Annotated in this window: 56 protein-coding genes (2 of these 56 running past the window's edge); 19 read left to right on the top strand and 37 right to left on the bottom strand. The window is 41.6% G+C overall.

Going from position 1 to position 57671, the window contains the following annotated elements; genetic code table 11:
- Together fbaA and tamL are read right to left on the bottom strand one after the other, a co-directional pair.
- On the bottom strand, window positions 1–1001 hold the 5' portion of the coding sequence (fbaA, locus tag POV26_RS07120) for a class II fructose-bisphosphate aldolase (RefSeq protein ID WP_272855776.1). 73 nt of this gene lie to the left of the window's left edge; the window shows 1001 of its 1074 coding nt (coding positions 1–1001); the start codon lies at window positions 999–1001; its stop codon lies off the left edge, out of view.
- Between the two features lie 89 nt (window positions 1002–1090).
- Entirely contained in the window at window positions 1091–3673 is a 2583-nt protein-coding gene (gene tamL / locus POV26_RS07115; RefSeq protein WP_272855775.1) for a translocation and assembly module lipoprotein TamL, read from the bottom strand.
- A 12-nt stretch (window positions 3674–3685) separates the two neighbouring features.
- Between tamL and POV26_RS07110 the strand changes: the two genes are divergently transcribed.
- Complete coding sequence (locus POV26_RS07110; protein WP_272855774.1) at window positions 3686–4414, top strand: TrmH family RNA methyltransferase; 729 nt, start codon at window positions 3686–3688, stop codon at window positions 4412–4414.
- Here POV26_RS07110 and porT read toward each other — a convergent pair.
- Window positions 4401–5111, bottom strand: a complete 711-nt coding sequence (gene porT / locus POV26_RS07105) for a type IX secretion/gliding motility protein PorT/SprT (protein ID WP_272855773.1) — start codon at window positions 5109–5111, stop codon at window positions 4401–4403. The two genes, POV26_RS07110 and porT, sit on opposite strands and share 14 nt — an antisense overlap.
- 3 nt (window positions 5112–5114) lie before the next feature.
- A complete protein-coding gene (gene ubiE, locus POV26_RS07100; RefSeq protein ID WP_272855772.1) occupies window positions 5115–5846 on the bottom strand; it encodes a bifunctional demethylmenaquinone methyltransferase/2-methoxy-6-polyprenyl-1,4-benzoquinol methylase UbiE in 732 nt (243 codons plus the stop codon).
- Window positions 5847–6047: 201 nt separating this feature from the next.
- Between ubiE and trkA the strand changes: the two genes are divergently transcribed.
- Together trkA and POV26_RS07090 are read left to right on the top strand one after the other, a co-directional pair.
- A complete protein-coding gene (gene trkA, locus POV26_RS07095) occupies window positions 6048–7397 on the top strand; it encodes a Trk system potassium transporter TrkA (protein WP_272855771.1) in 1350 nt (449 codons plus the stop codon).
- A complete protein-coding gene (locus POV26_RS07090) occupies window positions 7397–8902 on the top strand; it encodes a TrkH family potassium uptake protein (RefSeq protein ID WP_272855770.1) in 1506 nt (501 codons plus the stop codon). The genes trkA and POV26_RS07090 overlap by 1 nt, the downstream gene beginning before the upstream one ends.
- 120 nt (window positions 8903–9022) lie before the next feature.
- On the opposite strand, the gene purT is transcribed toward POV26_RS07090, so the two are convergent.
- The 4 genes from purT to POV26_RS07070 all read right to left on the bottom strand — a co-directional run bounded on the left by purT (window position 9023) and on the right by POV26_RS07070 (window position 15476).
- A complete protein-coding gene (purT, locus tag POV26_RS07085) occupies window positions 9023–10189 on the bottom strand; it encodes a formate-dependent phosphoribosylglycinamide formyltransferase (RefSeq protein WP_272855769.1) in 1167 nt (388 codons plus the stop codon).
- Between the two features lie 96 nt (window positions 10190–10285).
- Window positions 10286–13201 (bottom strand): GEVED domain-containing protein, encoded by a 2916-nt coding sequence (locus POV26_RS07080; protein WP_272855768.1) that lies wholly within the window; start codon window positions 13199–13201, stop codon window positions 10286–10288.
- 122 nt (window positions 13202–13323) lie between these two features.
- Entirely contained in the window at window positions 13324–14511 is a 1188-nt protein-coding gene (locus POV26_RS07075) for a pyridoxal phosphate-dependent aminotransferase (protein ID WP_272855767.1), read from the bottom strand.
- Between the two features lie 5 nt (window positions 14512–14516).
- Complete coding sequence (locus POV26_RS07070; protein WP_272855766.1) at window positions 14517–15476, bottom strand: fatty acid desaturase family protein; 960 nt, start codon at window positions 15474–15476, stop codon at window positions 14517–14519.
- Between the two features lie 267 nt (window positions 15477–15743).
- Here POV26_RS07070 and rsmG point away from each other — a divergent pair, with 267 nt between their 5' ends.
- A complete protein-coding gene (rsmG, locus tag POV26_RS07065; RefSeq protein ID WP_272855765.1) occupies window positions 15744–16373 on the top strand; it encodes a 16S rRNA (guanine(527)-N(7))-methyltransferase RsmG in 630 nt (209 codons plus the stop codon).
- Between the two features lie 88 nt (window positions 16374–16461).
- Here the strand turns inward: rsmG and POV26_RS07060 are convergent, their stop codons facing one another.
- The 3 genes from POV26_RS07060 to POV26_RS07050 all read right to left on the bottom strand — a co-directional run bounded on the left by POV26_RS07060 (window position 16462) and on the right by POV26_RS07050 (window position 20876).
- Window positions 16462–17025, bottom strand: a complete 564-nt coding sequence (locus tag POV26_RS07060; RefSeq protein WP_272855764.1) for an NUDIX domain-containing protein — start codon at window positions 17023–17025, stop codon at window positions 16462–16464.
- Between the two features lie 112 nt (window positions 17026–17137).
- Entirely contained in the window at window positions 17138–18835 is a 1698-nt protein-coding gene (locus POV26_RS07055; RefSeq protein WP_272855763.1) for a T9SS type A sorting domain-containing protein, read from the bottom strand.
- A gap of 337 nt (window positions 18836–19172) precedes the next feature.
- Window positions 19173–20876 carry a T9SS type A sorting domain-containing protein gene (locus tag POV26_RS07050; RefSeq protein WP_272855762.1) on the bottom strand — a complete coding sequence of 568 codons (1704 nt, stop codon included), beginning with the start codon at window positions 20874–20876 and terminating at the stop codon, window positions 19173–19175.
- A gap of 299 nt (window positions 20877–21175) precedes the next feature.
- Here POV26_RS07050 and POV26_RS07045 point away from each other — a divergent pair, with 299 nt between their 5' ends.
- Entirely contained in the window at window positions 21176–21913 is a 738-nt protein-coding gene (locus POV26_RS07045) for a T9SS type A sorting domain-containing protein (RefSeq protein WP_272855761.1), read from the top strand.
- Between the two features lie 80 nt (window positions 21914–21993).
- Here the strand turns inward: POV26_RS07045 and POV26_RS07040 are convergent, their stop codons facing one another.
- On the bottom strand, window positions 21994–23658 hold the full coding sequence (locus POV26_RS07040; RefSeq protein ID WP_272855760.1) for a DUF6029 family protein: 1665 nt from the start codon (window positions 23656–23658) through the stop codon (window positions 21994–21996).
- Window positions 23659–23683: 25 nt separating this feature from the next.
- Window positions 23684–24172 (bottom strand): TlpA family protein disulfide reductase, encoded by a 489-nt coding sequence (locus tag POV26_RS07035; RefSeq protein ID WP_272855759.1) that lies wholly within the window; start codon window positions 24170–24172, stop codon window positions 23684–23686.
- Between the two features lie 160 nt (window positions 24173–24332).
- Here POV26_RS07035 and POV26_RS07030 point away from each other — a divergent pair, with 160 nt between their 5' ends.
- The 3 genes from POV26_RS07030 (at window position 24333) to POV26_RS07020 (ending at window position 27204) form a co-directional block, all read left to right on the top strand.
- Window positions 24333–25652 (top strand): Omp28-related outer membrane protein, encoded by a 1320-nt coding sequence (locus POV26_RS07030; RefSeq protein ID WP_272855758.1) that lies wholly within the window; start codon window positions 24333–24335, stop codon window positions 25650–25652.
- A 102-nt stretch (window positions 25653–25754) separates the two neighbouring features.
- The gene (locus tag POV26_RS07025; RefSeq protein ID WP_272855831.1) at window positions 25755–26117 is read left to right on the top strand and encodes a Na(+)-translocating NADH-quinone reductase subunit F; all 363 of its coding nucleotides are present in this window, start codon (window positions 25755–25757) and stop codon (window positions 26115–26117) included.
- Between the two features lie 79 nt (window positions 26118–26196).
- A complete protein-coding gene (locus POV26_RS07020) occupies window positions 26197–27204 on the top strand; it encodes an FAD:protein FMN transferase (RefSeq protein ID WP_272855757.1) in 1008 nt (335 codons plus the stop codon).
- Here the strand turns inward: POV26_RS07020 and POV26_RS07015 are convergent.
- The 8 genes from POV26_RS07015 to POV26_RS06980 form a co-directional block, all read right to left on the bottom strand.
- Window positions 27193–27957, bottom strand: coding sequence for a class I SAM-dependent methyltransferase (locus POV26_RS07015; protein WP_272855756.1), 765 nt, complete (start codon window positions 27955–27957; stop codon window positions 27193–27195). The genes POV26_RS07020 and POV26_RS07015 overlap by 12 nt on opposite strands.
- Window positions 27958–28003: 46 nt before the next feature.
- The gene (locus POV26_RS07010) at window positions 28004–28378 is read right to left on the bottom strand and encodes a GxxExxY protein (RefSeq protein ID WP_272855755.1); all 375 of its coding nucleotides are present in this window, start codon (window positions 28376–28378) and stop codon (window positions 28004–28006) included.
- A 50-nt stretch (window positions 28379–28428) separates the two neighbouring features.
- The gene (map, locus tag POV26_RS07005; protein WP_272855754.1) at window positions 28429–29235 is read right to left on the bottom strand and encodes a type I methionyl aminopeptidase; all 807 of its coding nucleotides are present in this window, start codon (window positions 29233–29235) and stop codon (window positions 28429–28431) included.
- A 4-nt stretch (window positions 29236–29239) separates the two neighbouring features.
- Window positions 29240–29647, bottom strand: a complete 408-nt coding sequence (locus tag POV26_RS07000) for a BT0820 family HAD-type phosphatase (RefSeq protein ID WP_272855830.1) — start codon at window positions 29645–29647, stop codon at window positions 29240–29242.
- A gap of 51 nt (window positions 29648–29698) precedes the next feature.
- Window positions 29699–30289, bottom strand: coding sequence for a thioredoxin family protein (locus POV26_RS06995; protein ID WP_272855753.1), 591 nt, complete (start codon window positions 30287–30289; stop codon window positions 29699–29701).
- A gap of 140 nt (window positions 30290–30429) precedes the next feature.
- Window positions 30430–30882, bottom strand: coding sequence for a transposase (locus tag POV26_RS06990; RefSeq protein ID WP_272855752.1), 453 nt, complete (start codon window positions 30880–30882; stop codon window positions 30430–30432).
- Window positions 30883–31060: 178 nt separating this feature from the next.
- Window positions 31061–32578: a 2,3-bisphosphoglycerate-independent phosphoglycerate mutase gene (gene gpmI / locus POV26_RS06985; protein WP_272855751.1), complete on the bottom strand. Its 1518-nt coding sequence runs from the start codon at window positions 32576–32578 to the stop codon at window positions 31061–31063.
- A gap of 118 nt (window positions 32579–32696) precedes the next feature.
- Window positions 32697–33443: a M15 family metallopeptidase gene (locus tag POV26_RS06980; protein ID WP_272855750.1), complete on the bottom strand. Its 747-nt coding sequence runs from the start codon at window positions 33441–33443 to the stop codon at window positions 32697–32699.
- 36 nt (window positions 33444–33479) lie between these two features.
- Here POV26_RS06980 and POV26_RS06975 point away from each other — a divergent pair, with 36 nt between their 5' ends.
- Window positions 33480–33923, top strand: coding sequence for a GNAT family N-acetyltransferase (locus tag POV26_RS06975; protein ID WP_336375899.1), 444 nt, complete (start codon window positions 33480–33482; stop codon window positions 33921–33923).
- 61 nt (window positions 33924–33984) lie between these two features.
- Here the strand turns inward: POV26_RS06975 and pepE are convergent, their stop codons facing one another.
- Entirely contained in the window at window positions 33985–34689 is a 705-nt protein-coding gene (pepE, locus tag POV26_RS06970) for a dipeptidase PepE (RefSeq protein WP_272855828.1), read from the bottom strand.
- Between the two features lie 190 nt (window positions 34690–34879).
- Here pepE and POV26_RS06965 point away from each other — a divergent pair, with 190 nt between their 5' ends.
- The 7 genes from POV26_RS06965 to POV26_RS06935 all read left to right on the top strand — a co-directional run bounded on the left by POV26_RS06965 (window position 34880) and on the right by POV26_RS06935 (window position 41247).
- Complete coding sequence (locus POV26_RS06965) at window positions 34880–35551, top strand: class I SAM-dependent methyltransferase (protein ID WP_272855749.1); 672 nt, start codon at window positions 34880–34882, stop codon at window positions 35549–35551.
- Between the two features lie 93 nt (window positions 35552–35644).
- The gene (locus tag POV26_RS06960; RefSeq protein WP_272855748.1) at window positions 35645–36463 is read left to right on the top strand and encodes a carboxypeptidase-like regulatory domain-containing protein; all 819 of its coding nucleotides are present in this window, start codon (window positions 35645–35647) and stop codon (window positions 36461–36463) included.
- Window positions 36464–36530: 67 nt separating this feature from the next.
- Window positions 36531–37229, top strand: a complete 699-nt coding sequence (locus POV26_RS06955) for a carboxypeptidase-like regulatory domain-containing protein (protein WP_272855747.1) — start codon at window positions 36531–36533, stop codon at window positions 37227–37229.
- Between the two features lie 60 nt (window positions 37230–37289).
- Complete coding sequence (locus tag POV26_RS06950) at window positions 37290–37790, top strand: DUF6702 family protein (protein WP_272855746.1); 501 nt, start codon at window positions 37290–37292, stop codon at window positions 37788–37790.
- Window positions 37791–37850: 60 nt separating this feature from the next.
- Window positions 37851–40157 carry a M1 family metallopeptidase gene (locus POV26_RS06945; protein ID WP_272855745.1) on the top strand — a complete coding sequence of 769 codons (2307 nt, stop codon included), beginning with the start codon at window positions 37851–37853 and terminating at the stop codon, window positions 40155–40157.
- A gap of 232 nt (window positions 40158–40389) precedes the next feature.
- Window positions 40390–40677 (top strand): twin-arginine translocase TatA/TatE family subunit, encoded by a 288-nt coding sequence (locus POV26_RS06940; protein WP_272855744.1) that lies wholly within the window; start codon window positions 40390–40392, stop codon window positions 40675–40677.
- Entirely contained in the window at window positions 40678–41247 is a 570-nt protein-coding gene (locus POV26_RS06935; protein ID WP_272855743.1) for a phosphatase PAP2 family protein, read from the top strand.
- A gap of 115 nt (window positions 41248–41362) precedes the next feature.
- Here the strand turns inward: POV26_RS06935 and POV26_RS06930 are convergent, their stop codons facing one another.
- The 10 genes from POV26_RS06930 to POV26_RS06885 form a co-directional block, all read right to left on the bottom strand.
- Window positions 41363–42004: an O-methyltransferase gene (locus POV26_RS06930; RefSeq protein ID WP_272855742.1), complete on the bottom strand. Its 642-nt coding sequence runs from the start codon at window positions 42002–42004 to the stop codon at window positions 41363–41365.
- Window positions 42005–42014: 10 nt separating this feature from the next.
- Window positions 42015–43571, bottom strand: coding sequence for a peptide MFS transporter (locus tag POV26_RS06925; protein ID WP_272855741.1), 1557 nt, complete (start codon window positions 43569–43571; stop codon window positions 42015–42017).
- Between the two features lie 117 nt (window positions 43572–43688).
- Window positions 43689–44825, bottom strand: coding sequence for a hypothetical protein (locus tag POV26_RS06920; RefSeq protein WP_272855740.1), 1137 nt, complete (start codon window positions 44823–44825; stop codon window positions 43689–43691).
- Window positions 44825–45910: an amidohydrolase family protein gene (locus POV26_RS06915; RefSeq protein WP_272855739.1), complete on the bottom strand. Its 1086-nt coding sequence runs from the start codon at window positions 45908–45910 to the stop codon at window positions 44825–44827. The genes POV26_RS06920 and POV26_RS06915 overlap by 1 nt, the downstream gene beginning before the upstream one ends.
- A gap of 24 nt (window positions 45911–45934) precedes the next feature.
- Window positions 45935–46720, bottom strand: a complete 786-nt coding sequence (locus POV26_RS06910; RefSeq protein ID WP_272855738.1) for an SDR family oxidoreductase — start codon at window positions 46718–46720, stop codon at window positions 45935–45937.
- 130 nt (window positions 46721–46850) lie between these two features.
- Window positions 46851–48302, bottom strand: coding sequence for an aldehyde dehydrogenase (locus POV26_RS06905; RefSeq protein ID WP_272855737.1), 1452 nt, complete (start codon window positions 48300–48302; stop codon window positions 46851–46853).
- 135 nt (window positions 48303–48437) lie between these two features.
- Entirely contained in the window at window positions 48438–48881 is a 444-nt protein-coding gene (locus tag POV26_RS06900) for a RidA family protein (protein WP_272855736.1), read from the bottom strand.
- A 121-nt stretch (window positions 48882–49002) separates the two neighbouring features.
- Window positions 49003–50400 carry an FAD-dependent oxidoreductase gene (locus POV26_RS06895; RefSeq protein ID WP_272855735.1) on the bottom strand — a complete coding sequence of 466 codons (1398 nt, stop codon included), beginning with the start codon at window positions 50398–50400 and terminating at the stop codon, window positions 49003–49005.
- A gap of 101 nt (window positions 50401–50501) precedes the next feature.
- On the bottom strand, window positions 50502–51767 hold the full coding sequence (kynU, locus tag POV26_RS06890) for a kynureninase (RefSeq protein ID WP_272855734.1): 1266 nt from the start codon (window positions 51765–51767) through the stop codon (window positions 50502–50504).
- A 64-nt stretch (window positions 51768–51831) separates the two neighbouring features.
- Entirely contained in the window at window positions 51832–52533 is a 702-nt protein-coding gene (locus tag POV26_RS06885) for a hypothetical protein (protein ID WP_272855733.1), read from the bottom strand.
- 93 nt (window positions 52534–52626) lie between these two features.
- Here POV26_RS06885 and POV26_RS06880 point away from each other — a divergent pair, with 93 nt between their 5' ends.
- Window positions 52627–52905: a GNAT family N-acetyltransferase gene (locus POV26_RS06880; RefSeq protein WP_272855732.1), complete on the top strand. Its 279-nt coding sequence runs from the start codon at window positions 52627–52629 to the stop codon at window positions 52903–52905.
- Window positions 52906–52966: 61 nt separating this feature from the next.
- Here the strand turns inward: POV26_RS06880 and POV26_RS06875 are convergent, their stop codons facing one another.
- A complete protein-coding gene (locus POV26_RS06875) occupies window positions 52967–53098 on the bottom strand; it encodes a hypothetical protein (RefSeq protein WP_272855731.1) in 132 nt (43 codons plus the stop codon).
- Window positions 53099–53144: 46 nt separating this feature from the next.
- A complete protein-coding gene (locus tag POV26_RS06870; RefSeq protein ID WP_272855730.1) occupies window positions 53145–53297 on the bottom strand; it encodes a lmo0937 family membrane protein in 153 nt (50 codons plus the stop codon).
- Window positions 53298–53454: 157 nt separating this feature from the next.
- Between POV26_RS06870 and POV26_RS06865 the strand changes: the two genes are divergently transcribed.
- Window positions 53455–54276 (top strand): class I SAM-dependent methyltransferase, encoded by an 822-nt coding sequence (locus POV26_RS06865; protein ID WP_272855729.1) that lies wholly within the window; start codon window positions 53455–53457, stop codon window positions 54274–54276.
- Window positions 54277–54295: 19 nt separating this feature from the next.
- On the opposite strand, the gene msrA is transcribed toward POV26_RS06865, so the two are convergent.
- The 3 genes from msrA to POV26_RS06850 all read right to left on the bottom strand — a co-directional run bounded on the left by msrA (window position 54296) and on the right by POV26_RS06850 (window position 56961).
- Window positions 54296–54967 (bottom strand): peptide-methionine (S)-S-oxide reductase MsrA, encoded by a 672-nt coding sequence (msrA, locus tag POV26_RS06860; RefSeq protein WP_272855728.1) that lies wholly within the window; start codon window positions 54965–54967, stop codon window positions 54296–54298.
- 113 nt (window positions 54968–55080) lie between these two features.
- Window positions 55081–55863 carry a zinc ribbon domain-containing protein gene (locus POV26_RS06855; RefSeq protein WP_272855727.1) on the bottom strand — a complete coding sequence of 261 codons (783 nt, stop codon included), beginning with the start codon at window positions 55861–55863 and terminating at the stop codon, window positions 55081–55083.
- A 3-nt stretch (window positions 55864–55866) separates the two neighbouring features.
- The gene (locus tag POV26_RS06850; RefSeq protein ID WP_272855726.1) at window positions 55867–56961 is read right to left on the bottom strand and encodes a Nif3-like dinuclear metal center hexameric protein; all 1095 of its coding nucleotides are present in this window, start codon (window positions 56959–56961) and stop codon (window positions 55867–55869) included.
- Between the two features lie 104 nt (window positions 56962–57065).
- On the opposite strand from POV26_RS06850, the gene lpxK reads away from it, so the two are divergent.
- On the top strand, window positions 57066–57671 hold the 5' portion of the coding sequence (gene lpxK, locus POV26_RS06845; protein ID WP_272855725.1) for a tetraacyldisaccharide 4'-kinase. 402 nt of this gene lie beyond the right edge of the window; 606 of the gene's 1008 nt are visible here — the first part of the coding sequence; the start codon lies at window positions 57066–57068; its stop codon lies off the right edge, out of view.

The following is a 57671-nucleotide window of genomic DNA, read 5'->3' as shown; positions in this document are numbered from 1 at the left end:
CCTTCGCGGAGCCATTTTCTTGGATCGTAATATTTTTTGTTTGGAAGATCGTCGCCTTCGGGGTTTCCTATCTGGGTTTTTAAATATGCCAGATTGTTTACCATATAATCGCGAACCCCTTCCGTAAAGGCAAACTGCATATCGGTGTCAATATTCATCTTTATTACGCCATAGCTTATTGCCTCGCGGATCTCTTCCAACGTGGAACCGCTTCCGCCGTGAAAAACAAAGTCGATTGGATTAGGCCCTGTATTGTATTTTTTCTGGACATATTCCTGCGAATTTTTCAGAATAATAGGCGTCAATTTTACGTTCCCCGGCTTGTACACCCCGTGAACGTTTCCAAAGGCAGCAGCAATGGTAAACTGGTCGCTTATTTTTGAAAGCTCTTCGAAAGCATAGGCAACTTCTTTGGGTTGGGTGTAAAGTTTTGAGGAATCAACCCCTGTGTTGTCCACACCGTCTTCTTCGCCTCCAGTAATGCCCAATTCAATTTCGAGGGTCATTCCCATTTTGCTCATGCGCTGCAGATAGCGTTTGCAGATTTCAATATTTTCTTCAATAGGCTCTTCGGAAAGATCTATCATATGTGAACTGTAAAGCGGTTTTCCGGTTTCTTTGTAGAATTTTTCACCTGCATCAAGCAAACCGTCAATCCACGGAAGTAATTTTTTGGCACAATGGTCTGTGTGAAGAATTACGGTAGCTCCATAAACTTCTGCGAGTTCATGAATGTGTTTTGCACCAGCTATCCCGCCAGCGATTGCGGCTTTTTCGTTTTCATTGGAAAGCCCTTTTCCAGCATTGAAATGTGCCCCGCCATTTGAAAATTGAATGATTACGGGCGCGTTTAGGGCGGCAGCGGTTTCCATAACGGCATTAACGCTATCAGAACCCACAACATTCACAGCGGGCATTGCAAAACCTTTTTCCTTGGCGTATTGATGTATTTTTTGAACTTCTTTTCCCGTGGCTACTCCGGGTTTGATTCCATGGCTCATAATATTGGGAGTAAAATGTTAATCGTTAATTGTTTCAATTGTCAACCGATAACCGAATTCAGCACACAAAAATAACAAATTTTAATGGTTTAGAAGGGATAGTTGATACCTATGTTGTAAACAGCATTTGAGAAATTATAGTCCTTAAACCACCGTTCGCCCACAGGTCTTCCGGGATCGTGGGTTTTAAAACCTATATCAAAACGAAATACGAAAAACCCAAAATCATATCGAAGCCCAAACCCCGATGCGACTGCAATTTCCTTTAGATCTTCAATCCCGTCAAATCTGAACGAAGGAAAATAAACATCGTCCAACACATTCCAAATGTTGCCGGCATCAACGAAAAAAGCTCCTTTTAAATCGCCCAGGATTGTATATCTGTACTCCGCGTTAAAGGCGAGCTTGAAGTTTGCATCATTAAAATCCAAAATGCTGCCGCTGCTCCCTGGGCCAAGATCGTAGGCTCTCCAGCCACGGTTGTCGTTTGTGCCTCCCCCAAAATAGCTTCGCGTAAAGGGAATGTTGCTGCTATTGCTATAGGGAATTGCAATACCGCCAAAAGCGCGAAAAGCAAAGATGTTTTTTCCGTCCAAGTCCCAGTGTTTAATATATTCGGCCTCTACTTTTGCGTATTGTGAATATGCAATGCCTAAGATTTCATAATTTCCTTGGGAGTTTTTTGTGAGCCCGGCAAGACTGGAAATGCCTGAAAGTAAATTTCCCGCAGATTCCAGTTTTATGCGTAAACGCGAAAAATTATTGTCGTTTAGGTTCTCGCGCGTATCCCTTGTCATTGTTATGTTCGAGGCAAAAATAAGGTTGTTCTCGCTAAGTCGCAATTGCCGTTCGTAAATGCTTAGGACTTCTTGAAAAGTCTCAGGATTGGCATAGATCTCCCTGGTTAGCACATCAGAAATAAACTTGTCTGTTTCAGCAGGAACCTCCAATGAGGGATCGGTGGAGGGATTGTTAAAGTCATAATTCAGGTCTTTCGCTATTTCGTTGAGCCTACTATAGGAACTTTTGTAAACATTGAAGTAATTTTCCGGATTCAGATTCCTCACAAATTGCAGGTTGAGCAAATCTACTTGATAGGTAAGTATTTTTGAAGGTTTCCACCTATAGTTGAAAATGCCATTGGAAGTCTGCCTATCTAGCCCGATATTATTTTGCACGCTATAGCCAAAACTGATACTGGTGGAAGGCGACATATACTTTGGGATAAGTTTCTCAGTGTTTAATGGGAAAAGGATCCTTGGAAATGTGAGCTTTACATCGCCTCCAAATTCTGATATATTGAAAAATTTGCTTTCACTATCGGCCGCATCTTTTGAAGAACCCAAACTTCCACGCCCTGAAATTTCGAGAATTTCCGCACCTCGAAAAATATTTCTAAAAGTCATACTTCCGCTAAAACCGATGCCAAATTGCTGAATGGTTGAGGTATAGGAATCAAAATCTACCCCCAAGGTGAAACGATCGCGGGGGCTCAACAAAATGGTTGAATTCAGCAGCCTTCCGGTGGTGTCTGAAGCTACTTCGGCATAACTGATGTTTGGATATTTAAAGATTCGCAGATCGCTTAACTGGCTGTAGGTTAAGGTTCGGTCAATATCCTTAAAAATTTTCCCGGGAGTGATGGAGACGGCAGAGGTAATGGCCTTGGGGCGAAAACGCATCTTGCCATAACTGAAAAGTTTGTAACCCATGTAGCTCAATGAATCCTGGAATTTTTTATTTCGATTTTCGTATGAATAATCCGTAACAATCCGAACCTCATTTATGGTATGGACCTTAAAAGGAACGGTATGCGTGCTATCTCCTTCGGTAATTTTTCGGTCGGGAATAATGTAGGTTATATTGGCCTTGTGGTCCGTATTCACGGTGTCTGCCTCAAAACCAACGTAATCCTGCTCAAAATGGTAAAGCCCGGAATTTCTGAATAAAATAGTAAGTCGGTCCCTTTCGTTCACGAAATCTGTGGCTGCATATTGCTTCCCTGGAACAAGGAACGAGTTGGCCTTTGTAATTTGAAACAGGGAATCAACCACCGGCGAGCTTATCTTTTCTGCAATGGAATCGCCCACAAAATAGGGTTTGTGCTTTTTAACCGTATAGGTAATTGCGGCTCTTTTTTTCCTCTTTTCGCTGGGCTCTATTTTATAATCCACTTCATCGTTAAAATAGCCGTAGCTTGCATACCAGCGCTTCAACCGCTCCAAGGATTTTTCAATCCGCTGCTCGCTTATGATTACGGGCGCATCTCCAGATTTTTGAAGCCATTTGTTAAAGCCCACGTAACTGCTGTCTATTTGGTCCACTTGTTTTTTTGAAAGAAAACGAATAAGCCGCTCCTCTCGTTTAGGGTTTTTATGAAGCCATTTGTAATAGGTAGAATCGGGCTGTGGGTCTGCAAGATTATAAATGTGCAGGCCGAAGGGAATACCAACGAGCGGGATGGTAGGGTTGGGTTTTTGTGCTAATTGGCTGTAAACGCCGGCGTCTTTCGTTTTTACGCTATCAACTAAAATGGTGTTTTCGGTAAGTAAATATTTTCCCTCTGGCACACGCTTTACAGCATCACAGGAAAAAAACAAACCGATTAATACTATAAATAGTGATATTTTTGTGAGGTCGCGCTTCAAGTGTACGTTTTTATTCAAATTCAAAAATACTATATTTTGGTCAGCAAAAGTCAAACAAAATTAATAACGAGCCTTCAACGGAAAAAGTACCGCGAACAAACCGGTTTTTTTGTGGCTGAAGGGCCAAAAGTTATTGCCGAACTGCTGGCCGAAGGTTTAACGCTCCACTCTCTTTTTTCAACCAATGCTTCTGAAATTACTGCTGAAAACCATTTTCAGGCAACTGAGGCCGAACTCAAAAAAATAAGCTTTTTAAAAACGGCAAATACTTCCGTGGCCGTTTTTGAAATGCCAAAACCGAAGCCTTTGCAAGATTCGGGCCTGATAGTTGCTTTGGATGCCGTCCGCGATCCAGGAAACTTGGGAACAATCGTTCGGCTTTGCGACTGGTTTGGGGTGCAGCAATTAATCTGTTCCGAAGATACCGCAGATTGTTTCAATCCAAAAGTGGTGCAGGCAACAATGGGCTCCTTGGCGCGGGTGCAGGTCCATTATTTGCCGCTATTGGATTATTTCGAAAAAACGGAACTGCCCATTTTTGGGGGATTTATGGATGACAAGAATGTCTATTCCGAAAAACTTCCCAAAGATGGAATTGTGGTAATGGGAAATGAAGCAAACGGTATTTCAGCGGCAATAACCCAAAAGATAACCCACAAAATAACCATTCCCCGTTTCGGAACGATCCAAAAAGCAGAAAGCCTCAATGTGGCCACGGCAACCGCTATTCTTTTAAGTGAATTCAGAAGGTCTATTGAAACGTAAAGTTCACAAAAATACCACGGGTAGCTAATTTCTCAATATTCCCCGTCCAAGGACTGTTCGGGTCGTCATCGGGGACCAATTCATCGCTCATCGCAAACACCCCGCGGATGGAGGGGGTAAATTTAAAATAATACAGATAGAAATCGATCCCGAAACCAAGTTCGTAATAATTGGTGCTTTTGGTCATCCGAAACCTTCCCTGCTCGTTGTCCTCAGGGTTTTTCTCGTTGCTGGAAAGATTAAGCGAAGTAGAAACGCCCCCAACAATAAAGGGTTTAATGTTGTTCAGTCTTTTTGTGGAAACCTTCAGCAATAGCGGAACGTGGATGTAGGTAGATTTTACCTCGCGCAAATAATCCTTTGGCTCTTCGAAACCGGGATAAGTAAGGTCGCGCTGCGTAAAATAGAGTCCGGGTTCCAATCGAAGATTTACATATTGATTGATGCGCATATCGCCAATCAGGCCAACGTTGAACCCAGTGGAACGTTCTACTTGAATGTCGGTATTCTTATCTTCATATTGTTCTTTATAATCAAATTTGAAATCATAACTGTTAAAGCCCAAGTAGTAGCCCCATGAAAAGCGCTTTTTGTCAAAATTTTCCAAATTGGCCAAACGTTCTTTGTTGAAAAACCATTGCGCGTTGGCGCTATTTGCAATACATAAAACGGCCAGTACAAAAAATAGCTTCTTCATAAATTATTTTGTAGCATTATAGATAGTTGCCACCCCGAAAGTTTGAGGTATATTTTTCACTTCATTAAACCCGATTTTGCGCAAAATATTGTTGAGCCTCTCGCCGTGGGGAAACACAGAAGCACTTTCACTTAAATATTTGTAGGCAACTTTATCTTTTGAAAACAGTTTGCCCACAAGGGGTAAGATGGTTTTTGAATAAAAGTGGTATCCTTGTTTAAAAGGAAATTTTGCAGGAACAGAAGTTTCCAATACCACGAAAATACCGCCTTTTTTCAGCACACGGAAAATCTCGGAAAGCCCTTTTTCAAGATTTTCAAAGTTTCTGATCCCGAAAGATACGGTAATGGCGTCAAAAGTGTTGTCCCCAAACGGTAAAGCTTCGGAGTCTGCCTGCACAAATTCAATTTTTTTTGAAATGGCCTTGCCCGAAACCTTTTTGCGGGCAACGGAAAGCATGCCTTCGGAAAGATCCAAGCCCACAATTTTTTCGGCGGAAGTTTTTTCGGCAAACTGGATGGCCAGATCGCCCGTGCCGGTGGCGATGTCGAGAATGGTTTTCGGATTTTTTTCAGCAACCATCTTAATGACTTTCTTTCGCCATTTAATATCGGAGCCCAAGGAAATAACGCGGTTTAGGCCGTCGTAATTTTCAGAAATAGTGTCGAACATCTGCTCCACCTGTTTCTTTTTTCCTTCCGAAGAATCTTTATAGGGTGTTATTTTCTTTTCCATAAAATTGCGGTTGCAAAACTACTGTTTTTAAATGAAATCTGAATCTGAATCGGAATCAAAATCGTAGGATGTGGTAATGGCATACGACAAATGGTGAGCCTGCCCGTTTTGTTTGCTTCGTGCTGAAAACCGAATGCTGAAAACTGCCTTTTATTTCTATATCTTTGCACTGTTTATTTTAAAGCCTAAAATAATAGCCCAATGAAGATTATCATTGCCGGAGCCGGCGAAGTGGGGTTCCACCTTGCGAAATTGCTGTCTTTTGAATCGCAAAACATTACGCTTATTGACACCAACCGCGAAGCGCTGGCCCATGCCGACACACATTTGGACATACGGGTAGTGCGCGGCGATTCTACCTCCATAGCCGTTTTGAAGGATTCAAGAGTAGATGAGACCGATCTTGTAATTGCGGTAACTTCCAGCGAAACCACCAATATTACGGTTTGCGTGCTCGCCAAACAATTGGGTGCCAAACGGACCATAGCCCGAATCTCCAATACCGAATTTATTGACAGAAAGGATGAGGTAGGTTTCGAAAAATTTGGAATCGACGAACTGATTTCCCCGGAATCTTTGGCTTCCAATGAAATAGAATTGCTGCTCAGCCAAAGTGCTTTCAATGAAAGTTACGAATTTGAGGACGGTGCCCTAACGATGATCGGGCTGAGCCTCTCGCGTACTTCTGCTTTTGTTGGCAAATCTGTGAAGGAAATGGCAAAAGTGTATCCCGAATTGCAGTTTGTTCCCATTGCCTTGCAGCGTTATGGCACCCAATACACCATCATCCCGCGTGGCGATACGCAATTTAAGGAAGGCGATCAGGTGTACTTTACGACCGTTCAAAAAGGGGATGACCAAATTTTTAAACTTTCCGGAAAAAGCAAACAGGAAATAAAAAATGTGATGATTCTCGGCGGAAGCAAAATTGGCTACAAAACCGCAAAGGACCTGTGCAAAAACCGTTTTAACGTTAAGCTCATTGAAAGCAGCAAGGACAAAGCTTTTGAAATTGCAGATGATATCCCCAATTGTCTTGTAATTAACGGCGACGGGAGGAATGTGGACCTGCTATCCGAAGAGTCCATTGAAGATATGGACGCCTTTATTGCCGTTACCGGAAACAGCGAGACCAACATTATGTCCTGTTTGGTGGCAAAGTCAAAAGGGGTTAAAAAAGCAATCGCTTTGGTGGAGAATATGGATTATTTTCAGCTTTCACAATCCATTGGAATCGATACGCTCATCAACAAAAAACTTTTGGCGGCCAACAATATTTTCCGTTACGTCCGCAGAGGCGAAGTTGTGGCAATGACGAAGCTCAACAATATGAATGCCGAGCTATTGGAATTTGTGGTTTCGGCCCATTCCAAAGTGTGCAACAAAAAAATAAAGGACCTTGATTTTCCTGTTTCGGCAATTATTGGAGGGGTGGTGCGTAACGGTAAAGGCATCATTGCCTTGGGCGATTTCGAAATAAAAAATGGAGATAGGGTAGTGGTGTGCTGTCTTCCACAATCTATCGGGAAAGTAGAAAAACTCTTTATATAATGAGTTCACTTACCAAACTTAACTATAAAATCATTTCACACTTAATGGGGCTTTTGCTCATGGTAAACGGCGCGTTTATGCTGCTGTCCTCCATTGTGAGCTGGTATTACAAAGACGGCGTCCTGAAAGAAATGCTTTTGGCGGGAACGGTGGCTTTGGGTGTTGGTGGAACCATAATGCTTCTGACAAAAAATCACCGAAAGGAAATCCAAAAGCGGGAAGGATACATAATAGTGGCATTTGGATGGATTTTTATGGCCCTCATCGGCACCTTGCCCTATATTTTCACGGGCGCCATTCCCAGTTTTACCAATGCTTTTTTTGAAACCATGAGTGGTTATACCACCACGGGCGCTTCTATTTTAACCGATATTGAAAGCATCCCTCGCGGTGTACTCTTTTGGCGTAGCATCACCCACTGGATCGGGGGGATGGGTATCATCGTTTTGGCAATCGCTATTTTACCATTACTGGGGATTGGCGGCATGCAACTTTTTGCGGCCGAAGCTCCCGGCCCTGGCGGAGACAAACTGCACCCAAGGATAACCGATACCGCAAAAAGATTGTGGCTTATCTATGTGGGTTACACTTTGGCGGAAACCATTTTGCTGAAAATTGCCGGAATGAGCTTTTTTGATGCCGTAAACCATTCGTTGGCAACCTTGAGTACAGGTGGGTTTTCAACCAAAAATGCAAGCGTGGCTTATTGGAACGATAATCCCATGGTTCAATATATTATCATTGTGTTTATGTTTTTGGCGGGAAGTAATTTTGTGTTGAGCTATTTTGCCTTCAAGCGGAAATTCCAAAAAATTATACATGACGAGGAATTCAAATTATATTCCATATTTGTAGTCGGATTGACCATCGTTGCGGCTTTGTTGATTTATTTTGAAGCCGACGTAGCAATTTCCAGCATTGCACACCCAATGGTTTGGGGGCCTTTTGAAAGTGCGGTTCGCCACGGGCTTTTCCAGGTGCTGACCATTATTACAACCACTGGTTTCGTAAGTGCGGATTACACACTTTGGACTCCGTTTTTAACCATTTTCTTTTTCGGAATGATGTTTTTGGGAGGCTGCGCTGGCTCCACAGCGGGGGGAATTAAGATAATGCGCCATCTCATTATGATAAAAAATGGGATGCTGGAGTTTAAAAGAACGCTCCACCCACACGCTATTTTACCCGTTCGCTATAATAGTAAAGCAGTGCCGCAGCCTATTGTTTTCAACATTCTTGGCTTTTTTATTCTTTACATGCTTTCTTTTATTGTGGGAACCTTGGTTTTTTCATGGCTTGGCTTGGATTTTAAAACAGCCCTCGGAGGTGCCGCCTCAACCTTAGGAAACGTGGGCCCCGCTTTGGGCGACCTTGGCCCTGTGGATAATTACGCCTACTTGCCGGATGCCGCAAAATGGTGGTCCAGCTTCTTGATGCTAATCGGTAGGTTGGAATTGTTTACCGTACTTATTTTGCTCACTCCATTTTTTTGGAGAAATAGGTAGTTTGGGTTGGTAGTTAAAAGTTAAGGGTTAAAAGTTAAGTGTTAAGCGTTAAGTGTTAAGCGTTAAGTGTTAAGCGTTAAGTGTTAAAAGTTAATTTTTAAGGGTTGGTTGGGATTTGGTTTATTTTGAAACCACCTTTATTTCACTCGCTAACTTTTTTGCCTTTTGGGTTACTTCTGAAATATTTCCATCAAGAGTATCATGGGTTAAAACTACTCCCATTCTTCGGAAGGGACGGGAGGTGGGTTTGCCAAAAATCCTAAAATCTGTCCTTGGGGAAGCGGCTACTATTTCAAGGCCTTCAAATGTAGGGTTTTCAGATTCTTCCGAAGCCAGAATAACTGCACTGGCGCCGATTCGTTCCTGTGTTATTTCGGAAATTGGCAGTCCAAGAATGGCGCGAAGGTGCAATTCAAATTCATTGAAATTTTGGGTTTTGGCTAGGGTAGCCATACCTGTGTCGTGCGGACGTGGGGAAAGTTCTGAAAAATACACACCCTCATCAGCCACAAAAAACTCAACGCCCCAAATACCAAAACCGGTAAGGGCCGTGGTTACTTTTTCGGCCATACGTTGCGCCTCTTCTAAAATATTGTTTTTCATGGGGGCGGGTTGCCAACTTTCCATATAATCGCCCCGTTCTTGGCGATGGCCAATAGGAGGGCAAAACAGCGTTTTTCCGTTGCGCTGGGTTACGGTAAGCAGTGTAATTTCATAGTTGAAATCTACAAAGGCTTCTACGATTACTTCAGCTACATCGCCGCGGGATCCTTCTTGTGAATATTTCCAGGCCTTTTCAATATCGGCTTCCGTTTTAATGGTGCTTTGTCCTTTTCCGCTGGAAGACATCAAGGGTTTCACCACGCAGGGCATTCCTATTTCGGCAACGGCTTTTTTCAAACTTTCGGCTGAGGTGGCGTAGCGATATTCGGCAGTTTTCAAACCCAATTCTTTGGAAGCAAGATCGCGAATGGCTTTTCGGTTCATGGTAAAATTGGCCGCTTTTGCGGAAGGGATTACCGCATAGCCCTGTTTTTCATATTCATAAAAACGTTCGGTGCGGATGGCTTCAATTTCGGGAACAATATAATCTGGGTTGTACTTTTCAACAAGGGCATCCAGGGCATTTCCATCGAGCATATTTATTACTTCGGCAAAGTCTGCAAGTTGCGCTGCGGGTGCGTTTGGATAGCTGTCCACGGCAATAACGGTTTGCCCGATTCTTTTTGCGGCAATGGTAAATTCCTTCCCCAATTCTCCGCTTCCCAATAGTAAAAATTTAGCCATTTTTTGTTTTTTGTAAAAATACTGCAATAGATTTCATGAAAAAACCCAAAGCACAAATTCTGCTTTGGGTTCTTCAAAATAGTAAGTATTTCGAAATTATTTAACGATGATTCGTTTTACTCTTCCGTCTTTTTTGTTTCCAACACGAATTAGGTAAACGCCCTTGGCCACATAGCTCATGTCCAATTTGTAATGATATCCGTTACCGTTGTTTTCAAGTTTTTTGAACAATAATCGTTGCCCAAGGGTATTGTGGACAGAAAGGTTCAATGCTTCCGAATAGTTAACTGTTTTCAAGCTTATATCGAAATTATTGTTGTCCAACGACAAAACGGTCAAACCATTTTCGTCGAAAATATTTTCACCTACTCCCACCATCGTTCCAATCTGTGCGGTATAATCTTCGGTTTCTCCATAAGTTGTTTCTTCACAGGCATCCTCTGGAACGGGATTGTTCCAATTGGATTTGGCGCGCATTAGGTGTTGCCCTTCTGCAACTCCATCAGGAATTACCAGGTCCATGGTTTCTGTATAGGTACCGCTACCTTGACCGGGAGCTATTACGTAATTGTCCACGACTTTTTCATTGGAAGTGAAAACGAAATCGTCGTTAAAGTCAACCCAAACCACAATATATTGGTTGCCATATCCAGTGGTAACGGTAAGATCGTTGGTAGAATCTACCTCCATTTCCGCAACAAGGTTTGTGAAATCGCCATAGCCTTCACAAGCTGAAGGATTGTTGACCGTTGTTACGCTGAACAATCGGAAACCATCCCCCAAGTTACAGTTGGCAGTTGGCTGACAGTTTTGTTTGATAATCACTACAGAGGTCTCATCGTTTGAAGTATCGCTATCGCCGGGTAAAGAGGTGTAAGCGCTCAGGTTATAAGTTCCCAGTGCAGAAAAATCACCAGTTTGGGCAAAAGTATATGAGGTTGATGAATTTCCAGCCAAAGGACCGGGAACTACTTCTGTAACTACTGTGCCGTCCAAATCGTAGGAAACATCAAAATTTGATTTTGGCTCGCCCCCAAAGTTGTTGATGGTAACCACAATGTTTTCTGCAGCTGTTAGGTCAGTTCCCGAAACAGGAGCTGTAATTGCGCTCACGCCAAGATCGTTTGGTTGTAAATAGGTTACTGTTTTTGTACGTGCGTCGTTTGTAGTGTCTTCATCGCCAGCCATATTGGTTGCAGAAGTAATGGAGTAGGTCTGCCCTACAGTGCCCATGTTTGCGGTAGCCGTAAAAGTATATTGAGCCGTTTCGGCAGAAGCGATGGTTCCCGTGAAAGTTTCTGAAACTACGGCCCCGCCATCCACTTGGAAGGTTACGGGAAAGTTTGACGCACTGTTTTGTCCATAGTTGAAGATGGTAACGGTTACTGTTTCGCTATTTGAAAGGGTTCCTGTTACGGGCGCATCAATGCTTACCACACCAACATCATTATTGAAATTTGGAGCAATTTGGAATACACCTACTACATTTTTACGTCCATTGTGCATGTATTCATTGTCGAACCAAAATTGTTTGTCGTTTGAAGGATCGATATCGATTTTACTGTAATCACCATAACGCAGTCCGGGAATATTGGCATCGCCGGCAGCAATCAATTCTTCTGCAATGGTCATAGTGTTCAACGGATCATTTGCGTAGCGACCTGTATAATAGGAGCTAACACGTTTTGTGGTTGGATCTGGAGTAGTGGGTCCAGCCATAGAAGTATAACCCATCCCAATATTTCCTTGTACATCCATCATCATACTTGCGTGCCAAGCGTGTTTTCCGTCAGGAGCCGTATAGGTTCCTTCCTGATAAATGGACCAAGGCTGTCCATCGGCAGATTGGCGAAGTTCAAACCAGCGTACTCCGGCAAGTTCACCACTTGTGGCATCTGTATCAACAACAAAGTTGAAAACGGCAGAATTGTGCCCTGCAAATTTTCTGAATTGCGCTTGATTCATAATGGTGGCCTGAAGGGCGTCAATATCCGCTCCACCTCCGGGCTGGGCCAAGTTTGAGAAACTTCCGCCGTCAAAAACGGAAATGAAAGGTGTGGTAATTAACTCAGTAGGCGCAGAAATTGTGGAGCTTGCGGGACTTGCCCAGTTAACATCCACAGTCCAAAGTTTTACGTGATCTTGCGACACGCCGGACCAAGCATCATCTTGCAAATAGATAATTGGTAACCCTCCGGCTGCTGGAAGGTTGCTATTGCTCACGTTAAGTGCTTGCGGGCTATAGAAACCGCTGGTTACAATTCCCGGAAGGGGAAAACCAATTATTTGCGCGGTTGGGTCGCCAGCGAGCATTTTGGTACGCTCCATTGCGTAAATTCTGTTGGAAGCAGAGGTATTGTCTGTCATATAATAACCATCGCTCCAAACGGAAAGTTTCTGATAATCGTTAATTTGCGGAATGGTGTAAACATACCAACCGTCATTTACAGGGTCTGGGCCGTCGGAAACGGCTATTTGTGCACCACTTCCCAAGAAAGTCATCACGAATCTATCCGCAGCGTTGTCATAGGATATGGTAAGATCGCAGCAACCGCCATTTGGAAAAATGGTTGGGTTTGGACTGATTTGACCGGTTAGGGGATTTCCGCTTTTGTCAAAAATTCGGAAGCCCGTATTGAATACTACTACTACGTGGTTTGGGCCAACGCCAATAGAAGGGTCTGTGGGCTGCGAGCTTGAAGCTGCCGCGTCAAAAACCAAGGTAGGGGCCCTTCCGCTAAGAACTTGCTCCATTTTATTTGGATTTCTAACGAAATAATCGTCTTCAATTTGTGGATCTTTTCCGGGGACAATCAAGTTTTTTGAAGCTCTTCCGTCTTGCATTACTTGCTCTTTCACTCTAGCAGGAGCCAAATTGGTCTGAGAGGCTATGGACGGCACGTGTACCATAGAGCCCACTGTGCCAACATACGTTGCTTTTGTTTTTTCTTGGGCTTGTCCGTGAAAGGCCAAAGCGAAGAAAAATAGAATTAATGTAATCTTAGTTTTCATTGTTAAAGGTATTGTTTTGAGTTAAAAAAATAGATAAGTGCCTAAAGTACAGATAAAATAGATAATGAAAATAAATTTTGCCGATTTTAACCAAACTTAAATTTCTGTCCTGAAAGTATTTGCTAACTTAAAGCTGCCTTAATTCGCTGCATGGCTTCTTTAATGTCAGTTTCGGAAGCGGCATAGGACAAGCGGATGCAGTTTGGGTCGCCAAAGGCTTCGCCCGTAACGGTTGCTACCTTGGCTTCTTCCAAGAGATACAGTGAAAAATCTGAGGCAGTATTGATGTTTTTTCCGCGCAGGGTTTTTCCGAAGAAATAGGAAATATCCGGGAAAACGTAAAAAGCCCCTTCAGGTTTGTTGGTTTTGAAACCTTCAATTTCAGAAAGCAAGCTCAAGATCAAACTTCTTCTTTCCTTAAAGGCATCGACCATGAATTTTATTTTGCTCGGCGGATTCTCCAAAGCAGTTATGGTTGCTCTTTGCGCAATACAGTTTGCGCCACTGGTTACCTGCCCTTGCATTTTGTCGCAGGCACGTGCGATCCATTCGGGGCCGCCAATATACCCTATGCGCCATCCCGTCATCGAGAAGGCTTTGGAAACACCGTTCACAACCACAGTCCGGTCATACATATCCTCAAATTCAGCCATGGAGGTATGGTTTCCCGTAAAGTTGATATGCTCGTAGATTTCGTCGCTAATAACTATGATTTCGGGATATTTGACCAAAACATCGGCCAATTTCCTCAGTTCCTTTCTGCTATAAACAGAACCGCTCGGGTTGCAGGGGGAGCTGTAAACGATCATTTTCGTTTTTGGCGTAATGGCGGCTTCCAATGCTTCAGGGGTAACCTTGAAATCGGTTTCAATTGAAGTTGGTATTTCTTTGGGAACGCCTCCCGCAACCTTACTTTGGTCTGCGTAGCTTACCCAGTAAGGGGCTGGCAATAAAACTTCATCCCCTTCATCCAGCAGTACCATCATCAAATTGGCCAAAGACTGCTTGGCACCTGTTGATACAACTATCTGGGAAGGTTTGTATTCAAGGTTATTGTCTCTTTTGAATTTGGTGATAATCGCTTTCTTCAAATCGCCATAACCGTCCACGGGGGTGTAGGAGTGATAATCGGCTTCTATTGCTTGAATGGCAGCTTGTTTCACAAATTCTGGAACTGGAAAATCGGGTTCTCCGAGGCTCAGGCCTATGATGTCTATTCCTTGTTCTTTTAATTCCCTTGTTTTGGCAGCCATTGCCAGTGTGGCCGAGGTGGCCATCTCGTTCACTCGTTTTGAAAGTCTGTTGTCCATAATGATTAAGCGGATACGGTAGGCTTTAGCCCCATTTCTTTTAAATGTCTGAAATGTGCAATAATCGCCTGGCGCGTAGTTTTATATTCTTTATACGGTAAGTTAAATTCTTTGGTCGTGCTCTTTAAAATTTTTGAAATATTCTTATAGTGAATGTGGCTGATGTTCGGAAAAATATGGTGCTCAACCTGATGGTTCAACCCGCCTGTGTACCAGTTCACAATTCGATTATTGGTTGAAAAATTCATCGTCGTAAACAATTGATGGATTGCCCAAGTGTTTTTCATAGTGCCGCTTTCATCCGGAAGCATGATCTCGGTATCTTCCACTACGTGTGCAAGTTGAAAAACAACACTCAAAATGAGTCCTGCAACATAGTGCATTATAAAGAAGCCAACTAAAATTTTCCACCAAACAATATTGAAAAATAGAATCGGGATCACGATCCACAGCGATATGTAAATCATTTTTGTGATTACCAAAATACTCCACTGGGTAACTGGTTTGGGCAGTTTTCCATAAGAAAGTTTACGCGCCAAATACCTTTTGGTCTGGGAAAAATCTGTGGTAAGCACCCAGTTAAAAGTCAATAGCCCATAAAAGAAAAGACTGTACCAATGTTGGAATTTATGGAACCTGTGCCATTTTGAATGTTTCGAAAAACGGAGGATTCTTCCTGCCTCCAGATCTTCGTCGTGGCCGTGGATGTTTGTATAGGTATGGTGCAAAACATTGTGTTGAACTTGCCAGTTATAGACATTTCCGGCAAGAATATACATGCTGCTTCCCATTATCTTATTTACCCATTTTTTGGACGAATAGGACCCGTGGTTTGCATCGTGCATCACGTTCATGCCCACGCCTGCCATTCCCACCCCCATAACGATAGTGAAAAGCAATTGTACCCAGCCGGGAAGATCGAGCGTTAATAATAAAAAATAGGGGGTAAGGTATATTGAAAACATTATGATTGTTTTCAGGTGTAGTTTCCAGTTGCCTGTTCTGGCAATGTTGTTGTCCTTAAAATAATCGTTAACGCGTTTGTTTAGGGTTCTAAAAAATTTAGCACTGTCAACTCGTGAGAAATTAAGATGTTTGTATGTCAAAATGAATTGTTTAACTGGGGGTTGTTATGGTGTGAGCCACAAAAATAATTATCTTTTATGGAAATGTGGGGTTTCAAAACCATAATTTTCGCAAAGATACCATACTTTTGCCTCCTAAATGAAATTATGGAACTGATATCTAAATATTTTCCGCAACTTACTGATACTCAAAAAAGTCAGTTTCAGATGTTGCAGGGGCTTTACGAAGACTGGAACCTGAAAATAAACGTGGTTTCCCGAAAGGATATTGACGAGCTTTATCTGCGCCATGTTCTGCATTCCCTCGGGATTTCAAAAGTGCAACCGTTCCTTCCGGGCGCAAAGATTTTGGATGTGGGTACCGGCGGTGGCTTTCCGGGCATTCCATTGGCAATTCTTTATCCAGAGGTACATTTCCACCTTGTAGATAGTATTGGCAAAAAAATTAAGGTTGTGGAAGAGGTAGTTGAAGGATTACAGCTTAAAAACGTAAAAGTGACAAATGCCCGGGTTGAAACTATTTCCGGTAAATATGATTTTATTGTAAGCCGCGCCGTGGCCCAAATGGAAACTTTTGTGCATTGGGTGAATGATAAAATTGCCAAAAAAAGCCTGCACGACCGAAAAAACGGAATTCTTTACCTAAAAGGAGGCGATCTTACCGAAGAATTAAAAGTTTATAAGAATGCCGTGGTTTTTCCGTTGGGTGATTATTTTAAGGAAGATTTTTTTGAAACCAAAAGCGTAGTCTATTTGCCTCTGAAATTTAAAGGGTGATTATAAGCTTCAAAGTTTTGAGGTTTTGGATTTGATTCCCCTTCTTCAAAAATGATATGGGCAGAATTTTTTTTTTGAATCTTCCCAACTACAAACTAGCATTCAAAAGAAACCATTGCAACGCAAGTATTGTCTTGGCATCTTTTAATTCTAAAATTTTAGAAGCTATTTCTGAAACAGGGATTTTCACCAATTGAATGTCTTCCTTTTCATTTTCGTTTCCGCCGCCTTTTCCGGTTTTGTCGTTTTGCATAACTTCAGCAAAGAAAAGGAAAATACGTTCGGTTGAGGCACCGGGTGAGGTGTAAAATGTACTTATGGATTTTGGGTTCTTTATTCGGTAGCCTAACTCTTCCATCACTTCGCGGGCTATACATTCTTCCGGGTCTTCGTTTTCTTCAATGGACCCTGCGGGTATTTCCAACAGCCATCCATTGTTGTTTTTACAGCTTGGATAACGGAACTGATTGGTCAACAACAAACTATCTGAATCCTTTTCAAGTATTAGGATGGCAACGGAGTCGCCTCTCTCAAAAGCAAGCCGTTTGGCAGTTATTTGTTTTCCGTTGAAAGTGTCATAGGTTACTTTGGCCTTTACTATTTTATAGTGGTCATTGAAAACTATGTTTTCTTCGCAAATGGAATATTTCATATCAGGGAAATTTTTATTGAATAAAGCCATTCCAGCGTTCCAATGGCTGGAAGGTTTAAGGTATAAAAAAACCCCGAAAAATCGGGGTTCTTTAAAAAATTGAAGCGTTTATTTATTTGGAAATCAAGAATCGCTTGGTGGTTACAAGGTTGTCCTTTGAAATTTTCATAAAATAAGTTCCTGCTTGAAGTTGCGAAACATTTATTTGCGCATCCATAGCAATATTATTTTGTGAAAGAATTAATTTTCCAAGAATGTCAAACACTTGAAGGTTTGCGTTTTCAGCATTTTTCACATTAATTGTTGAAGAAGCTGGGTTTGGATATAAACTAATGTTGTCCAGTTGATTTTGGTTTACGCCCAAAAGACCGTTACTGGAGAATGGAGATCTTTCTCCATTGCCATAATTGCCGTTTGTATGGTAAAGTACCGTTCCTTGATTATCGGTAAGCGTTATTTCGCCACCGCCGTTGCTGGAAGTATCTAAAACACGGAATTGATAGCAGTCTAGTGGCAAGTCGAACGTTTCAGTTATTATCTGTGGATTATTGTTCGGGTAGGGTCCGCCATTATAAATTGCGGTGCCGTTGGAATTATAAACATACCATCTGGTTTGGGCTCCGTAGTTGTCAACGTGCAATTCCATGGTAACTGCTCTCGTTCCGGCAGGTGCCTTATCAAAAGTTGTTGATGCGGTATTGTTGGAGTTGTTATCGTCATTTGGCAGGTTCACTACAAGCGTATTGGTTCCTTGAAGGTTATAGGGAACTTCTGGAAGCTCAATAGTCTCGCTGTGGAGGGACATAATGTTTCCGGTCCAGTTGTAGGTGTTTGAGTCGCCATTAATGATATATTCTATAGCCAAAGATGTTATTGGATCTTGACCCAAGTTTTGAACGTTTATCTCTGGTGCAAGAGTTGTGTCGCAAGTTGCAGGGATGTCGGTAATGGATCTTATGTTTGCGTCATTTGCATATGTAAGCCCTGTGTAAGTAGGATATGCTCTATTACCACTTGGAATTTCTTGGTGTGTATTGGAAATAAAAGCTACAACTTCCATATCCGCAAGTTCGGTAGGCACATTGTTATATGCCGCAGGAATTGTGTAAGTATAGGTGCGGTCCACAAAAGTTCCCGCAGTAGTGGTGTTGATAACCTCGCCCCATTGGCCGGTAATCAATTCAACCAAACGGTGCATGTGTACATAATTGTTTCCTTGTCCACCTCCTGTTTGTGGGCCTAAGGTATTGTTCTGTAACAAAGCCACATTTAGCAAGTTTGTTCCTTCTGGACTGTTGCTTGTATAATAGGCCTCCACATGAACGGTCAATACATTGGTATTTACATCAATCGAAGCTTCAACGCCAACGTTTACGGCAGAACCTATGGCCATGGTTTCGTTTGCCGAAATTGTCCAATAACTTCTTGACATAGCAGTTCCACCGCCAGTGGCCATAGAACGACCTGGAAATACGTGTCTGTTTACAGTGCCTGATGGGTAGCCGAAGCCTGTTCCAGAATATGATTGGGCAACAATAGCGTTGCCATAAGGAGTCCTGAAATCGGGTTCATTTCCACTTGGAACGGCATAGCCACCCTGGTGGATATTTATCAAAGAAACACGATCTGGGTTTGCGTCTTGAATTGCTTTTGCAATAGCATGGCCAGAGGGGCACCAAGTACAATGGATTCCTGTGAATTCTTCAAGGACTACATTTTGGTCTTGTGGGGAGGTTGACACTATTGTCTGCCCATACGTGGCAAATGCAAATAAGGCTACAACCAAGCTGAGAGGTAGTTTTTTAAACATGGTTTTTTAATTTTAGAATGTTGTGAATTAATAAGATTAGCTACAAATGTACTTTTTTATAATTTATTATAACAACTTAACTGTCAGTTTTTAAGATTTTGATTGTTAAAATTTTGAAGGGTTTTCAGCAATATAATCTACATTTTGGGCATGTTATATTTTTCAGAAAATACCCTTCAAATTGGGAGAAGCGAATAACTTGATATGGGAAAAAGGAAGTTTTGCTAAATTAGGGTTGCCAGTTTTTAGAACATTTCAAGTCTTTATGTGCTGAAATGTTGGCAATAAAAAACCCCGAACAAGCCGGGGTTTTAAAATATATATAGAAACTATAGTGTTACCTTGAAATCAAGAATCGCTTGGTGGTTACAAGATTATCTTTTGAGATCTTCATAAAATAGGTTCCAGCTTGAAGCTGTGACACATTTATTTGTGCATCCATAGGAATGTTTTCTTGTGAAAGGATCAATTTTCCAAGGATATCAAATACTTGAATGTTTGCATTTTCAGCATTGCTAAGGTTTATTGTTGTGCTTGCTGGATTTGGATAAAGAACCACATCTTCAAGTTGTGTTTGCGCCACGCCCAATACAAAGCCATCGGTTGAAAATTTAACAGAATCTCCACATCCAAAGACACCGTTGGTTTGGTAAAACACCGTATTGCTAGGGTCCGTGTCCGTTAAGGTTACTGGGCCACCGCCATCGCCATAAGTGTCTATGATATTAAAGGTATAACAATTGGAAGGCAGGGTAAAAGTTTCATTGATAGTTTGATTGGCCCCATAAGGACCGCCGCTATATATGATGTTTCCGTCATAATCAGTTACATTCCATCTGCATTCGCTTCCGTATTGGTCTGTATGCAATTCCATATTTACAGTTGTAGTTGCATCATAGGCTTTGTCAAAGGTAGCAGTAGCAGTATTGTTGGAGTTGTCATCATCATTGGCAACTGTAATGGTAAGGGTGTTGTTGGCTTGAATATCGAAACGGATACCGGGAAGATCTACTGTTTGGTAATGCATGGAAGTTAGATTCCCATTCCAGGTATAGGTTGCCGGTGCTCCGCCATTTATGGAATATTCTATGGCCAAAGATGTAATTGGGTTTTGACCTGTATTCTGGATATTTACTTGAGGAGCTAAATAGTTGGCACAAGGATCTTCAAAATCAGCTATGTATCTAACATTGGCATCATTGGCATTGGCAAAATTGGTAAAGGTTGGGTATGCGCGGTTTCCGGAAGCTATTTCCTGATGCGTTTCAGCCATGAAGGCAACAATTTCCAGATCGGCAAGTTCAACGGGCACGCCGTTGTAATCTGCAGGAATAGGGTAGGTATAGGTTTTGTCAACAAAAGTTCCTGCGGTGGTTGTAGTAATTTCTTCGCCCCACTGTCCGGTAATCATTTCTACCAAACGGTGCATATGTACATATTGGTCGCAAGAATTTCCACCAATTTGGGGTCCTTTAGTGTTATTTTGTAGCAACGCAACGTTTAACATATTGGTGGCTTCCGGGCTGTTGCTTGTGTAATATGCTTCCACGTGAACAGTTAAAACATTTGTAACTACATCTATTTCTGCTTCAACGGCAACGTTTACCGGAGATGGCTTGGCGAGTGTTTCGTTTGCCGAAATGGTCCAAAAGTTTCGTCCCATGGCAGTTCCGCCGCCACTAGCCATAGAACGGCCCGGAAACACATGCCTGTTCACGGTCCCAGATGGATAGCCAAACCCTGATCCCGAGTATGATTGGGCAACAATAGCATTTCCATAGGGGGTTCTGAAATCTGGCTCGCCGGGGCCTGGATTAGAGAAGCTTCCCTGGTGAATGTTAATTAAGGAAACTCGATCTGGATTGGCGTCTTGTATGGCTTTGGCAATAGCGTGACCTTGTGGGCAAAATACGCAATGGATTCCCGTAAATTCTTCTAGAACTACGTTTTGGTCTTGTGGGGATGTTGATACTATTGTTTGCGCGTATGATACACTTGCAAACAACACAACAATTAAAGTAAAGAGTAATTTTTTAAACATGATTTTTAGGTTTTAATAATTGGGAAATTTAAGTTTATTGCAAATTTACTTGTTTAAAATATATTATATGCGTTTGTAATGTGAATATTTGTGATATAAATGTTAAAATATTGATGAAATTGTAAAATTCACAATCCATGTTTTCTTAAAATCATCGTTTTTTAAAAAACCACGGTCATAAATGTTAAATAACTGACATAGAAAGCATAAAGAAGAGAAGATTTTTAATTTTTATGTTTACTTTTGTGGCATTCAGTAAACTTCAAAACAATTTTATTTAATTTAAAAAACGAAAGAAAATGAAACTTAAATTACTTTTTTTAACAATTATAGGTTCGGTGGCCATTGCAAATGCGCAATATACCGTAACGGATATAAATGGAAATGAGCTTAACAATGGCGATGTTATAGAATTTTCGGAATACGGATATGGTACTTCAGCTAATTATGATTTTTTCGTAACCAATGATAATCCTTCGGAAACAATTTACACAAGAATTGAATTTGTTGATGCCGTAAATGCTACCGGAGAATTTTTTGAATTATGTTATGCGCAACAGTGCTATACCAATCTTGCAGTAGGGTTCACAATTCCTGCTGCACCAGAAGTCTTCCCAATTGGCGTTGGCGAAACTACAGGTGAAGGAAACCACTTTTTAAACGCCGATCCTGGAAATGGAACTGATATTCTTGACTATATCTTTGCTTTCCATCAATATGAAGCTGATGGTGTTACCGAAATAGGAACGCCTTTAACCTTTACCTATCGTTACAATCCGACTTTAGTTGGTGTTAACGAAAACAGTAAAGTTAATTTAACCATTCAATCTACCCTTGTTTCCAATGAAATGGTATTGAATGTAAATGAGCCCGTGAGCATGTTGGTTTACAATTTGCAAGGAAAAGTTGTGAAACAAGCACATTTTGAAACAGGGCGTCAAACAGTTAATATGTCTGACCTAAGCTCACAAACTTATATCGTTAAGTTCAACAATGAAAAAGGAGCTACCCAAACAACAAAAATTATCGTTCAATAGAACTTATAATTCCTTATAAGCAAAGTGCCCCGAAGTTTTCTTCGGGGCACTTTTTATTTTATTTAAAATATATCTTTAAGTTAGAAGGTAACCACGAGGTTAGCGGTCAAGCCTGTATTTGTTGGCACAAATCTACAAACACCGCCTACACAAATTAAACCTCCTCGCTGACGGCCATAGTTTAAGGCGAAACGGGCTGGGCCTTTGGTATAACTTCCGCCAAAACTGTAATAGTGAATTTCGCCTTCGCCTTCATAGTTCCATGCATCTGCTGCGTAAAGCGTAAATGCAGAACTGAAGTTATATTCCAGGACTCCAGCCGCCCAGTTCTTTCTATCTACGTTTTTTCTGCTCTTGTCAATCCAAAGATGCTGTAGCTCCATTCGCAATGCTTTTCCGCCCTCAAACTTGCGCGTTCCTTCAATTACCGCAATCTGGGCCCTAATATCTCCTTGCTCTCCTAATGGGCCGCCTTCGGTAACCCCTTTATCTATGATTACATCTTGAAAGGTAGCCACAGAGCTCCATTTTGAGGACCAGCGGTTTTTCACTTCAATATTCAAATCTCGGAAATAACGAGGGCCATCCCCAATAAATTTGGGATCATAGGTTTGTTCCTCCGTATTAAAGGTCGCTTCCAAACCTGCCCAATACGAAAAGTTTCCGGCCAATTTGGTTCCAAATTTCCCAAAAAGTGATTCTCTCGGAAACGAATAATACACATCCACTTGTCCTCCTACTTCCCCGGCTCTTTTCTTTTCGGAATCACTGAAAAGCAATCGTGGCTGGGCATTGTAAACATAGATATTGGACAATAAATAATCGTGCTGTTTTGTAAGGGCGGGAACGTAGTTTACAATTTGTTCGTTGTAAACATTTCCTTCCTCATAGCGGTCTGCGTAAAAGCTGAAATTTTCCAATCTTCTGAAGGTGGAATTAATTCCCAGTCCCTTTTGGGCATACCCCAAGTTCACTTGAAGTGCCGTGCCGTCAAAAAGCTGGGGCGAGGAAACTACTTCTTCGGTAACAATTACGTCTGGATCTTTGGTGATTGCTTCAATACCTCCATAAAAATTGTTGGCCACAAAATCCAGTCTTCCGCCATAAGCATTAATGTTTGCGGGAATGGAATCATTGGCACCATTTGATTGGTAACGGCCCACATAGCTTGCGCCGAGTTTCAGGTCAACGGCATCAATATTCAAAAGGCCGCTTAAATCTGCATTGGCATCGAGCCCTTGCATAACGCCTTCGGAAACGTCAAAACCATTTCTGATTTGGCCGTAAACCCCCGTTAGGTCAATATTTGCAGTAGGTGTAAATTTAACGCGGAGCCCTTTCATAGCATTGTTGATGCCTAATTGGCGATCTTCCCAGGTCCTAAGAATTAAACCATTGCCAAATTGCTCATAAAAGTAACCCCCGGTAATATCCAGCGTTTCGTTTTTAAAATTCAAATAATAGGTGCCAATTCCGTTCTGGTTTTCCCAAGTATCGGAATATCCCAATAATACCGTGGGGAGATATGCTTCGTACTGTACCCCTGCGGTAAATTTCCCCAGGGTATAATTAAACTGCATATAATTATTGGACCTAAAGCGGTCATCTGGTGTGTCAAAACCAATTTCTTCATCTGGCATAAGCCATTGCGAGTTCGATTCAAGACCACCGAAAAAGTAGCCATTGTCTTGCGAAAAGGAGACGGCGCCCATAAACATAAAGGCTCCAAGTATAAGTTTTTTCATGGTATAGGTTTGGTTGGTATATTTTTTAATTGGCTGCGGAAAATTCCTTTATTTTTTCATAAAGTTCCGTCTCTGCACCGGGGCTATAGCCAGAATGTCTGTAAACAATCTGATTGTTTTTGACCAAAAGTGTTAAAGGTACGGTAGCAGCACCAACGGCGCGTTTAAAATCATTGTTGGTGTCCAGAAGCACGGTATAATCCCAGCCTTTTCCATTTACCATCGGTTTTACACGTTTCACGCCGCGACTGTCGTCAATAGAAACTGCGTAGAGCTTTACATTGGTCTCTGCCTGCCAATCTGGATAAATTTCGCTAATGGCATCCAACTCTTTTATACAGGGAACACACCAAGTGGCCCAAAGCGAGATTACAATTACGTTGTCATCCGTGGATAAATCATTGGAATTGATGGGTTGGCCATCCAAGGTGGTCATATCAACTTTTGGCAAATCGTTTTGTGCAATGGCACTGAAGGTAACCAGTGCAAGAAGAAGGGGGAGTAGTTTTTTCATCCAATAAATATTTAAAATTAATTAAAGCATAGGCAATATTAAGTTATTTTTAATAAATACTTAAATTTGTATTGCCGAAAGTTAAGGATTTAACGTTCCAAAACCGTGCCTTTTTTTATAAATGCGTTATATTAGCCCACTTCAATTTTAATAATTTGTTATGAAAACCTATCCCTATTTTAAAATTTTGTTCCTTTTTGCCTTTATAGCCATCGTTGGATGCAGCAAAAAAGAAGATCCACTTGGCGCTCCTACAGAAAGTCTGTCGATAACGCTTACAAGTGATGCTGGTACAAACGAATTGGAAGTATTGTCCGTAAATCAATTGGTGAATTTTATAATTACCGGAAGTGATGGGGAAAACTACACTTCTTCTGCAAAGATATTTGTGAACGATACCGAAATACAGGGGGCATCATATACTTTTTCAACAACCGGGACATTTACCGTAAAAGCGCTTTACGAAAGTGTTGCCAGTAACACGCTTACCTTTGAGGTAATAGCGGAGACCGAACGCGCACTGACCCTGGATGTTACAAGAGCCATGAACAATCAGACCATTACTTTTGGTTTGCTTGATTCCAGCGGAAACAATACGGCTTCTGAGGCTACTTTCTATGTTAACGGCACTGCAATTTCTGGATTTACATATTCCTCCGCAACGGAAGGAAACTATCAAGTTTATGCAGAATATATAATAAATGGCGAAACATTCACGACTCCCGAAAAAGACTTTACAGTCTATGTTCCAAAAAGAAATGTGGTATTAGAAGATTACACCGGCACTTGGTGCGGATATTGTTTAAAAGCTCTGGTAGCCATTGATTCGGTAAAAGTATTGACTGAACATGTTTCAGTAGTGGCCATTCACGAAAGCTCAGTTGGCCCGCCTGATCCTATGGACTTTCCCCAGATTGATGATCTTCAGGCTGAATTTGATGTGCCCGATAGTTTTCCACAAACCCAGTTGAATAGAACCGTAAAATGGAATGCCACGCCTCCTAGTTCCCTTATTTATGATTACGACGTCGTAACTGCTATTGCAGGCCAGGAAACGGATCTTTCCATAGCTATTAGTTCACAACTTAGCGGTTCTACACTATCGGTAGATGCAAAAGTAATGTACAGAAATGGTTCCGAGCCGGGCGATAAATTGGTAGTGTATTTATTGGAAAGTGGAATAATCGCAGATCAAGCCAATTATTTTAATTCAAACCCTGCCAGCCCTTATTTTGGGATGGGCAATCCAATAGTTGGTTTTGTTCACGACGACGCATTGCGGAATTCGCTGTCAGGCCTTTTTGGAGATAACATTCCAGAAACCCCTGCTTTTCAGGAATACAAAAAGACCTATACCTTTACGATTCCCGCAGAATACAATGCTAACAATCTAAGTTTTGTTGTTATGGTCGTGAAAGCTGACAATAACGCCAAAAACTCGCAACATGCAGCCTTGGGTGAAACTAAAATATATAATTAAAATTTGGTTAAAATAGAAGTACCCATTCCGAGATATTTCGGAATGGGTTTTTTTATGGGTTTGAATAAATAAATCGAAATATTCGTAATTTTGAAGTCACTTATGGGCGAAAAACTTACCAAACAGGAACTTCACAACCTCGCAATGAACATTGTTGGGAAACAGCTCGAAGCTGAAGGATATGAATTTTTGGGCGTCAATTCAAAATTGAAAACCGATCCCCAGTTCGTGGCATTGAAAGATAAGGTCCTCCACTTTATAATTGTTCGCGCCGTTTCTTTCCCCCAGGATGCCCATGCTTACGACCCCGTTTTTATGCAAACCATTAAGGAACATGCGGCAAAGTTTGAAGCAAAAACATATTATGCGGGCGTTGGTCTGGGCCACGGAGCCGATTACGGAAAACCAGTTTTAAAGGATGAAGGTTACACAATGGTATATAAAGGTTTGCAGGAAATACTATGAAATGCCCATTAATAAATTGTAAACCAACCGAAGATTTTTTGGGCATTCCAGCTTCTTTTTTCCCAAATATTTAATACAGATGAAAAAACTACTTTTAATTCCCGTTTTATTTCTTTTTATTTTTTGTGAAAAGACCGAAAGCACCCACCGCTTTATGCAGGGTGAAGCTTTTGGAACCACGTATAATATTCAGTTTTATTCCGAAAAGGATATTGATTTTAAAAAAGGATTGGATTCGGTGATTGCCGCCGTAAACCATTCCGTGAGCACCTATATTCCCGAAAGCGATATTTCCAAAGTAAATCAAGGCGATTCTACGGTTGTTGTGGATTCCATTTTTAAGGAAGTTTTTGAAATTTCTAAAGAAGTAAACACCAAAACAAACGGCTATTTTGACCCGACAATCGGCGTTTTACGCAACGCTTACGGTTTTGGCGATGTGAAGCCCTTGAAGAATATAGACAGCACCACCTTGGATTCCTTGATGAAATATGTGGGTTTCCATAAAGTAAAAATTAACAGCGACGGAACCGTTTCAAAAGAATATCCGCAAATCTATTTCGACTTTAATGCCGTGGCAAAAGGCTTCGGGATTGATTGTCTTGGCCGTTATTTGGAATCTAAGGGCGTTACCGATTATTTAATTGAATTGGGAGGCGAGATTCTTACAAAAGGCGAAAACCTTGATAAAAACCAAAAATGGGTCGTGGGCATTGAAGCCGTAGATTCGGAACTTGAAAATAGAAGTTATGAAGCGACTGTTGCCTTAAAAAATGAAGGAATGGCATCCTCGGGCAATTACCGCAAATTCAGGATTGATTCCCTTACGGGGAAAAAATACGTCCATACATTAAATCCATTGACCGGTTCTGCAGAAATGAGCGATGTAACCAGCTCTACCGTCATTGCCCCCACTTGCGCCGTGGCCGATGCCTATGCCACTTCGTTTATGGCATTGGGTTTGGAAAAATCAAAAACATTGCTGAAAAATCTTCCAAATGTGGAAGCGTATTTAACTTTCAATGATTCCCTGAACAACCATCAGGTTTTTATGACGGATGGCTTCAAAAAACGTTTAGGAAACTAATTTTTTGCCTACAGGAATCAATTCGCCTTTTGGTAATCTGTATTTTTCAATTTCCTCGGAAGAAAAGTTTTTGGTGTAATCTACCGCCTCAACTTTAAAGCCGATACATTCAAGCTTGGTAAAATAATCCATCCCATAAACCCGAACGTGATCGTACTGTCCGAAAATCTTTGCGCGCTCTTTTGGGTCGGTAATGCTATCGTCCTCAAATGTTTTTTCCAAAGCTGCTTTATAGGGAACTTGAAGAATTGCCGTGCCGCCGGGTGCCAAAACACGGTAAATTTCCTGCATCGCCTTGGTATCATCCGGAATGTGTTCCAAAACGTGGTTACAGATTATAAAATCGAATTCGTTATCGGGAAAGGGTAAATCACAGATATCAGCTTTCACATCTGCAATGGGTGAATTTAGGTCGGTTGTGGTATAATTTAGGTTTTTCATTTTCCGGAATTTCTTATAAAAAGCCTGCTCGGGTGCAAAGTGGAGCACTTTCAGATTTTCAGTAAAAAACCCGGTTTCATTTTGAAGATACAACCAAAACAATCTGTGCCTTTCCAAAGAAAGCGTTCCGGGCGAAAGCACATTTTCGCGAACGGTTTCATAACCGTACGGAAGAAACTTTCGGTATGATTTGCCGTCAATAGGGTCGGTGTATTTATTTCCTTTCAGAAGAAAAGCGAGTATTGGTCTGCCGATAATGCTCAATCGTATAAGCAGCGGACGGGGAACGGTATTTAGGATTTTTTTGAACAAAAGTTTTGGGTTGTTACACAGAGTTGCACAGAGGTTCCGCGGAGTTTCACTGAGAATTTATAAATCTTTTTAAGCCGTTTTTTAAAAGTATTGTATGAAAGTTGAACATCAGGCCTAAAGGATACTTTCCTAATTTAAGATATGTTAAAACTTGTGCTGTATGCACATCTGTGAAATTTTCTACAGTTTTGATTTCTATAACGACTGAATTTTCAACCAATAAATCAATTCTATATCCGTGATCTAATTTTATGTCTTTATAAATTATAGGCAAGGGTTTTTCTTTTTCAACAATTAATCCCTTCGCTCTCAGTTCAAATAAAAGACATTCCTGATAAGCAGATTCTAATAGACCCGGTCCAAGGTTTCGATGAACCTCTATTGCTGAACCTATTATAATTTCTGTTAATTCGTTGCTCATTTCTCCGTGGATCTCTGTGGTTCTCAGCGTAACTCAGTGTAATAGCATTTTCAGTTTACTCGGAACTCTTTTTCCTCATCGCTCACAATGCCCAAGGCTTCATACACATAAGCAAATGTAGAAAGCAGTTCGGGTTTTCCGTTTACCAAAGCAATGTTATGTTCAAAGTGGGCGCTGGGTTGCCCATCTTGGGTAACGATGGTCCAACCGTCTTTTAACTGTTTCACTTTATGGGTTCCCATATTTATCATCGGTTCCAGTGCGATGGTCATCCCTTCAATAAATTTCTTTCCCCGACCGCGACGCCCGTAATTTGGCATTTCGGGGTCTTCGTGCATTTTTCTTCCAAGTCCGTGGCCAACAAGTTCACGAACCACACCATAGCCGTGCGCTTCGCAATAATTTTGAATAGCGAAACCCACATCGCCCACGCGATTTCCAGCTTTAAATTCACGGATACCGACGTAAAGGGATTCTTTGGTGATTTGCAACAGTTTTTTTATTTCGGGAGCTACTTCGCCTACTTCAAAAGTATAGGCGTGGTCGCCGTAAAAACCGTTTTTGATGGCGCCGCAATCTATTGCTACAATATCGCCTTCCTTTAAAGGAATATCTGTTGGCAGGCCGTGGACCACCGCTTCGTTAACACTCGTAAGCAGCGTTGAAGGACAATCATACAATCCCAAAAAGCCGGGAATGGCATCCTGGCTGCGGATGTAATCTTCCGCCATTTTATTGAGTTGGTTGGTGGTAACGCCCGGTTTTACCTCTTTTGCGAGCATTCCCAAAGTACGGGAAACCACCAAGGCACTTTCTCGCATCAATTCTATTTCTTCTCTTGTTTTTGGAATTATCATAGGGTTATTTTAAAAAGGAAAACAATCCTTTTTTCTGGGTTTTTGGTTTTGCGGGCGCGGGTTCGCCAACCAATTGTTGGTATATTTCGCCCCAACTTTTAAGGCCGCCGATGTTACGGTCGTCAATAAAAACGTCCGCATGTATTTTTCGACTGTAAGAAGTGTCGAATTCCTCTTCAGGGAAACTTTGGTTTACGGCATAAAAAACAATGCCGTTTTCTTCACAGAATTTTACGGCTTCTTCCAAGGTGCGGCCTTTTCGGTAGGTCCATAAAATAAGCCGATGCCCTTCATTTTGCAGTTTTTTCAAAGTATCAAAAGCAAAAATAATGGGTCGGCCGATGCGTGGATATTCATCTTCCACAATGGTTCCGTCAAAATCTACGGCTATGGTGAGGGTTTCTCTAATCATCGTCATTTTTCGAGCCGCAAATTTACAAAGAATTATACCGTTGCTAAAGTTTTATTCGGCGTATGCGTGTTTGTATTCCTTGCCACTCAAAATGGCGAGCATGTCTTTTTCAAGGCTTTCAATAGGGTATTCCACAATTCGGCCCAATTCTTTATCGTTTTTATAGAAAATAAATGTGGGAACGTTGGTAATATTTTTTCCTTCCTCAAAACCTTGTGGCGTAGTTTTTTCATCAGAAACGGTAATCAACGTGAGTTTTGATTCATCAAAATTGGCTTCGTCCAAAATTTTATAAAAATGTGGCGTCTCGCGCTGGCTGTCCTCGCACCAAGTGCCCATAAAAACAGTGATGGTCGCATCTTTTAAAAGCGGTTTCAATTTTTCCAAAGTTTCAGAATCTACTTTGTAATCTCCATAGCCTGTGTTGAACCAATCTTTAAAAGCATCCATTTGGAAACCTTTTCGGTTGGCTTTCCCCAAAAGCATCACGGAATCTTCGTAGGGAACGGTGTCGTTTAATTTTTCTTTGTTGTTTTCTGAAATCATTTCTTTTGAAGTGTTTTCATCCACTTTGTTTTTTTCTTTGGAAGAATTGCAGGCCGATAGGCCTATTATTGCGATAATTAAAATTATTTTTTTCATGATTTTTGTTCTGTAGAGACGCACGGCCGTGCGTCTCTTTTTTTTGCGTTTTTTTTATTCGCGTGAGACGCACGGCCGTGCGTCTGTACGTCTGTTGGGTTTTTATTCATGTGAGACGCACGGCCGTGCGTCTGTACGTTTTAGCGGTATTTGTCTTCATCCCATTTTGCGGGATTGTTTATTATGTAATTTTTGATTTTTTGATAGGCCTCATCGTTGCGGATGATATGGTCGTGATAGTTGGAGTGCCAAAATTTATTGTTCCGATTGAATTTTTTAATTGGCAATTCCTTTTCGTCAATAAAATCGTCAATTTTATTAGTTGTTGCCGATTTAAATCCCGCGATAAATGATGAAATTGATTTTGGTTTGCGGATGAATCGTAGAGACGCACGGCCGTGCGTCTGTACGGTTTGTTGCGTTTTATCATTCGTGTGAGACGCACGTCCGTGCGTCTGTACGGGGTCAATAATGATTATGGCGTGCAAATGGTTCGGCATTAATATAAATTCATCCAAAAATAATTCCTTTCGAAGCGCAAAAGATTCGTGCCATTCCCTTTCCACAATTTTTCCGTAATCGGATAATATCATTTTATGGTTTTCTATTTTTCCTAAATAATGTTTTTGGTTTTGGCAGCATATTGTAATAAAATAATGCCCCTCCTCCGAATAATCCCAATTTGGTTTTCTGTGCGATTCGATTCTGTATTTATTCTGAAATTTAGCCATCCTTTCCGAAGCACTTAAAAAATCCAATTTTGGTCGGTTATTAAATCAAGGAATGTTGCGTCATAATTTCAGGTTTTTCAATACCCATAATTTTTAGGATTGTCGGGGCAATATCTCCCAAAATGCCGTTTTTCACCGCTTTAATTTCATCATCCACAATGATGATTGGAACGGGGTTGGTAGTATGTGCCGTGTTGGGCGAACCGTCGGCGTTTCGCATGGTTTCGCTGTTGCCGTGGTCTGCTATTATGATTGTGGTGTAATGGCTTTCCAAAGCTTGCTCCACGATTGCACGGGCACAATTATCCACGGTTTCACAGGCTTTTACAGCGGCTTCAAAAACACCGGTATGGCCAACCATATCTGGGTTTGCGAAATTAAGACAGATAAATTCCGCAGTCTCTTTTTCAATTTCGGGAAGTATCATATCCCGAAGTTCATAAGCGCTCATTTCGGGTTTTAAATCGTAAGTGGCGACCGTAGGTGAGGGGCAAAGAATTCGTTTTTCGCCCTCAAAGGGAATTTCCCTTCCGCCCGAAAAGAAAAAGGTTACGTGCGGGTATTTCTCGGTTTCCGCAATTCGTATTTGCTTCTTTTTATTTCTTTCCAAAACTTCGCCCAAAGTATCGTGCAGGTTTTCCTTATTATAGACCACGCGGATATTTCCGAAGGAATCATCATAATTGGTAAGCGTTACAAAATAAAGTGGAATCGTTTTCATTCCATATTTTTCGTAATCCTTTTGCGTCAACACTTCGGTGAGTTGCCTTCCGCGGTCGGTCCTGAAATTGAAAAATATTACAACGTCGTCTTTTTCAATGGTTGCAACGGGTTTACCTTCGGAAGTAGTCATCACGATGGGTTCGATGAATTCATCGGAAATGCCTTCCGCATAACTTTCTTCAATACTTTTTACGGCATTGGTTGAAGGTTTCCCTATTCCGAAGCGCAGCAAATCGTATGCTTTTTTTACGCGCTCCCAACGTTTGTCGCGGTCCATGGCGTAATAGCGGCCAATAATGGAGGCGAGTTTCCCGCCTGTTTTTTCCAAATGGTTTTGTAAGTCAGCAATAAAACCCTTTCCCGAATGTGGATCCACATCGCGGCCATCGGTAAAGGCGTGGACGTAGATATCCTTTACTCCGTGTTGTTGGGCAGCGGTTAGCAATCCCTTTAAATGGTCAATGTGCGAATGTACGCCCCCGTTGGAAACAAGGCCTAAAAAATGTATTTTTTTGTTGTGAAAAATTGCGTGATTGAATGCTTTTTCCAGCTCAGGTTCACTTTTCAGTGTTCCGTTTTTCACGGCTATATTTATTTTGGCGAGGTCTTGATAGACTATTCTTCCCGCGCCCAGATTCATATGGCCCACCTCGCTGTTGCCCATTTGGCCCTCGGGAAGACCCACGTTCATGCCGTGGGTGAGCAATTGTGCGTGTGGATATTTTTTATAAAGCGAATCGATAAAAGGGGTATCGGCCTGCGCGATGGCAGAAACGGCAGGCTCTTGCGTAATGCCCCAACCGTCGAGGATCATTAAAAGAACTTTTTTGTTCATGGTGCAAAGATAAGTTTAAATGTTTATGAGTTTAAAAGTTTAGAAGTCGATGAGTTGAGAAGTTTATATATTAGGAAACAAAAATCTTGAATTTTAAAACCTTGAATTTTGAATCAATTTAGGAAAGCAACTTCGGATTAATATCGAAAATATTTTCATTCACATATTTTGAAACAAAGGCTTCGGAAAAATGTTCGTTGCCCATTATTTTTTCTTCGGAAAGCATTTTTTTTACGTCAATCTGCTCTTTATAAGCTTTGAGCATTGGGATGGAAACTGGCGCATAGCTGAAATGCCACGGTTCATATTTAAACCCTTTTCGGTTGCCGTTGTCGGTATAGACTTCGTAAAAATCAAATTTCTCCGCATTGTCATTTAACCACATTTTCAGTTTACAGAAAGGTCCGTTTCCGTGGAAATTTTCGGGCATCAGTACATTTGCAGGCCGCGGGGCATTGGCGTCAATTATGTCGATATCGGTTCCCCAATGGTGGCGTGAAGTACCGGGAATGGTAGAATATTCAATGATTTTTTCAATTGCTTTTTCTGGGGTTAACCCTTCATTTGTAAAACGTTTGTATTTCCCCTCAAAAATTTCCTTTTGCCGCTGAAAGCTTCGGTACGCGGAAACCACTTCGATGTTTATATTTTCCTTGGCAGCCGCAGCTTTCATTTTTAAAAATGCTTCCTTGGCGGTTTTGTGCATTTTTGAAGTGTAGCTATCGCCCACAATATCTGGGTTGCCTTTTCCGATTAATTGGTTTCGGGTAAATTCTTCTGAAAAATTACGGAAGGAAATTTGCGGAAAAATAGCCAAACTGAGTCCGGCAATGCCTGAAATTTTAATAAATTCGTTGCGCTTCATTGTATGAATTAGTGAAGTTTTAAAAGTACCAATATTTTGAAAGATAACGCCATTTCCATCCGTATTATTGACCCAAAAGAAATTTTCAGCATTGTGCCATTGTTGCAAAAACTGGGGAACTACACGGTTGCTGAAGCTGTTATAAAAGAGCGTTTGCAGGAAATGACGGGGCAGAATTACGAATGCCTCGGCATTTTTGACGCGGAAAAATTAATCGGCACTTGCGGCCTGTGGTTCCAAACCCGACATTATGCAGGGAGAAGTGTAGAAATGGACCACGTGATTATTGACGATGCCTACAGAGGCCACGGAATTGGCAAAATGCTCGTTGATTTTGTAAGCGATTACGCCGCGAAAAAATCCTGCAATTGGGTGGAGCTGAATAGTTATGTGCACAATTTTCCTTCACATAAATTTTTCTACAATCAAGGGTTTGTGGCGAAAGGGTACCATTTTGTGAAAGAACTTAAAATGACATAAGTCCGGTATCCTAAAGGACTTAATAAATAAGACTAACGCGATTCTACCAGCACTGAGTGATTCAATGGAAATTCAAGGATGTTCCACTTTCCACCTCATACGGTTCTTTCCCCTGTTCAAAAATGCGGGCTTCCAATTCGCCTTTTAACATAATCTCATCGCCTTTTACACGAAGCCAACTGCCCTCGCGCAGCCCGATAACGGGAATTGTATTTTGGGTATGGAATTCGGCAATTCGGGTCTCGCGGGTCTCTCCCATATGTTTGCTGTTCGGGTCCGGGTCCAAGTAATGCGGGTTAAGGTTGAAGGGAATCACGCCCAAAGTTTTAAACGAAGGCGGATAAACGATAGGCATATCGTTGGTTGTTTGCATGGAAACGCCGCAAATGTTGCTGCCCGCGCTGGTGCCCATATATGGCAAACCGTTAAAAATAGCCTCACGAAGCGGTTGCATCAGTTCCAAACGATAGAGTGCGCTCACCAAAACAAAGGTATTTCCGCCGCCGGTAAAAGCGCCCTTTGCGTTTTTTAAAGCTTCCACAGGATTGTCAAAAGTGTGCAATCCAACCAGTTTCTTGCCGATTTTGGAAAATGCTTTTGCGGCTTTTTCGGTGTATTCGTCCTGGCTGATGCCGCCGGGGCGGGCGTAAGGGATAAAGATTACTTCTTCGCTATTCTTAAAAAGCTCGGCCATTTCATCGGTTAGATAATCTAGATATTCCCCGCCGTAAACGGTGCTGGTGCTTGCTATTATCAATTCCCGCATCTCGACCCCGCTCGATATGGACTTCGGCGGGAATCCCTTCAAAGGAGTATTGCTCATAATTGCTTGTTTTCAGTGGTGTAAATTTAGGGATAGCATTTGGAAACAGCGGGTATGTAACCAATAATTTTAATTGTGAATGGATACCTTTGTGGGATAAATTGGAGGACAATACTTTTAAGCGGTTACAATCATGGAAATACTTAAAAGAAATCTTGACAGGGAAAAAACCAAGGGCCAATTCAAAAAAGTAATCTGGGTTTATGATTTGTGGAGCTGGCTTACCGAAAGAAAAGCTGCGGAATATGCCCTTGAATTTGCCGAGATAAAAGATAAAACAACCATTTTGGAGGTTGCCTGCGGAACGGGGATTGTTTTTGCGGAAATCGTAAAACAAAACCCGAACGGAAAAAATATAGGCATCGATCTTTCCCCGGATATGCTCCAAGTGGCAAAGGCCAGATTGGATGCTATGGAAGGGGGCAATTTTGAACTGAAAGAAGGCGATTTGCTAAAAATGGATTTTGGGGCGGATACCTTTGATGTTGTCATCAATAACTTTATGGTAGATTTAATGCCCGCCGACAGCTTTGATTTAATAGCCGCGGAATTCCATAGGATCACCAAGCCCAATGGAAAGGTCATCGTTTCCACCTTTTCGTTCGGTAAAAAGAAAATCAATAAACTTTGGTTTTGGATTGCAAAATATTTTCCCGGTCTGTTAACAGGATGCAGGCCCGTGCAGTTCGGTAAATATTTGGTAAATGCCGGATTCGAGATTGAAAAGACCGTCCAGGTAAGCCAGAACACATTTCCTTCCGAGGTTATGAGGGCAAGAAAAGTTGTAAAGAACATGGCTTTCTGAATGGGCTTTTTGCCAAGGGTAATGTTTCCAACTTTTAAAAAAAATCCAAAACTTTACCTTTTCCCTAACAAAACAAATCCGTACTTTTAGGGAATGACAAAAAAACTACTTCTCTTATTATTTATCGCTGCTGCTCCCGCACTTTTTGCACAGGATATTGACCGCACGAAAGTTTCCGGAAAAATTCATGTGCCCCAAGGCGAGGACGCCGAAGGTATTTCCGTTTACAACATTTCATCCCAAAAAGGAACCATCACCGACGCCGATGGTGCCTTTGAAATTTCAATAGCCGAAAACGACCGAATACAAATAACAGCCCTGCAATACCAGTCATTTACCATTGTCGTGGATAAGGGCATCGTGGACCGCAAAGTGATGAACATTTTCCTGAATCCTGCCGTAAACCAACTGGAGGAAGTGGTGGTGCGGCCCTACGACCTTTCGGGAAACATAAATGTGGACGTTAAAAAAATCCCTACTTATAACGTTACAAAAGATTGGGACCTCAGCTATAAAAATCTGGAGTACGGATATACTTTTGTGCCAGACGATAAAACTGCCATTACGGGCAATGCCGCAGAGGAAGCGCTGCACGGCAATGCACTGAAAAATGGCGCAAATGTTCTGGCAATCTTGGGAGGAGTGGCACAATTGCTTTTTCCGGAAGGCAAAAAAATAACGTTGGTTGAAAAACAGGAAACCCAAAGCGTGATAAGCAATAACATACAACAGCGGTTTAGCAAGGATTTTATTGCTGCAAATTTTCATATTCCAGAAGACAAAGCGGTAGATTTCCTCTTCTATGCCCAAGAAAACGGTCTGGACCAAAATTTACTGAAACCCGAAAACGAGATGCAGTTGATGGAATTTCTGTTCAAAAAAAGCAAGGAATATAAAGCACGCGGTGAGTAAAACGGGTTTTTATATCTTGATTAGTTGCTTGTTGGGAATATTTCAACTTGCTGCTCAGGAAAAACAATTGCAGGGAAAAATTACCAATCAACTCGACATTGAAGGCGTCCACGTGCTGAATACCTCTTCGCGCCTTAATACGATTACCGATGAAAACGGACATTTCACCATAAAAGTGAAACCGCTGGATACGCTGCTGTTTTCATCCATAAAATATATGCCCGAAAAAGTTGCGGTTACTGAAGGTGTTTTTGAAAAAGGCGTAATAACCGTACGGCTTACCGAGCTTGTGAACGAGCTGGATGAAGTTTTTCTACAGCCCAATCTGTCCGGAAATATTGCCGCCGATCTTAAAAAGATAAAAACCGAAAAACCGATCAACTTTGATGATGTGGGCATTCCCGGCTTTAAAGGCAAGCCAGAGGAAAAAATTGTGCCACTCTACTTTGCCGTGACGCCTTTGAGTGTCAATTTGGAAGCATTGTACAAACATATTTCGGGTTATTACAAAGATTTAAAAACGCGAAGAAAGTGGGAATACGAAAACAACGCCGTGGCTAAAATGCTGAATTATTATACGGTTCCTTATTTTATGACAACCTACGGCATTCCCGAAAACAGGGTGTATGACTTCCTGCTTTTCTGTGCTGAAACTACTGCTATTGAAAGTGATTTCAAAAAAGAACACTACGGAAGCGTATTGCTTATTTTAGATGAAAAAGCAAAGATTTATGCGGCACGTATTTCCGAAGAAAATAAAGAATAGATATTTGTAACATACATTTGCAGAAACCGTCTAATGTTCCATTAGCCCTCTTTTTATATTATGAAATTTTTCAGAATTCTCCTTTTATTGTGGGTCTTTCCTTTAGCTTCAGCTACTTCTGCCCACAAATTTTATGTTAGCATCACAAAAATTGAATACGTAAAGGAGAAAAGTTCCCTTCAAATAATTACCAAAATTTTTATCGACGATATTGAGGATGCCCTGCAGCAGCGGTACGATCCTTCCATTTCACTCGACACAAAAAAGGAAACTGCGGAAGCCGATGAAGATTTGAAAAACTACATTCTTCAAAAATTAAATATTAAGATAAATGGAAAATCCGTAAAACTGGATTATATAGGCAAGGAATATGATACCGATATGCTCGTGGCCTATATTGAAGTGAAAGACGTGAAGAAACTAAAAACCATTGAAATTGAAAACAAAGTGTTGATGGAAATGTTTCCCGAACAACAAAATATTATTCACCTAAAAACTTCAAAAAGCCGCCGCAGCTTGATTCTTGACAGGGACGAGCCCAGCGGCCAACTAAACTTCTAAGGCCTCCTACAGCGGGCAGGCTTTTAAACTCATAAACATCTAAACTATTAAACTTTTATAATGAAATCAACAAATTCCCTATTTCTCGCAATACTTTTCCTTTTTTCCGGAATTGTTTCAGCACAGGAAGAAACAGACTCACAGAAACGCGAATCCGGTCATTACAACACCAATCGTTTTAAGCAGCTATACGAAGAATTTTCAACGCCCAATATGTTCCGTACAGCCAGTGGCGCCCCCGGCCCCAGCTATTACCAGCAGCAAGCTGATTATAAAATGGACATTGAGTTGGATGATAAAAACAAAAAAATTACGGGAAATGAAACCATTACCTATAGCAACAACTCGCCAGACCCATTGGAATATCTTTGGGTACAATTAGACCAAAACAAAAGGGCCAAGGATTCAAAATCGCCATTGATCGAACCTTCTGATGCCGTACCTGCAAATATGGCGGGTAGCTTTGTTCAAAATTATATGGGAAATGAATTTGACGGTGGTTTTAATATTTTGGAAGTGAAAGATGCCAAGGGCAACCCCTTGAAGTACACCATCAACCAAACCATGATGCGTGTGGATATGCCAAAGAATTTGATGCCCGGCGAAAAATTTATATTCTCCATAAAATGGTGGTACAACATCAACGATCACGTGGTGGACCGCGCCCGCAGCGGCTACGAAACCTTTGAGGACGGCAATCGCGGCTATGTCATCGCCCAGTTCTATCCGCGAATGGCGGTTTATAACGATGTGGAAGGCTGGCAGAACAGCCAGTTTTGGGGAAGGGACGAGTTTGCACTGCCCTTCGGAAATTTTGAAGTGAACATCACCGTGCCGGCAGACCATATTTTGGATGCTACTGGCGAGCTTCAAAACAGAAAGGAAATTTTTACGAAGGAAATGATGAGCCGTTACGATGCCGCCAAAAAATCATTTAACAAGCCTGTCGTCATAGTAACCCAAGCCGAAGCGGAAGCCGCTTCAAAAGGCTTTTCAACGGCAAAAAGAACCTGGAAATTTAAGGCTGAAAATGTGCGCGACTATGCCTTCGCAACATCGCGAAAATACATTTGGGATATGATGGCCGTGAAAATGGGCAGTGGTTCCGTAATGGCGGTATCGCTGTATCCACCCGAATCCAATCCACTTTGGGAAGATTGGTCCACCCGAGCTGTTGCCAGTACGTTAAAAACCTATTCTCGGATGACCTTTGATTACCCGTACCCAAAGGCAATTTCGGTTAGTGCAAAAAACCAGGGAATGGAATACCCCATGATTTGCTGGAACCATGGCCGTCCCGACAAAGATGGGAGTATTAGTGAACGCACCAAATATGGAATGATAAGCGTGATAATCCACGAAGTGGGCCACAACTATTTCCCGATGATCGTAAATAGTGACGAGCGCCAATGGACCTGGATGGACGAAGGGCTGAACACGTTTACACAATACGTGGCCGAGCAGGATTTTGGTGAAGAATATCCAGATGCCATTGCGCCGAACAAAAAATATCCTTCCCGCCGCGGTCCCGCAAAAAACATCGTTGATTATATGGCTGGCGACCAAAGCCAGTTGGCGCCCATTATGACCAAGGGGCTCAACACCTATAATTTTGGCGCTAATGCCTATGCAAAACCTGCAACGGCTTTAAATATTCTTCGTGAGACCATTATGGGCCGTGAGCTTTTTGACTTCGCCTTTAAAACCTATGCAAACCGATGGATGTTTAAACACCCAACGCCAGAGGATTTTTTCAGGACTATGGAAGATGCTTCCGCCGTAGATTTGGACTGGTATTGGAGAGAATGGTTTTATACCACCGATTATGTGGATATTGGCGTAAAGGATGTTAAGAAATTCTACGTTACCTCAAAAATGAACAATGAAGTGAAACAAATGATAGCCGCAAGGGGCATTTCAGAAAGCGACCTGCCTCCAATGGTCTATTTGGTGGAAGAAGACAGCGCAGATTTTGACGAAACCATGCGCAATTCAAAACTAAAAGATGTTAAAACGCTGAACGAATATATCATGGACAATATTCCTGCGGAAGAAAGAGCTAAATTGAAGCGTCCCAATTATTTTTACAATGTAACTTTTGAAAAGCCGGGAGGTATCCCAATGCCTATTATTGTGCAATATACTTACAGCGACGGAACTTCTGAAAAAGTGACCTATCCTGCTGAAATATGGCGAAAAAACGACCAATCCGTGGGCAAGATTGTTGCTTCGGAAAAGGAAATTACCAAAATTGAAGTGGACCCCGATGAAGAAACCGCTGATATCGATACCAGCAACAATACTTGGCCAAAACGCAAAAAACTGGGCGCTTTTGATAGCTTTAAGAAGAAAACGGAAAAAGATTAATATATAGAAATTTTAAGCCGAAATCTTCATTTATTTCCGCTCCCGAAGGCTATCGGGACTAACGGATGAAATGAAGATTTCTTTAATTTCCATTTAGGCGCAGGGTAAAAATTCAAAGAAATTTTCAATCCCCTTTTCTAAATAGCGAAAAGCGTTTGTTGATTAAATTGGAATTTCACAAAAACTCATAACTCTGCACGCATAACTCATAACTCATTACTATCTTTGCACCATGATTTCACAAGCAATTTTTTTATTCATCAGCGGTGCCGAAATAGGTTTTATCCTATTTATCGTGCTCTTGGTCTTTGGTGCTGATAAAGTGCCGGAGATAGCCCGCGGTCTGGGAAAAGCGATGCGGCAAGTGAAAGATGCCACCAACGATATTAAATCTGAAATCACAAAGAGTGCTGAAAAACAGGGTATTGATTTAGACATCACCAAAGACGTTCAAAAACAAATAGACCAAGTTAAAGAAGACGTTGATGAGGTTACTGGCCCCATAAAAAGAAAATTCTAAATGCTGGAAACCCTAAAACAATGGGACAGGGATCTTTTTGTTTACCTCAACAGTATAGGGATAGAACGTTTTGATGGCTTTTGGATCTACGCTACAAAAATTGAAAGCTGGACCCCGCTTTTCATTTTTTTTATTCTCCTTATTTTTTACTACTACAAAGGAAAAAAAGGCGTTGTAGTTTTCCTTATGGGTTTGTTGACGTTTGTAATTACTTTTTTGTTCACATCTATAGTGAAAGACTACGTGGCCCGTTTGAGGCCCAATAATGTGGAAGCCTTTGCCGAATTGATCCGTATTCTTCAAAAACCGACCAGTTATAGTTTTTTTTCAGGCCATGCATCCTCCAGTTTTTCGATAACCACTTTTATGGTCCTGGTATTGCGCAAATTCACAAAATGGATCTATCTGGCCTATCTCTGGCCGCTAATTTTTGTGATGAGCCGGATATATGTGGGTGTGCATTACCCCAGCGATATTCTTGTTGGTGCATTGGTGGGAACGGTTTTCGCTTTTATTTTTTACTTTTTATGTAAAAAAATAACAAACAGGGTTGAAGCCAAAAATGATTAAAATGCTGCATAAAAATGGTTTCGGGAAATTGATTTCCCGAAACATATATGTAACATATCGAAGAAATTTTGGAGCTAAATAGAGGGAAAATATAGATTCCGAAAATTTTGGATACCTATAGTACCCGGCTTATGGCCAAACCATCGCGGATGGGCAAAATCACCGTTTCCAGTTTGGGGTGTTCGTTCAGCAATTTATTATACTGAAGAAGCGCCTTGGTGTCTTCGTCATCTTCCTTCAAATCTTCCACAACTTTTCCACTCCACAGCACATTGTCGCTTAAAATCACGGACCCTTTTTTTAGCTTCGGAAGAATGATTTCGAGATAGTTCGGATAGTTGTTTTTATCGGCATCAATAAAAACCAAATCGAAGGTTTTTTCGAGCTTTGGAATAATTTCCAAAGCATTTCCCAAATGCTGAAAAATCTGCTTTCCGAAGGGTGATTCGTCAAAATATTTTCTTTGGAAATCATACAATTCCTCGTTGATGTCTATAGTGTGAAGTTCCCCATTTTCCTGCATTCCTTCCGCCAAACAAAGTGCGGAATACCCAGTATAGGTTCCAATCTCCAAGATGTGTTGAGGACGTATCAATTTTGAAAGCATACTCAATACGCGACCCTGCAAATGTCCGCTCAGCATCCGTGGCTGCAACTGTTTTTGCCAGGTTTCGCGATTCAATCTTTGAAGCAATTCCGGTTCGGGTTGCGAATGTTTTTCTACGTAATCGTTTATTTTTTCGGGAAGAAAATCCATTTTGAAATTTTTAGTGAATGCCGCCCATCATTTTTTTGACAATTGGCGAAATAAGTATTGCAAATATACCAACAACTACGCTAATCACCCCAAAACTTGCATATACCGAGACATACGAAAACAACTGCTGAAACGCATCGCTTTGCTCCGAAGCTATCTGCGGCGATAATCCGGTGATGTATTTTGTAATATTTCCGAAGAATCCTTCTGAAAAAACATTCGAATTTCCATCAGAAACTGTGGTGAGTTTCGCAATCTTTCCAGCGAAAAAGTGTCCGTAAAAATTCGCCGAAAACCAAACGCCCATAATGAAAGCTACGTATTTTATGGGCGAAAGCTCTGTCATTTTTGAAAGGCCGATAGGCGAGAGGAAGAGTTCCCCAACGGTCAAAACCATGTAACCGATTACCAAATAACTCATCGAGGTTCTCGCAAAATCGTCAACGCTGTGGGCCGAAAGGGCGAAAACGATAAAACCGAGACCGAGAAACAGCAATCCCAAACCAAACTTTACGGCCGAATTTGGATTGATTTTTCTTCGGCTTAAAAAAGTCCAAAGCATTGAAAACGGGATGGCAAAGAGAATTATAAAACCTGCATTTATACTGTTTGTTCCGGCGGCGTCCATCCAAACCAGATTTACATTTCTATCGGCAAAAAGCGTCAGCGAACTTCCGGCCTGTTCAAAAATGGCAGCGAAAAGCGTGTATAAAATGGTGAAGTAAACGGCCACGAGCAATCGTTTTCTTTCCCTTGAAGTCACTTTTGTAAGAATATAACCGATGTAAAAAACCAAAAAGGCTGAAACAATCCACACCAAATACCCTTCAAATTCATTAAAACGGACAAGCGTCGCAAAAATTCCAACCGAGACGATTGAAGCCAAAACAATCCATTTCCCGCGATTTAAACCGAATTTTTTATGCTCGTAAAGCTGCTGATTTGGCACATGGCCCTTATTTCCGAAGACATTATTTTTCAACCCACTTTTAAAAACCAAAAGTCCGGTAACCATTCCAATTCCCGCCAAAACAAAGCCGTAATGCCAACCGTATGTAATGGCAAACCAAGCGCATAAAAGCGGTGCGATGGCCGCGCCCAAATTTATTCCGAGGTAAAAAATTGTGAAGCCGGAATCGCGCCGCGCATCGCCCTGGGCATACAATTCGCCTACAAATGAGGAAATATTTGGTTTGAAAAATCCATTCCCAACAATAATCAATCCGAGGGAGCCATAAAAGAAAACGGGCATTTCAATGGAAAGAAAAAAGTGGCCAAAAACCATCAAAATCCCGCCGAGGATAATTGCTTTTCGGTAGCCCAAAATTTTATCGGCCAAAATCCCGCCAATCATCGGTGTTACATAAACTAAAGACATATAAGCCGCATAAACCCCGAAAGCCATATCGTCGTCATACAGCAAATGTTTGGTCATATACAGCACGAGCAGGGCGCGCATTCCATAAAAGGAAAAGCGTTCCCACAATTCTGCAAAAAATAGATAAAGAAGTCCTTTTGGATGGCCGAAAAGTTGCGGTTGTTCCGCTTCGGAGATTACATTGCCCATAACTGAAAATTTAAGTTTGGACGAATGTAGAACGTATTGTAAGCGGAAACGTTCGCAGTTTTAAATTATACCAAAAAATAGCGGAATGTGCGTAATTGTGAATGCGGTTACAATGAGTTACAAAAACGCTTTATAGTCTTTGTTTTCGGCGCTTTCGGAGAATTCCTCAAGTAACCTTTTGTCGATGGAAATGTTGTTCGGAACAATTCGCAAACGGTATTTGCTTTCGCCAATAAAGGTGAAAAGATCACGGCGATCGAGCTTTTGCGAATCGTCCAATTGAAGAATATCGTTTATGTTTTCGATAATTCGGGTGAGATAGGTTTGGTTTTTTATTTCACCACCAAGATTTACGGGAATGGTTTGCGAATCGCCTTCAGCAAATTTTCTTCGGATGGCAAATTTCAGCAGATTTTTATATTGAGTCGTTTTTGAACCGAAATCGATGGTTTGGTCGTAAATGTTTTTCGTTGGGATGTTCAACTTCACCAAACTCCAATCCAAAAAGTGAATCGTGATTTCATTGGGTTTTGGGGTACTCGCAAGCCGAATAACCCAAGTTGTCGCCAACACCAAAAAGATGGAAATCAAGGAAGTCTTTGCAATGATTTTGATGAAATTGTTGCTAAAATCATTTCCGAAGGTCAAGAAAACCTCTGAAAGCTGCGATACGAAAATAAGCAGTATCACTACTACCGAAATATAGCCGATAATCTTCAACCCTCTATAAACAAAGGTCCTGAAGAACGAAACGCCCAATAAATAGCAAAGAAATGCCGAAAGTAATAAATCTGGAACGGCACTAATGCGTATGCCGTTTACCACATTGTTCTCTTTCAATAGAAATGGCAGCGCAAACGTTATAATAGCCGTGAAAACAATGGCGATTACTATTTTCTTGATATTCTTTTTATTGTGATAGATGAATTTTGGGGCGTAATAAAAGTAAAAAAGTGCCAACAGTAAAAACATATTGTTGACTATTGAAAATAGGTTTATTGCCAGTTGATAGCCCCGTGTTTCGGTTAGGTTGAAAATGGTGCCGCCAAAAATCCAGCCTCCGGAAATTACCCAAACGAACATGGCCAAACTCAGATACAGCAAACCTTTATCTACGCGTTTTTGCGAATCGTCTTCTTCCAGGAGCTGGCGAAACCGCGCACGGATGTTGTACCAAAGTGCAAGCAATAAAACGCCGCCGATAAAGGCGATGCAAATATGAGAAAGGATATAAAACTTGGCTACTTCGGTCATTATTCGCCCAAAATTCTTTTGACTAATTTTTGTTTGGCCGCTTCGTCGTCGCCGCAAAGCCATTGTATCACGTTGTCTTCCCACATGGCATCGGCTTCTTCGAGGGTTACAATCTTTCGTTCCAAGGCCAGATCCAAAATTTTTCCAGGATAGGAAGATTGTGGGGCGCTTTCCATTTCACCCAGCGGATATGGGTCGTCCAGCCCCACCAAAACCTGTTTGGACCCTTGGTTTCTCACGACCAGTTCCAGGGAACCCGTGTCGTGGACCAAGGTATCAAAGAAAATATTTTTGTGGCCAACAGCTTTCCGGGGATGCGTTTTTCCTTCAAAAAGATCGGGACGGCCGTCAAAGCCTTGAATTCTTCTTCCCAAATTTATCTGTGCCAACTGGCCGCCGTGGGCAAAACAGGTTCGCATTCCCGGATATTTATCTGCATAACCGTTCAGTGTTAAAAAATGATAGGCATCCGCACACTGCGCGAGCATCCAAATAAGGTGGAAACGCCAGGCCGTGTTTTCAAGTTTAATAAATTTTTCGCCATCGTAGGGATGGATTTCTACAGCGAGATTATATTTTGAAGCAAGTTCAAAAATAGGCTCGTTTTCTTCGTCAAAAATGCAGCGCCACGTACCAATGGTATCCATATAATGCGTGGGTAGGCACAGCAATTGCAGACCAAGTTCTTCCACACAGCGCTCCATTTCCCACATTGCCCCTTTTATCAGACCGGGATGTACCACAAAACCGCAGGTAAATTTTGATGGATGGTCGTGCTGAACCTTTGCGTTGAAATCATTCTGAAAACGCAATGCCTGCTTCATTTCTTCCACACGCAGCCCGTTTCCGTAAAGTTGGGAAAGGTTTAAAACCACGGCGTGGTCTATTTTGAAACGCTCCATCCATTCCAGTTTTTCATTCAAAAAGAAACTGGAATCGGTAACGGGGCGGCTCCAATCTTTTTGGAGCATAAACTTTCGGTCCTTATCTACCCAAAAAATTCCTTTATCCTGCATAAACTGCGGAATTTCCTCGGGATAAGGAAGCAAATGTGAATGGCCGTTAATGCGTAGTTTTCGTTTCATAAGAAAATTTAAGGAATGCTAAAGTTACAAACTTTTAGTGCGCCCACCATCTACGGGTAGGTTTATTCCGTTGATATAGCTGGCGGCTTCACTGGCCAAAAACGCTACGGCATTGGCAATCTCACCGGGTTGGGCGAAACGGCGCGCAGGAACAAGACTTTTCATAAACTCACTGGCTTCTTTTTCGGTTTTATTCATGCGTTTTGCAGCGTTGCCTACAATGTCTTCTAATCTGTCAGTTGCTGTAAAACCTGGCAAAACGTTGTTCACCGTTATGCCGAATTGCCCCAACTCATTCGCCAGGGTTTTGCTCCAACTTGCAACCGCACCGCGAATGGTATTGCTCACGCCCAGTCCGTCGATAGGCTGTTTTACTGAGGTGGAAATGATATTGATAATCCTGCCATAATCGGCTTCCTTCATGCCGGGGACGAGCGCCTGCACCAAAATCTGGTTGCAGATCACGTGCATTGAAAATGCTTTTTCAAATTCCTCGGTTTCCGCGGAAAAGATGGGACCGCCTTTTGGGCCGCCCGTGTTGTTTACCAAAATATGAAAGGTTTTGTTGGAAGCGGCCAATTCTGCCTTTTCCTTTACCTGCTTTGGATTGGTAAAATCCGCAACGAAATAGTTGTGTTTTTGGCCTTTTTCAAAAGGAAGGTCAATCAAGGTTTCTTTTAATTTTGCTTCGTCGCGCGCAACCAAAGTTAGGGTTGCCCCAAGTTTTGCAAGTTGAATTGCTGTCGCTTTCCCGATGCCGGCAGTACTTCCGCAGACCATTGCGTTTTTATTTGTTAAATCTAAATTCATAGTCAATGTTCAATATTCAATATTCAATTCTCAATATTTTTATTCCTCATCCCTCATCCCTCATCCCTCATCCCTAATTCCTCATACCAAATTCCTCATACCTAATTCCTAATTCCTAATTCCTCATCCCTCATCCCTCATCCTCATACCTAATACAAACATTCTTCGCCTCCGTAAAAAACCGAAGTGCCTCAAATCCGCCTTCGCGGCCTACGCCGCTGTCTTTCATTCCGCCGAAAGGGGTTCGCAGATCACGGTTCAGCCACGTATTTACCCAAACAATGCCCACTTCAATTTCTTTTGAAATGCGCATCGTGCGGTTCAAATCTGAAGTCCAAAGGGTTGAAGATAAACCATATTTAACGGAATTTGCCATTTGTAAAACTTCTTCCTCGGTTTCAAAAGGCATAATGGTTACTACGGGACCGAAGATTTCTTCTTGGTTTACACGACATTGGTCGTCAAAAACCTCAATGACCGTGGGTTCCAAATAATAACCGTTTTCGAAATTTTTCACGGTAACTCTATTTCCGCCGAAAAGGATTTTTCCGCCTTCTTTTTCAGCGAGTTTTATGTACGATTCCACTTTTTCCAAATGTGGTTTCGATACCAAAGCACCCAAATTGGTTTCGGCATCAAAGGGATTTCCCACTTTTAGTTGCTTCACTTTTTCAACAAAATCTTTTTTGAATTTTTCGTAAATAGGTTTTTCAACGAAAATTCTGCTGCCGCAAAGACAGATTTGGCCTTGATTTGCAAATGATGAACGCATGGTAACTTCCAGCATTTTTTCATAATCGCAATCTGCGAAGATGAGGTTTGGATTTTTTCCGCCGAGTTCCAAGGATAATTTTTTAAACATCGGAGCGGCCGTTCGGGCAATGTGTTCGCCGGTTTTGGTTCCGCCGGTAAATGAAATTGCTTTAATGTTTTTATGCTCCACAATCGCTTGCCCTGCGGAAGGTCCCGTGCCGTGAACGATATTTAAAACTCCTTTTGGCAAACCAGCTTCGGTGCATATTTCACCTAAAAGAAAAGCCGTCATTGGTGTAACCTCGCTGGGTTTTGCAACTACTGTATTTCCTGCTGCGATTGCGGGCGCGATTTTCCAAGTAAATAAATACAACGGAAGGTTCCACGGCGAAATACAACCGACAACGCCCAGTGGCTGGCGCAAGGTAAAATTCATCGTATTCAACCCCACACTTTCGTGGGCCTCGCTGGAAAATTGGGTAATTGCATTTCCGAAAAATCGAAAGTTTGCAGAGGCCCGTGGAATATCAACTGCCAAAGCCAAACTCAATGGTTTCCCGTTGTCCTTTGCTTCGGCTTCGGCCAAATCGACCAATTTCTCTTCAATTAAATCTGCAATTTTTAGAAGAATTCTGCTGCGTTCGTCAATGGTTGTGTTGCTCCATTTTGGGAACGCCTCCTTTGCTGCCTGATATGCAGTTTCAATATCCTCGGTATTTGAATTGGCTATTTGCGAATACACTTCGCCGTTGGACGGATTGTAGTTATCCAACCATTTTTTTGAAAGCGGTTCAACGTATTCGCCGTTTATATAGTTTAAAATATTCATATAGTATTGTGGCTTCAGACCTCACAGGTTTTCAAAACCTGTGAGGTCTTTTGAGACCTGTGAGGTCTTTTAAATAAAAATTGTTGTAGCCAGACCCAAAGGTTTTCAAAACCTTTGGGGTTTCATTGGTAACCGCTACTGTTTACCGTCAATTGGCTTATAAGCCATCGCCTTTATCTCCACCACCAAATACGGATGCGGCAATTGGTGCACCGCAACCGTGGTTCTTGCAGGCCCAGTTTCTTTGTTGAAATATTCCGCATACACTTCATTGTAACCTGCAAAGTCGTTCATATTTACCAAAAAGCTCGTTACGTCAACCACGTCGGCCAAGGTGGCGCCTTCGGTGGCGAGGTAATCTTTTATGTTTTCCAGCACGGCACGGGTTTGTTCCCGAATGTCAAAATGCATCGTGCCCATTTCGTCCACTTTGTGAACGCCCGCAAATGTATTGTCCGGTAAACGCGAGCTCGTACCGCTGATAAATATAAAATCGCCTACGCGCTTCACGTGCGGGTATGCACCACGTGGTGTCGCCCAATTCCCGCGAATGCGGGAATCCTTTGAATTGTTATCCATATTTTAAATTTTTACTTAAGTATTGACCCCTTCCGTCTTCAAAATCGCTTTGGGCGATTTTGAATCCACCTTCCCCTGAAAAAGGGGAAGGAGCCAATGTTATTTTTCATCAAATTATAAATTACCCAAACGCCACTTCATCATCGTGAAGGATGGCTTCGGTTTCAGTTTTAACCAGTTCCAGTTTTTCTTTTAGAGACATTTCATCCTTGATTTTTCCATCGTCCAAAAGATTCAAAATCGCTTTGTCCTGCGCTCTCCCACGTTTTAATGCTTCGGAATAGGTAATTGATTCCTTAAAGGTAACTAAAGAATATTTGCTGTAATAATCTTCGGGGAATTCTGCCTCAAAAGCGGTTTCCAGTTTTCTTTTCCTTTGAAAAATTTCCATTGCGGTGTGTTCCTTCATTTCGTGGAAATTATCTACCGCCAAATCTGCAATGGCATCCGTATCTTTTTTCCGAAGCGCTTCGTATTCCTTAAAAAGATTATTCCAATTGATGTTTTCTTCGGAAGCATATTTCTCAAGAATTTCATCAAAAACCACAACATCTTCAAAGGAGGCATTCATTCCCTGTCCGTAAAAAGGAACTATTGCGTGGGCAGCATCGCCCATTAAAAGTACTTTTCCGAAGCTATTCCACGGGGAACATTTTACGGTTCCCAAAGGCCCAGTTGGGTTTCCGAAAAACTCCTCTGCAAGATTTGGGATCATTTCTACCACATCGGGAAATTCTTTGTTGAAATATTCGTGCACCATTTCTGGCGTAGTCAAATTCGCGAAACAATAATCGCTGTTTTCATACGGAAGAAATAGGGTTACCGTAAAACTTCCGTCCAGATTTGGCAGTGCAATCAGCATATCCTCGCCGCGTGGCCAAATGTGCAATGCGTTTTTATAGGTTCTGTAACCGCCATTCTCAGTAGCTGGGATTTCAAGTTCCTTATAACCGTGACTGAGCCATTGCTGCGAAAAACTAAAGAGGAAGCGATGGTCCTCGAACATATTCCTGCGAACTGCGGAGCCGGCACCGTCAGTACCGATAATGACGTCTGCGGACAGAGTTACGTCTTCGCCAACAAGTGTGTTTTTAAAGGTTGCGGTAGCCGTTTCCAATTCCACCGTTTCGCAGGAATGGTTGAAAATGAGCTGCACGTTTGGCATCTTTTCGGCCTCGTCAAGTAACATCATATTGAGTCCGGGACGGGAGATGGAGTTGATGTATTCGTCCTTTCTGCCACTGTACGGACTCAAAAAAGAGTTTCCCGCCTTGTCGTGAATCATCCGGCCGTGCATTGGGATGCACAGTTTTTTTGCGGCTTCCTCAACGCCTGCAAGCCGCAAACCGCGCAACCCGCGGTCGCTCAACGCTAAGTTTATGGAACGTCCGGCATCTTGGGTTACTTTGCGCAAATCGGGGCGTTTTTCAACCAAGGTTACCTGATAGCCGCGTTGTGCCATTCGCAATGCTAAAAGGCTCCCGCAAAGGCCTGCGCCGATGATTAGGATATTGTTCATTGTTTATTATTATTTTTTATGACTTATGACGGTAGGACATAAGACATAGGACTATTAATCATTGCAAAATGGTCTTACGTCCTAAGTCTTAAAGTCGTATGTCAATTCTTCAAAACATCTTTTAATTTTTCCGAAAACCGGAAAACATCCTCAAAATTATTATACAGTGGGGCAGGGGCAACTCGGATTACATCGGGCTCGCGCCAATCGCTGATTACGCCTGCTTCGGTCAATTTTGTGTGTAAACTTTTATCTGCATTTTTCACTTGAATTGAAAGCTGGCAGCCGCGCTCTTCGGGATTTCTCGGCGTGATTACGTTGATGGCATCGTTTTTCATTTCGTCCAACAAAAATTCTAAATATCCAGTCAGTTTAATGGATTTCTTCCGAAGGTTTTCAAAACCCGCTTCCGCGAATGTGTCCAAAGAAGCGCGAATGGCTGCCATTGAAAGTATTGGCGGATTGCTGAGTTGCCAACCTTCTGCTCCGGGAAGCGCATCAAAATCTTGCCGCATATTGAAACGCGTTTTTTTGTTGTGGCCCCACCAGCCTGCAAAACGGTTTAGTTGTTCATTGTTTGCGTGGCGTTCGTGCACAAAGCATCCGCCCAAACTTCCCGGGCCGCTGTTTAAATATTTGTACGTACACCAAACGGCGAAATCGGCTCCCGTTTCGTGAAGGTTTGGTTGAATGTTTCCAGCGCCGTGCGCCAAATCGAAACCTACCTTGCAATTGTATTTATGGCCGAGTTCGGTAATTTTTTTCAACGGAAACGACTGGCCCGTGTAATAATTGGTGCTGCCAATCATCAGCAAGGCAATTTCGCTGCCGTGGGTTTTCATAATTTCCTCCAAATCCTCAAATCGACAGAGAACTTCTCCCTTTCTTGGTTTCCAAAGAATCAATCCGTCCTTTGGGTCGAAGCCATGGAATTTCAACTGGCTTTCAACGGCGTATTTATCACTCGGGAAAGCGTCGCTTTCCACTACAATTTTATATTTGGTTTTTGTAGGCTGGTAAAAGGAAACCATCATTAAATGCAGGTTGGTCGTCAAGGTATTCATCACCACAACTTCCGAAGGTTTTGCGCCTACGATTTTTGCCATGTTTTCGGTGAGAAATTCGTGGTACGGAAGCCACGGATGCTTGCCTTCCACATGGCCTTCAACACCCAGATTTGCCCAATCGGTAAGCTCTTCCCTTATATATTCTGAAGTGATTTTTGGTTGCAATCCGAGGGAATTTCCGCAGAGATAAATAAGTTCTTTGCCAGACGCATCTTTGGGGATGTGGAATTTATTTCGGAAAGCGGCCAAAGCATCTTCGGCATCTTGCTTTTTTGCGTATTCTAAAGAGTTTTGGAACATTTGGTTGCGTTGGATTTTTCGGCTTTTTACAAAAATAGGAATTAAAATTTGTTTAATTGTCGATTTATTTTTTCACTGAAATATTGGTAAAATACAACTTGAAATTGCCGGTGCTGTCCTTGTGCATTTTTGCGATTTCAATTCCGTTGAAATTTTCATAATCTTCCCAAGTAGTACTCATAGAGGGAGTTTCGGCATTTCCTTTTCTATAGTTCCATTCCTTTATTTTGAAATTTTCATCATAAAAAAAGTCATAGGCATCTCCGGGCGTATAGCCGCCCTCGTTTCCGTAAACGATGGTCAATTGGTTTAAAGTGTCTTTGGAAATAGGTGCCACGGCATCTTCTTTTTCCGAAACTGTAATGCCATCGTCCCAAACAAGTTGAAAGGGCGCAAGTAGCCAGTATTTGTCGTTAATGAAGGCAGCGTCGGTTTTCATAATCAGGCTGTCCATTTTTGCACGGTTGTAATTTACGGTGTCCTTTGTGGATTTCATGGACACATCACCCGTTTTTGGGCTCCAGACCCAAGAGCGGTCAAAATGGTTTTTGCCGCGATCTACATTGAAGGTAAAGGCAATTTCTGAAACATCTTTCCAGTTTTGAAAACCATTGGTGTTTGCAATTTGATGCCTGATATCTGAATTTTCAATGGAATCCTTTTTTTCCATTACTTCAATGGAATTGGAATTTTCTGATGACTTTTGATTGTTGTTACAACCTACAACTGCAAAAAGTAAAAATAGGGCGGCATACGTGACTTTCATATAGGATATGTTTTTTTGTAAATGTAAAGAATACTTTTGGCTTTCATATTTTTTGTATTTTTATTGTTTAGAATCAATAACTCCCCATTTGGAATGCGTGTGATAGATAACAAAGAAATGAACAGGTTTGAAGCCGAGATTGATGGCAATAAAGCCATTATTGAATATTCGGTCCTGCCGGGTGTTCTGTCTCTGAACCATACCGAGGTTCCCAAAGAACTTTCCGGACAAGGCGTGGCCAGCGAGATGACTGAAAAAGTGTTGCTTCAGATAGAACTGCTTGGGTTGAAGGTAATACCGGTTTGTCCTTTCATTAAAAAATATATAGGCAAACATCCCGAATGGAAGTCTATATTGGCCCAAAAAGATTAAATGAAAAAACCCTTTCAAAAAAATAATTGAAAGGGCTTTTTTTAGGTGTGAGGAATGGGAATCAATCTACCGCATCTTCAATATCGTCGGCAACATCTTCAATTTTGTCTCCAACTGTTTTTTTCTCGCGGCAACTTGAAAAACCTGTAGTCATAAGACCTGCGGCGAATAGGATTAAAAATACTTTCTTCATATTTGCTTGTTGTTTAAAGGTTAGTAAAACGTTTTAAAAAATAAAATCATAGTTTACGGCCAGTAGCCAAACGCCAAAGAATTCCAATTATGGCGAGCACCAATAAAATATGAATGAAAGCTCCTAATGAAAAATAGAAATAGCCGAAAAGCCAACCTATTATCAGAATTACTACAATTAACCAAATTAAATCTCTCATGATGGGTTATTTTTTTAGTAATATTAAAACTACAACAAAAACATTTTAATTTTCAAGATATTTAACCCACATTTAACGAAATTCTCAATAAAGTATCAAAAACGTTAATGAATGTGTTTTTTGAGTTAATATTTTATTTTCACCAAAGTAGATCGCTATGAATAATTCCGGGAAATTTGAAACAAATCGAAAAACGTGGAATGCCAAAGTTGCTGTTCATGCTGAAAGTGAATTTTATGAAATGCAGAATTTCAGAAATGGCAAAACGTCACTTAACAAATACGAATTAGATGCCGTGGGGGACATTTCGGGGAAGCGTCTTTTGCATCTTCAATGCCATTTTGGGCAAGATACGTTGAGCCTTGCGCGGATGGGTGCCAAATGTACGGGCGTTGATATTTCGGATGAAGCAATCAAATTGGCAAAGCGATTGAATGCGGAATTGAAACTTGATGCAAGTTTCGTCTGCTGCAACGTTTTGGACACTTCAGAATATATTTCGGAAAAATTCGACATCGTATTTACGAGCTACGGTACTATTGGCTGGCTGCCGGATTTAAAACCGTGGGCAAAAATGATTTCGGTAAGATTGAAACCGGGCGGTTTTTTCTATATCGTTGAGTTCCATCCAATCGCGTGGATGTTTGACTATTCCGTTTCGCCACCAGTTATGAAATACGGCTATCATCAAAAAGAGGCAATTTATGAAGAATACGAAGGGACGTATGCCGATAAAAATTCAAAAATGGTAAGCAAGGAATACGGTTGGAACCACAGTTTGGGCGAAGTAATTACCTCGCTTTCCGAAGTTGGGCTCTATATTGAATATTTAAGGGAGCACGATGCCTCGCCCTATGATATTTTCCCGGGATTGCTGAAAAATAAGGAAGAAATGTTTGCGCTTCCAAACAAAATGTATCCCTTGATTTTTGAGGTGAAGGCAACAAAAAATTCCACAACCAAAGCTGTGGAATCTTAACCGCTTTACTTACACAAAATTAATGCGTTGTATCCTCTTTTAATAATTCCGGAAATTTCTCCTTAAATCTATTCAAACGTGGAATGGAAACATTTTGAATGTACGGATTATCGGGGTTGTTGCGCTCGTAATTTTGATGATATGCCTCTGCTTTCCAGAATTTTTGGAATGGCAACACTTGCGCGGCCACTTTATCGCCGTCAAGTTGTTTGTTCAGCGCCTCGATTTTTTTGTCTATTATTTTCTTTTCTTCATCGTTTTGATAGAAAATTATCGAACGATAGGATCTTCCGTGGTCCGGCCCTTGGCCGTTCACTTGGGTTACGTTTTGTGAGCCAAAATACACATCGACCAATTGGCTGAAACTTACAACTTCCGGGTCGTAAATAACCTCTACGGCTTCTGCGTGGTCGCCGTGGTTTTCATAGGTTGGGTTTTTCATTGTACCGCCGCTATAACCCGAAATTGCTTCCTTTACGCCTTTTACGCTTTCATAGACTGCTTCAACACACCAAAAACAGCCGCTTGCAAAATAGGCCTTTTTTAAACCATTCTGCATTTCCGTTTGAACCGGAACCTGCTCTTTTTGAGCCAACTTCTCGGCTTGCTTGTTGTTTTCGTTTGAAGGTTTGCAAGCGCCTTGGAGTGTAAATAGAAAAAGGCTTGCAACTAAAACTGTGAATTTTTTCATTTCGAAATGTTTTGAACAATAGGTCATAATTTATTTTAAAACCTTTCAATTAAAGTACAAAAAAAAGCCCCCACAGTATGTGAAGGCTTTGTTATAATTGATTTTTTGAGTGCTTATTTGAGTTTCGCGAACATGGCTTCCATCTTTTCGCGCTCCTCGTTTGCAAGATCCGGATCTACCAGGATACGGCCACTGTGCTCATCGGTAATAATTTTTTTGCGACTGGCAATTTCCACTTGTACTTGCGGCGGAATAATAAAGAAAGAACCGCCAGAAGCACCGCGTTCAACAGGTACAATGGCAAGTCCGTTTTTTACATTTTTACGGATTCTTTTGTATGCCTTAATAAGTCGCGGTTCAATTTGCGCTTCAAAATTATTGGACTCCTTTATAAGCGTTTGCTCTTCTTTTTCGGTTTCTTTTAAGATTTCGTCCAGCTCGTTCTGTTTGTGCTTCAAATGCTCGGAGCGCTCGTCAAAACGTGCTTTGGTTTCTTCGATTACTTGATTCTTTTGCTCTATCTGTGCGCGATATTCCTTAATGTTTTTTTCCGCAAGTTGTATTTCAAGTTCCTGGAACTCAACCTCTTTGCTTAAAGAGTTGTATTCGCGGTTGTTGCGAACATTGTCCTGCTGAGCTGAATATTTTTTGATGAGGGCTTTGGACTCTTCAATGTTGTTCTTTTTTTCCTTGATTTGGTCTTCAATTACCTCAAGATCGGCCTTCAGTTTTTCCAAACGGGTGTTCATTCCTGCCACCTCGTCCTCAAGATCTTCAACTTCCAACGGAAGCTCGCCACGAACGCTTCTTATTTCATCAATTCTGGAATCAATAAGCTGTAGGTCATACAAGGCTCTTAACTTCTCTTCAACAGTAACTTCGGTTTTTGTTGCCATAAATTATAAATAGCTAATAGGATTGGTATTTGTTTGTGATAAAAGGACTGCAAAATTAGTAATTTTTTTCTTAAGGAAAGAATGTAAAAGCTCTTTTGTGTACTGCTCGCTTTCATAATGCCCAATATCTGCCAAAAGCAGCGTGTTTTCTGCCTTAAAGAAGTCGTGATATTTAAAATCCGCCGAAATAAATGCATCGGCACCACCATTTTTTGCGGCATCAATGGCAAAAGCTCCGCTTCCGCCGAGAACTGCAACCTTTTTAATTGGTTTTTGGAGCAAAGCGGAATGGCGCACGCAAGCTGTTTTCATGGTTTTTTTCAGAAATTTTAAGAATTCGTTTTCTTCCATCGCTTGTTCCAGTTCCCCGACCATTCCCATCCCCAAATGTTGGTTTTGGTTTTCGAGTGTAGTAATTTCATAAGCTACTTCTTCGTACGGATGCGCTTCAAACAAGGCTTTTAAAATAGTCCTTTGGAGGTGTTTTGCAAAAGTAATCCCAATTTGGGTTTCCTCCTCAAAATGTGTTTCCCCCTTTTTCCCGATTACGGGATTGGAGGCTTCATTGCCCTTAAAACTGCCTTTTCCCTCAATATTGAAACTGCAATTTTCGTAATTGCCAATATTGCCGGCACCAACTGCAAATAGGGAATTTCTAACTTTTTCAGCATCCTTTGAGGGCACAAACGTAATGAGTTTTTTAATCGTTTCCTTTTGGGGAATCAATACCGAGCGATTTTTCAACCCGAGCTTTTCGCAGATCATTGCGTTTACGCCGTTCCAGGAATTGTCAAGCGCAGTATGATTTGAGAATATGGCGATATCGTGCTTTATGGCTTTTTGCACCACGCGTTCCACATAGGTCTTTCCGGTAATTTTTTTCAAGCCCGAGAAAATAATCGGGTGAAAGCTCACGATGAGATTGCAGTTTTTTTCAATGGCTTCGTCCACCACTTTCTCAAGCGTATCCAGCGTTACCAAGATTCCCGAAACGGTGGCATTGGCATCGCCGACGAGCAGGCCCGTATTGTCAAACCCTTCGGAATAGGAGAGGGGCGAGAGCTCCTCAAGCAGTGCGATTACTTCTTTTACCTTCATTTTTCTACATTTTTGGTAAAGATAACGGTTTGCCCAATTTTTAGCGACCTCTATTTTTATTTTAAAGCAATCCTCAATTTCTGCGGAATTAGTACTTTCGTCAAATGAATTTTCTGCGGAAGTTATTATTTCCTTTTTCAATCCTGTACGGCGGCATTACTGCGCTCCGCAACTTTTTTTACAACAAAGGGATTTTGAAAAGCAAAAGCTATGATTTTCCGGTTATCTGCGTGGGAAACCTTTCCACGGGCGGTACGGGAAAATCGCCGATGATTGAGCTGTTGGTTTCTTTTTTAAAAGATGATAATAAAATTGCCGTTTTAAGTCGAGGTTATAAACGGAAGACTTCCGGTTACCGCGAAGTTTTAACTGAAAGTACTGCGGAGGAAGTGGGCGACGAGCCGCTTCAGTTTAAAATGAAATTTCCCGAAATATCCGTCGCTGTTTGCGAAGATCGGCAAACGGGAATTGAAAAACTGCAGGATAAGGCAGCTGTAATTTTGCTCGACGATGCCTTTCAACATAGAAAGGTAACCGCCTCTTTAAGTATTTTGCTCACTTCCTTTGATGAACTGTATGTGGACGACTGTATGCTGCCCGCGGGAAATCTTCGGGAGCCGAAATTTGGCGCAGGTCGGGCAGATATACTTGTTGTAACGAAATGTCCCGATACTCTTTCCGATTCCAAAATCGAAACCATAAAGCGAAAA

This window comes from Aequorivita todarodis (assembly GCF_028561335.1).
In the GTDB taxonomy this organism is placed as follows: Bacteria; Bacteroidota; Bacteroidia; order Flavobacteriales; family Flavobacteriaceae; genus Aequorivita; species Aequorivita todarodis.
This window is presented reverse-complemented; position numbering and strand designations above follow the sequence as displayed.

What these genes read in the sequence shown, in the direction of transcription:
- POV26_RS07040 (WP_272855760.1), bottom strand. Translation starts at nt 23,658, where the DNA reads ATGAAAAAACTTATACTTGGAGCCTTTATGTTTATGGGCGCCGTCTCC.
- POV26_RS06850 (WP_272855726.1), bottom strand. Translation starts at nt 56,961, where the DNA reads ATGAAGGTAAAAGAAGTAATCGCACTGCTTGAGGAGCTCTCGCCCCTC.
- POV26_RS06855 (WP_272855727.1), bottom strand. Translation starts at nt 55,863, where the DNA reads ATGGCAACAAAAACCGAAGTTACTGTTGAAGAGAAGTTAAGAGCCTTG.
- POV26_RS07010 (WP_272855755.1), bottom strand. Translation starts at nt 28,378, where the DNA reads ATGAGCAACGAATTAACAGAAATTATAATAGGTTCAGCAATAGAGGTT.
- POV26_RS06945 (WP_272855745.1), top strand. Translation starts at nt 37,851, where the DNA reads ATGAAATCAACAAATTCCCTATTTCTCGCAATACTTTTCCTTTTTTCC.
- POV26_RS06950 (WP_272855746.1), top strand. Translation starts at nt 37,290, where the DNA reads ATGAAATTTTTCAGAATTCTCCTTTTATTGTGGGTCTTTCCTTTAGCT.
- POV26_RS06900 (WP_272855736.1), bottom strand. Translation starts at nt 48,881, where the DNA reads ATGGATAACAATTCAAAGGATTCCCGCATTCGCGGGAATTGGGCGACA.
- rsmG (WP_272855765.1), top strand. Translation starts at nt 15,744, where the DNA reads ATGGAACTGATATCTAAATATTTTCCGCAACTTACTGATACTCAAAAA.
- POV26_RS07090 (WP_272855770.1), top strand. Translation starts at nt 7,397, where the DNA reads ATGAGTTCACTTACCAAACTTAACTATAAAATCATTTCACACTTAATG.
- POV26_RS07020 (WP_272855757.1), top strand. Translation starts at nt 26,197, where the DNA reads ATGAAAAAACTACTTTTAATTCCCGTTTTATTTCTTTTTATTTTTTGT.
- POV26_RS06930 (WP_272855742.1), bottom strand. Translation starts at nt 42,004, where the DNA reads ATGGATTTTCTTCCCGAAAAAATAAACGATTACGTAGAAAAACATTCG.
- POV26_RS07055 (WP_272855763.1), bottom strand. Translation starts at nt 18,835, where the DNA reads ATGTTTAAAAAACTACCTCTCAGCTTGGTTGTAGCCTTATTTGCATTT.
- POV26_RS06990 (WP_272855752.1), bottom strand. Translation starts at nt 30,882, where the DNA reads ATGATATTATCCGATTACGGAAAAATTGTGGAAAGGGAATGGCACGAA.
- POV26_RS06940 (WP_272855744.1), top strand. Translation starts at nt 40,390, where the DNA reads ATGATTTCACAAGCAATTTTTTTATTCATCAGCGGTGCCGAAATAGGT.
- POV26_RS06865 (WP_272855729.1), top strand. Translation starts at nt 53,455, where the DNA reads ATGAATAATTCCGGGAAATTTGAAACAAATCGAAAAACGTGGAATGCC.
- POV26_RS07070 (WP_272855766.1), bottom strand. Translation starts at nt 15,476, where the DNA reads ATGTTTTCAATATACCTTACCCCCTATTTTTTATTATTAACGCTCGAT.
- POV26_RS07075 (WP_272855767.1), bottom strand. Translation starts at nt 14,511, where the DNA reads ATGGACAACAGACTTTCAAAACGAGTGAACGAGATGGCCACCTCGGCC.
- POV26_RS07050 (WP_272855762.1), bottom strand. Translation starts at nt 20,876, where the DNA reads ATGTTTAAAAAATTACTCTTTACTTTAATTGTTGTGTTGTTTGCAAGT.
- POV26_RS06995 (WP_272855753.1), bottom strand. Translation starts at nt 30,289, where the DNA reads ATGAAAAAAATAATTTTAATTATCGCAATAATAGGCCTATCGGCCTGC.
- POV26_RS06910 (WP_272855738.1), bottom strand. Translation starts at nt 46,720, where the DNA reads ATGAATTTAGATTTAACAAATAAAAACGCAATGGTCTGCGGAAGTACT.
- POV26_RS06925 (WP_272855741.1), bottom strand. Translation starts at nt 43,571, where the DNA reads ATGGGCAATGTAATCTCCGAAGCGGAACAACCGCAACTTTTCGGCCAT.
- POV26_RS07030 (WP_272855758.1), top strand. Translation starts at nt 24,333, where the DNA reads ATGAAAACCTATCCCTATTTTAAAATTTTGTTCCTTTTTGCCTTTATA.
- POV26_RS06935 (WP_272855743.1), top strand. Translation starts at nt 40,678, where the DNA reads ATGCTGGAAACCCTAAAACAATGGGACAGGGATCTTTTTGTTTACCTC.
- POV26_RS06880 (WP_272855732.1), top strand. Translation starts at nt 52,627, where the DNA reads ATGCGTGTGATAGATAACAAAGAAATGAACAGGTTTGAAGCCGAGATT.
- POV26_RS06875 (WP_272855731.1), bottom strand. Translation starts at nt 53,098, where the DNA reads ATGAAGAAAGTATTTTTAATCCTATTCGCCGCAGGTCTTATGACTACA.
- pepE (WP_272855828.1), bottom strand. Translation starts at nt 34,689, where the DNA reads ATGCGGGAATTGATAATAGCAAGCACCAGCACCGTTTACGGCGGGGAA.
- ubiE (WP_272855772.1), bottom strand. Translation starts at nt 5,846, where the DNA reads ATGGAAAAGAAAATAACACCCTATAAAGATTCTTCGGAAGGAAAAAAG.
- trkA (WP_272855771.1), top strand. Translation starts at nt 6,048, where the DNA reads ATGAAGATTATCATTGCCGGAGCCGGCGAAGTGGGGTTCCACCTTGCG.
- purT (WP_272855769.1), bottom strand. Translation starts at nt 10,189, where the DNA reads ATGGCTAAATTTTTACTATTGGGAAGCGGAGAATTGGGGAAGGAATTT.
- POV26_RS07060 (WP_272855764.1), bottom strand. Translation starts at nt 17,025, where the DNA reads ATGAAATATTCCATTTGCGAAGAAAACATAGTTTTCAATGACCACTAT.
- POV26_RS06905 (WP_272855737.1), bottom strand. Translation starts at nt 48,302, where the DNA reads ATGAATATTTTAAACTATATAAACGGCGAATACGTTGAACCGCTTTCA.
- POV26_RS06980 (WP_272855750.1), bottom strand. Translation starts at nt 33,443, where the DNA reads ATGAAGCGCAACGAATTTATTAAAATTTCAGGCATTGCCGGACTCAGT.
- msrA (WP_272855728.1), bottom strand. Translation starts at nt 54,967, where the DNA reads ATGAAAAAATTCACAGTTTTAGTTGCAAGCCTTTTTCTATTTACACTC.
- POV26_RS06870 (WP_272855730.1), bottom strand. Translation starts at nt 53,297, where the DNA reads ATGAGAGATTTAATTTGGTTAATTGTAGTAATTCTGATAATAGGTTGG.
- POV26_RS06960 (WP_272855748.1), top strand. Translation starts at nt 35,645, where the DNA reads ATGACAAAAAAACTACTTCTCTTATTATTTATCGCTGCTGCTCCCGCA.
- POV26_RS06915 (WP_272855739.1), bottom strand. Translation starts at nt 45,910, where the DNA reads ATGAAACGAAAACTACGCATTAACGGCCATTCACATTTGCTTCCTTAT.
- map (WP_272855754.1), bottom strand. Translation starts at nt 29,235, where the DNA reads ATGATAATTCCAAAAACAAGAGAAGAAATAGAATTGATGCGAGAAAGT.
- POV26_RS07035 (WP_272855759.1), bottom strand. Translation starts at nt 24,172, where the DNA reads ATGAAAAAACTACTCCCCCTTCTTCTTGCACTGGTTACCTTCAGTGCC.
- POV26_RS07045 (WP_272855761.1), top strand. Translation starts at nt 21,176, where the DNA reads ATGAAACTTAAATTACTTTTTTTAACAATTATAGGTTCGGTGGCCATT.
- POV26_RS06965 (WP_272855749.1), top strand. Translation starts at nt 34,880, where the DNA reads ATGGAAATACTTAAAAGAAATCTTGACAGGGAAAAAACCAAGGGCCAA.
- POV26_RS07025 (WP_272855831.1), top strand. Translation starts at nt 25,755, where the DNA reads ATGGGCGAAAAACTTACCAAACAGGAACTTCACAACCTCGCAATGAAC.
- POV26_RS07000 (WP_272855830.1), bottom strand. Translation starts at nt 29,647, where the DNA reads ATGATTAGAGAAACCCTCACCATAGCCGTAGATTTTGACGGAACCATT.
- POV26_RS06920 (WP_272855740.1), bottom strand. Translation starts at nt 44,825, where the DNA reads ATGACCGAAGTAGCCAAGTTTTATATCCTTTCTCATATTTGCATCGCC.
- porT (WP_272855773.1), bottom strand. Translation starts at nt 5,111, where the DNA reads ATGAAGAAGCTATTTTTTGTACTGGCCGTTTTATGTATTGCAAATAGC.
- gpmI (WP_272855751.1), bottom strand. Translation starts at nt 32,578, where the DNA reads ATGAACAAAAAAGTTCTTTTAATGATCCTCGACGGTTGGGGCATTACG.
- POV26_RS07080 (WP_272855768.1), bottom strand. Translation starts at nt 13,201, where the DNA reads ATGAAAACTAAGATTACATTAATTCTATTTTTCTTCGCTTTGGCCTTT.
- kynU (WP_272855734.1), bottom strand. Translation starts at nt 51,767, where the DNA reads ATGTTCCAAAACTCTTTAGAATACGCAAAAAAGCAAGATGCCGAAGAT.
- POV26_RS06895 (WP_272855735.1), bottom strand. Translation starts at nt 50,400, where the DNA reads ATGAACAATATCCTAATCATCGGCGCAGGCCTTTGCGGGAGCCTTTTA.
- POV26_RS06885 (WP_272855733.1), bottom strand. Translation starts at nt 52,533, where the DNA reads ATGAAAGTCACGTATGCCGCCCTATTTTTACTTTTTGCAGTTGTAGGT.